Here is a 56,755-nt window from a genome sequence, read left to right on the forward strand (position 1 = left end):
ACCGAAGCAGTGTAGAACAACGCGCCCGGGAAAGAAAGGACGCACCTCACCAGCCGCCAGCCCGAGGCCCTCCCCTGCAAGGGCCATACGACCACAACGCCAGCATGGCCTTCATTCACAGGACGGGGACTTTTCCACACGTCCCTGTGGACATTCCCGGAGTTATCCACAGGCTGCGGGAACGCTGTATGATTCGCGGAGCACAGTCCCGAGGAGGTGCCGTATCTCGCAGGAAATCTGGGCGGACGTGCTGCGTTACGTCCGCAATAACATCTCCGAAGTGGAGTACCACACATGGTTCGCGCCGGTGAAACCGCTCGGCGTACAGCAGGGCTCCCTGGTCCTCGGCGTGCGCAACTCCTTCGCGCAGGAGTGGTTCCGCAAACACTACCTGGAACTGCTCGAAGACGCCCTGCGCAGTCTGGGAGCGCAGAGCCCCCAGGTGAGCTTCCAGGTGCTGCCGGCCGTGCAGGACGCCATGATGCTGCCCGTCAACGAACCTGAAGTGTCCCCGCCGCCCAGGACGCGGGCGCTGCCGGGGCCAGCGCCGCTGCCCGTGGGCAGCGGGGAGAACCGCAAGAGCCTGAACCCGAAGTACACCTTCGAGAACTTCGTGGTCGGCCCGAACAACAACCTCGCGCACGCGGCCGCGCTGGCCGTCGCGGAGAGTCCTGGTCGGGCGTACAACCCGCTGTTCATCTACGGGGACGTCGGCCTGGGCAAAACCCACCTGATGCACGCCGTCGGGCATTACATTGCGGAACGTTACCCGGACAAGCGCATCGAGTACCTGTCCACCGAAAGCTTCACGAACGAACTGATCAACGCCATCCGCGACGACAAGATGACGCAGTTCCGCAACAAGTACCGCTCCGTGGACCTGCTGCTGGTGGACGACATCCAGTTCCTGGCGGGCAAGGAACGCACGCAGGAGGAGTTCTTCCACACCTTCAATGCGCTGTACGAGAACCACAAGCAGATCATCCTCAGCTCGGACCGCCCGCCGAAGGACATCCAGACGCTGGAGGGGCGGCTGCGCAGTCGCTTTGAGTGGGGCCTGATCACGGACATCCAGTCACCGGAGTTCGAGACGCGCGTGGCGATCCTGAAAATGAACGCCGAGCACCGCCATATCGACATTCCGCAGGACGTGCTGGAGCAGGTCGCGCGGCAGGTCACCAGCAACATCCGTGAACTGGAGGGCGCCCTGATGCGCGTCGTGGCGTTCTCCAGCCTGAACAACGTGCCCTTCTCGCGCGCCGTGGCCGCTAAGGCCCTGAGTGACGTGTTCGCCTCGCAGGAGGTGAACGTCGAGATGAAGGACGTGCTGCGCGTCGTCGGTGAGCGTTTTGGCGTGAGCACCGACATCCTTAAGGGGGCCGGGCGCGCTCGGGACGTGGTGGTGCCGCGTCAGGTGGCCATGTACCTGATTCGGGAGCTGACGAGCCACTCGCTGCCGGAAATCGGGCAGTTTTTTGGGCGGGACCACTCGACGGTGCTGCACTCCATTCAGAAGGTGACCGAGGCCGTCGGGAAGGATGCCGACCTGACAGCGCACATTGACGCCTTGCGGCAGATTCTGCAGGGTGGCGACCCTCTGGGCGGTGGCCTGTGAACAAACCCATGATCGCTTGTGAAAAGACTTCACTTTCTGTGGAAAAAGCTGTGGATAACCCTGTGGAAAAGCTGTGGATAACCCTGTGGAAAAGTAGGGTGCCCTGACCCCTGTGGATAACTGGGGATGTTTTCCACAGGTTATCCACAGGCAACCCGGAGTTATCCACAGAATTATCCACAGGTAAAACGCTGTCCTGGACAACTTGAAACCCAGTTATCCACAGTTTCCACAGCCCTTACTATTACTACTACTATTCTTTTAGATAAAGAGAAAGAGGTAAAAGATATGCGCGCCCAGGTGAGCAAGAAAGCCCTGAACGAAGGGGTGGGGATGCTCGAACGCATCATCCCCGCACGCAACAGCAACCCCCTCCTCACCGCCCTCAAAGTGGACGCCACCGAACGTGGCCTCACCCTCAGCGGCACCAACCTCGAAATCGACCTGAGCTGCTTTGTCGCCGCCGAAGTGAACGAACAGGCCGCTTTCGTCGTGCCCGCGCACCTGTTCGCCCAGATCGTCCGCAACCTCGGCGGTGAACTGGTCGAACTGGAACACAGCGGCAACGAACTCGCCGTCCGCGCGGGCGGCTCCGAATTCAAACTGCAGACCGGCGACCTCAGCGCCTACCCGCCGCTCAGCTTCCCCGACCACGTGGACACCACCCTTGACGCGGCAGAACTGGCCAAGGCCCTCTCCAGCGTCCGCTACGCGGCCAGCAACGAAGCCTTCCAGGCGGTGTTCCGGGGGATCAAGCTCGAATACCGCGGCGGACAGGCGCGCGTGATCGCCTCCGACGGCTTCCGTCTGGCCCTGCGGGACTTCGCTGCGCACGGGGATGGCCAGAACCTGATCCTGCCCGCCCGCAGCGCCGACGAACTCGTGCGCGTGCTGCGGGACGGCGAGGTGCGCCTCGCGTACGGCGAAGGGGCGCTCGGCGTTACCACCGACCGCGTCCGCATGAATGTGAAGCTGATGGACGGGGACTTCCCCGACTACGAGCGCGTGATTCCCCGCGACATCAAGCTGCAGGTGCGCCTGCAGGCCGCGGCGCTCAAGGAGGCCGTGTCGCGCGTGGCAGTCCTGGCCGACAAGAATGCCAACAATCGCGTGGAGTTCCTGGTGTCTGAGGGAACGCTGCGGCTGGCGACCGAAGGGGACTACGGCCGCGCGCAGGACACCCTGACGGTCGAGCAGGCCGGGGACGAGCCGGCCATGAGCCTGGGCTTCAACGCGAAGTACGTGCTGGACGCCCTGGGCCCCATTGATGGTGCCGCTGAGCTGCTGTTCAGCGGGTCCACCAGCCCGGCGATGTTCCGTGCGGTGGAGGGCGGCGGGTACCTCGCGGTGGTCGTGCCGCTGCGCGTCTGAGGTCCGCCTGGGGAGAGCCCCCACGCTCTCCCCGGCCCTGACGCCCTGATCCCTGAACTCGGTGTAGGGTACGGGGCAGAGCCGTACGCCCCGCGAGCGGCATATAGTGTCTTGCGTACACCTCTGCGGAGGTTGGAGGAACCCATGAAGATTGAGAACATCATCGCCCGTGAAGTGCTCGACTCCCGAGGCAACCCCACCGTCGAAGCGGAAGTCACGCTGGAAAGCGGCTTTGTGGGCCGCGCCATCGTGCCCAGCGGCGCCAGCACCGGCACCCACGAGGCGCTGGAACTGCGTGACGGCGGCGAACGCTACCTCGGCAAAGGCGTCCTGAAGGCCGTCGAGAACGTCAACACCGAAATTGCCCCGGAGCTGATCGGCATGGACGCCAGCAGCCAGGTCGCCATTGACCGCGCCATGCTGGCCCTCGACGGCACCCCCAACAAGGCGCGCCTCGGCGGCAACGCCATGCTGGCGGTCAGCATGGCCACCGCCCGCGCCGCGAGCGAAGGCCTCGGCGTGCCGCTGTACCGCTACCTCGGCGGCAACAACGCCAAAACCCTCCCGCTCCCCATGATGAACCTCATCAACGGGGGCGCCCACGCCGACAACAGCGTCGACTTCCAGGAATTCATGGTCATGCCCGTGGGCGCACCCAGCTTCCGCGAAGCGCTCCGCTACGGCGCCGAAACCTTCCACCAGCTCAAGAAGGTCCTCAGCGCCCGCGGGTACAACACCAACGTCGGCGACGAGGGCGGCTTCGCGCCGGACCTCGGCAGCAACGAGGAAGCCCTCGAGGTGCTGCTCGAAGCCATCGAGAAAGCCGGGTACGAGCCCGGCAAGGACATCGCCATCGCGCTCGACCCGGCCACCAGCGAGCTGTACAAGGACGGTCAGTACCACCTCGAAGGCGAAGGCCGCGTGCTCAGCAGCGAGGAAATGGTGGACTTCTGGGCCGACTGGGCCAGCCGCTACCCCATCGTCAGCATCGAGGACGGCCTGCACGAGGACGACTGGGCCGGCTGGAAGCTGCTCACGGACACCATCGGTGAACGCGTGCAGCTCGTCGGCGACGACCTGTTCGTCACGAACCCCGAGCGTCTGGGCCGCGGCCTGCGCGAAGGCGTCGCGAACAGCATCCTCGTGAAGGTCAACCAGATCGGCACGCTCACCGAGGCGATGGACGCCATCGAACTTGCCAAGCGCCACCGCTACACCACCGTCATCAGCCACCGCAGCGGCGAAAGCGAAGACGCGTTCATCGCGGACCTCGCGGTCGCCACGAACGCCGGCCAGATCAAAACGGGCAGCGCCAGCCGCTCCGACCGCATCGCGAAGTACAACCAGCTGCTGCGCATCGAACACCAGCTCGGCGACGCCGCCGTGTTCCTGGGCCGCGCCGCGCTGCTGCGCTAAAGCACCTGAGCGGGCGGGCTGCGGCCCGCCCGCTCACCTGAGTGGAAGGCGTTCCAAGACGCCCCACGGAAACGAGCACACATGAAGCACTTTGATCGCGCCACCAAGATCGTCGCGACGATCGGCCCGGCCAGCCGCAACCCGGAAACCCTGGAGCGCATGATTGACGCGGGCCTGAACGTCGTCCGCATGAACTTCAGCCACGGCGACCAGGAAGACCACCGCCAGACGTACGACATGGTCCGCGCCCTCGCCAAGAAAAAAGGCGTGAGTATCGGCATCCTGCAGGACCTGCAGGGGCCTAAGATCCGCGTGGGCCGCTTCAAGGACGGCCCGGTCACGCTGAGCGCTGGCCAGCCGTTCATCATCACCATGGACGACGTGGAAGGCACCGCCGAGCGCGTCAGCAGCACTTACAAGGGCCTCGCGCTCGACGTGCGCCCCGGCATGGCACTGCTGCTCGACGACGGCAACATGGCCCTTGAAGTCACTAAGGTGCAGGGCCACGACGTGCACACCGTCGTGACGGTCGGCGGCGTCCTGAAGAACAACAAGGGCATCAACGTCCCCGAAGCGGACCTGACGGTCCCCGCGCTCAGCGACAAGGACGTCGAGGACCTGACCTTCGGCGCGGAGCTCGGCGTGGACTGGGTGGCGCTCAGCTTCGTGCGCAGCCGCGACGACCTGCTGCTCGCCCGCCACTACCTCGCGCGCGCTGGCAGCCGCGCGAAACTGATGGCGAAAATCGAGAAGCCGCAGGCCGTGGAACGCTTCGACGACATCCTCAAGGAGTGCGACGGCGTGATGGTCGCGCGCGGCGACCTGGGCGTCGAGATGCGCCCGGAACAGGTGCCGATCATCCAGAAACGCCTGATCCGCGCGTGCCGCGAAGCTGGCAAGCCGGTCATCACGGCCACGCAGATGCTCGAGAGCATGATCAACCTGCCGCGTCCCACCCGCGCGGAAGCGTCCGACGTGGCGAACGCCATTTTCGACGGCACTGACGCCGTGATGCTCAGCGCCGAGAGCGCCGCCGGCCTGTACCCGGTCGAAGCCGTCAGCATGATGGACCACATCGCCCGCGAAGCGGAAGCCAGCGCCGAGTACAAGATCATGCAGGCCCAGGAGATCGACACGACGCTCGCGCAAGACGCCATCGCGCAGGCTGCGTGCAACATCGGTGAGCGTATGGACCTCGCGGCCATCGTGACGTTCACGAAGACCGGCGGGGCCGCCACGCGCGTCGCGAAGAACCGCCCGAAGCTGCCGATTCTGGCGCTCACGCCCAACGAGCAGACGCGCAGTCAGCTGGCGCTCTCGTGGGGCATCGTGCCGATCCTCAGCGAGGACCCGCACGACACCGACGACATGGTGCGCATCGCGAACAACACCCTGCGCGACAGCCGCCTCGCCGCGGTCGGCGAGCGGTACGTCATCACGGCGGGCGTGCCGTTTGGCGTGGCGGGCAGCACGAACATGCTGCGCGTCGAGAAACTTCGGCAGTAAGCGTACGGCGCTGAAGCCGGGATTCCGGCCGTGAATTTTCAGCAGGGTACTTGAGGGGTTTATCCACAATGCCTGTGGATAAACCCCCTGTGCCTGTGGATAAACACCGTCAGCACGAGCAAAAGCGGGCCTTTTTATCATAAAAAGGCCCGCTTTCTTTATGAAGTCTTAAGTTGCCGGGAGCAGGCGCACGAACTTGTCTTTTCCCTTCTGCAGCACCAGCCCTTCGGCCGGAATGGTGACTGCCGTCTGAGGGTCCGTGGCCGCCTCGCCATTGACCTTCAGCCCGCGGTTCTGGATCAGTTTGCGGGCCGCGCCGTTGCTCGGTTCCAGCCCGGCGAGCGCCACCAACCGGAACAGGCCCACCACGCCGTCCGCGTTCAGCTCCTCGGTCGGCACCGTCACCGAGGGGATGTTCTCGGGAATGCCGCCCTTCGCCACGGCCTTGTAGCGCTCCTCGGCGGCGTCCAGGTCAGCCTCCGGGTGCAGCCACGCCGTCACGGCGCGCGCCAGTTCCCGGTGCGCCGTGACCGGGTGTCCGGCGAGCAGCTCCTCAATGCGCGCTTCCGACAGGTCCGTGAGCAGCGTGAAGTAGTTGAGCAGCAGTGTGTCCGGCACCTTCATCAGCTTCGCGAACATCTCGTGCGCCTCGTCCGTCAGGCCGATGTAGTTGTCGAGGCTCTTGGACATCTTCTCCACGCCGTCCAGGCCGACCAGCAGCGGCAGCGTCATCACGACCTGCGCCGCCTGCCCGTAGTCGCGCTGCAGCGCGCGCCCCACCAGGTTGTTGAACAGCTGGTCCGTGCCGCCCAACTCCACGTCCGCCTCCAGCGCCACGCTGTCGTACCCCTGCGTGAGCGGGTACAGCAGTTCGTGCATCTGCACGGGCGTGCCCGCCGCGAGGCGCTTGGTGAAGTCGTCGCGCTCCAGGATGCGCGCCACCGTGTACTTGCTGGCGAGGCGGATGATGTCGGCGTACCCCATCGGCTCCAGCCACTCGCCGTTGAAGCGGACCTCTAGCACCTCCGGGTCCGAGCGCAGCACCAGCTTGCACTGCTCCAGGTAGCTCACGGCGTTCGCGCGGGTCTCTTCCAGCGTGAGCGGCGGGCGCGTCTTGCTCTTGCCGCTCGGGTCGCCGATCATCGCCGTGAAGTCGCCGATCAGCATGATCACCTTGTGCCCGAGGTCCTGGAACTGCCGCATCTTGCGCAGGATCACGGCGTGCCCGAGGTGCAGGTCCGGGCGGGTCGGGTCCGCGCCGAGCTTCACGCGCAGGGGCGTGCCGCGCTCCAGCTTCGTTTTCAGGTCCTCCTCGGTCACGAGGTCCACCACGCCACGCTTGAGGACCGCGAGCTGTTCCAGTACGGGGACGTTGCGTCTGATGTCGGTCATTGAGTCACTCCAATCAAAAAAAGGCGCGTGCCGATGCTGGCACGCCGCTGAGGGTGGACGTTGGAGGCGCGTGAACGCTTACCCCACCCGCGAGCGGCGAGGGGAATACGCGTACAGCGTGCGCTTCATGCCCCGCATTCTAGGGGGCGCGCGCCGCGCCGCGCTACCCGGGCGTCTGCACGACCGGCGCGTGCGCTAGCCTGAGCGCATGCTGACCATGCAGGAACTGCGCGCGCACCTGCCCCGCGCGGGCGTCGTGGAGTGGCTCGGCGTGCGCAGCGCCCGCCGCGCGCCGGTCCTGAGCGTCCCGGAGGTGGAGGTGCACCCCCTCGTGGGCCTGATCGGCGACCATGGAAAGGTCGCGCCGGCGCGCCTGCGGGCCCTCACGGGTGAGCCCGGCGAGGCCCCGCAGGCCGGGGCCGCCACGCCCATTCCTGGTGGTCCGGGCAAGCGGCAGGTGACGCTCATTCAGGCGGAGCACCTGCCGGTCATCGCGGCGCTCGCCGGGCTGGAGGAGGTCACGCCGGAGCTGCTGCGCCGCAACATCGTCGTGCGCGGCCTGCCGCTGCTGGCCCTCAAGGACCGCCGCTTCCGCCTCGGGGACGTGGTGCTGGAGGGAACAGGGGAGTGCCACCCGTGCTCTCGCATGGAGGAGAACCTCGGCCCCGGAGGGTACAACGCCGTGCGCGGCCACGGTGGCCTGACGGCGCGCGTCATCGTGGGCGGCACCCTGCGGGTGGGGGACGTGGTGGAGGCCCTGCCGCTCCACCCCGTATCCTGAAGCGCGTGAGCGCCCCCGACCCCCACCCGCCCCGCCGCCCTGCCCTGCCCGGCTGGGGCCGCGCGCTCGGCTTCTCGCTGCTCATCGTCGAACTGGGCGTGCTGAGCAGCTTCGCGTTCGCGCTGGTGCTGTTCATCGCGGGGGTCGCGCAGACCGTCACGACGCTGCGCGGCGCCCTGCGTCACCTGGGGGACGCGGACGCGACCGAGCATCTGCTGGTCGCGGCGGTGCAGCAGGCGGACACGTTGTTGGTCGCCACGGCCCTGCTGATCATCAGCCTGGGCCTGCAGATGCTGTTCGTGGGGCGCATCGAGCGGGTGCCGGCGTGGCTGCACATCCGCACCTTCGATGACCTGAAAGCCAAGCTGCTCGGCATCGTGGTGGTCGCCCTGGTGGTGAAGTTCTTCAGCGTGGCGGTGGAATGGGACGGCGGCAGCGGCGTCCTCGCGTACGGCGCGGCGATCGCCGTGGTGATCCTCGCGGCCGCGGCGTACAGCGGGATGCTGGGCCGCGCCGCCCACCCCACCCCACCCGACCACGCCCGTGACGATGACGCTTGACGCACGCCTGGAGGCAGCCGCGCAGTTCATCCGCGCGGCTGTGCACGCGGACATCGGCAGTGACCACGCCGCGCTGCCGGTGGCCCTGCTGACGAGCGGCCGGGTGGAACGCGCCGTGATCGTGGAGAAGACCGAGGGGCCGCTGCGCAACGCGCGCGCAGCCGTGGCCCGCGCGGGCCTCACGGACCGCTGCGAGGTCCGTGAGGGGGACGGACTCGCGCCCCTCACGCCCGGCGAGGTGGAGAGCGCCAGCATGACCGGCATGGGGGTGCGCACCATGCTGGGCGTGCTGGCGCGTGCGGGGGACCGCCTGCCGCCCGCGCTGGTGCTGCAGCCGAATGACGACGCGGCGCCGCTGCGGGCCTGGGCGCGCGCCCAGGCGTACCACCTGCGCGGTGAGGCGCTCGCGCCGGGCTTTTGGACGTACCCGGTGCTGCACCTGCGGCGTGCGGAGGGGCCGGACCCGGCGTACGAGGGCGTGCCGGGTGCCCTCGCGGAGCGGTTCGGGCCGCACCTGCTGCGCGCCCGCGACCCGCAACTGCTGGCGGTGCTGGAGCGGCAGCGCGCCCGCCTCGCGCCACTCACCGCGCATGCCCGCGCGGACGTCCTGCGGCACCTGAGCGACGTGCAGAGCGCCCTGGCCTGGATGCACACCTGAACCCGCCGCATACCCTTGACGACGGCTGCATACCGGGGTATCCTGTTTTTATCACCGCCGATCAAGGCGGCTTTTTTATGGCTGGTTGTGGCGCGGGGCTGCGTTGGCACCAGCGGGGTCGCCGGATGGCCCCCCGTGGGTCTGTGAAAGCACAGCAGGATCGGGGCCTTCATCTGAACTTCACCTGACCGAGCGTGTTGATGATGGGTCCATGTTGAACTTTTCACACGCGGCCACCCGCCGCGCGGCCCCGTACGCCCTCCTGACCGGTGCGCTGCTGCTGTCCGCGTGCGGGCAGCAGGCCCCCGCCCCCACGACGGGCTCCACCACCACCAGCGTGCGCCTGCTCTCCATCCCCACCCAGGTGAAGCTCGTGACGCTGGACGTCACCGGCAAGGACAGCAGCACCCAGAATGACTCCCGCACCTACACCGCCACGCTGGAGGGTGGTGTGGCGTCCATCAACCTCAGCAACGTTGCCAAGGGCGCCTACACCCTCGTCGCGCGCGGCTACGACGACGCCGACCGGCAGGTCACGCTCTACAAAACCACTGTGGACGTGAACCTCAAGGACGCCACCCCCGTCGTGCTCCGCATGAACCGCGTAACGAGCGCCATCACCGTGAACGCCCTCGGGCTCAGCAGCAAGAGCGACGTCGTCATCGCCCGGGTCGGCGGCCTCGAAGCGCGCCTGAACGTGCAGGGCACCACCGCGACCGGCACCGTGCAGGGCGTGCCCAGCGGCCGCGACCTGAGCGTCCTCGTGCAGGGCCTCGACCAGAGTGGTGCGGTGCAGCAGCAGGGGAATGCCACCACCATACTGTCCGAAAGTGACGTCACCACCAGCGTGACCCTCAAGGACGTCGCCGCACCCGCCCCCACCATCACAGCCGTCACCGCGCCCGAAAGCGTCAAGAAGAACGACCCCTTCAGCGTGCGCGTGCAGGCGCAGGGCGACGGCCTGGCGGGCGCGCGCGTGGAATGGGGCGACGGCAGCAGCGACACCTACCCGCTCACCGGCAGCGTCCTGGACGCCACCTACACGCACGTGTTCAGCGCGCCCGGCGCCCGCAACGTCAGCGTCACCGTCACGAACGCCAGCGGCACGTCCGGCCGCGCCGTCCGCACCGTGAACGTCATCGACACGACCGACACGCCCGTCAGCATCGACCTCGGCGCGGACATCACGCCCGCCACCCTCGAAGTGACCGGCGTGCCCGCCGGCGCGCAGCGCGTGAACGCCACCGTGACCGCCCCGGTCGGCGCGCAGGCGCTGCGCCGCCAGGACCTCAAGCGCGGGTACACCCTCGAACTGATCCCGCGCGCGAACGGCACGTGGAGCGCCACGCTCGGCCTGCCCGCCGGGTTCACGTACGGCGTCACGTACCGCGCCATCAGCGCCGACGGCACTGGCACCGACGGGAGCACGCAGAGCGTCACGCCCACGCTGGGCCAACCGAACGTTTTCAGCGCGCCGTTCACGGCGAGCGGCAGCGTCAGTTGCCCCGCGCCCGGCGGGACCCTCACCACCATCGGCGCGGTGCAGGGCAGCGGCGCGACCAGCCCGCTCGTCGGCCAGGGCGTCACCGTGCGCGGCATCGTCACGCTTGACGCGCAGAGCGGCCTGCGCGGCTTCTACCTGCAGGACCTCATGCCCGACGCGAATCCCGACACCAGCGACGGCGTGTTCGTGTACACCGGCGCCGCCCCGCAGACCGTCAAGGCCGGTGACGTCGTGCAGTTCACGGCCACCGTCAAGGAATTCAAGGGCGCGAGCGACAAGCTGCCCGGCACCGGCACGCAGCTCGACACGCTTCAGAACGTAAGCTTCTGCGGCACCACCACCGTGCCCGCGCCCGTCACGCTCAGCTTCCCGCTCGCGAACGCCAGCGACCTCGAACGGTACGAGGGCATGCGTGTGACCATCCCCACCCCCCTGACCGTCACGGACAACTACACCCTCGGCCGCTACGGCGAGCTGGGCCTCAGCAGCGGCGGGCGCGTGTTCAACCCCACCAACGGCCAGCCCGGCACCGTGGACGCCGCGCGGCGCACCATCCGCCTCGACGACCTGAACACCGCCCAGAACCCCGCGAGCGTTCCGTACCTCACGGGCAGTGACGTCACCGCCACGCGCCGCACCGGCGACACCGTCACCGGCCTGACCGGCGTCGTGCACTACGCGAACGACGCGTACAAGATTCAGCCCACCACGGCCCCAGTGTTCGAGAGCGCCAACCCCCGTCAGGACACGCCCAAAGCGGTCGGCGGCACCCTGAAGGTCGCGGGCGCGAACGTCCTGAATTACTTCACGACGTTCGGCAGCAACGACCGCGGCGCGAACAGCGCGTACGAGTTCGCGCGTCAGAAAGCCAAGATCGTCGCCGCCCTCAAGGGCCTCGACGCGGACGTCGTCACGCTCATGGAAATCCAGAACGACAGCGACGCCGCCCTGAACGACCTCACGGGCGCCCTGAACGCCGCGTACGGCCAGAACGTGTACGCCGCGCTGTCCACCGGTAAGGTCGGCACGGACGCCATCCGCGTCGCCATGATCTACAAGCCCGCCCGCGTGACCCTGGTGGGGGCGCCGCGCATCGACCAGAACAGCGTGTATTCCCGGCCACCCGTCGCGCAGACCTTCCGCGACCTGAGCAGCGGCGGCACCTTCACGGTCATCGCCAACCACTTCAAGAGCAAGGGCAGCTGCCCGAACAGTGGCGACACCGACAACGGTCAGGGCTGCTGGAACACCCTGCGCGTCCAGCAGGCCCAGGCGGTCCTCGCGTTCGCGGAACAGCTGCGCGCCAGCACCGGCGACCCGGACGTCCTGATCATGGGGGACCTGAACGCCTACGGCGACGAGGACCCCATCCGCACGCTCGTGGCGGGCGGCTTCGAGAGCCTCAACAAACGCATCCCCGCCGAGGACCGCTACAGCTACCAGTTCAGCGGCCAGTTCGGGTACCTCGACCACGCCCTCGCCAGCACCGCCCTCGCGGGGCAGGTCACGGGCATCACCGAGTGGCACATCAACAGCGACGAGCCGGTGTTCCTCGACTACAACGTCGAATTCAAGAACAACCCTGAGTGCAAGAGCACGACCTGCACCACGCCCGACCTGTACGCCCCCACGGCGTTCCGCGCGAGCGACCACGACCCCGTCCTTGTCGGCCTGAACCTCACGGCGGACAGCGCCGAACAGCCGCTCGGCGTGACCCTCAGCGCCCCCGGCACCGCCACGACCGGCCAGGCGTACACCGTGACGGTGAGCGCGCCAGGGAACCCCAGCAGCGTCCAGGTCAATTGGGGTGACGGCGCCACCGATACCCTCACCGGCGGCGCGACGACCGCCACGCACACCTACGCCACCGCAGGCACGTACACCGTGACGGCCACCGCCGAACGCGACGGCACCACCAGGACCGCCGCCAGCACCGTGACGGTCACCGACGCGACCACGCCCACGCCGAGCGGGCACGTGGTCATCAGCCAGGTGGCGACCGCCGGTCCAGCCGGCGCGAGCGACGAGTACATCGAGCTGTACAACCCGACCAGCGCGAACGTGAACCTGAGCGGCTGCAAACTGGTGTACCGCTCGGCGGCCGGCACGTCCGACACGAACCTCAGTGCGGCGCTCAGCGCGAACCTGCCCGCCGGGAAGTACTGGCTGGCGGCAGGCAGCGCCTACCCGGGCACGGCCGACGCGAAATTCTCCGCCGGACTGTCCGCCACGGCCGGCGGCGTGGCCCTGATCTGCAACGACGCCGTTGTGGACAGCGTCGGGTACGGCACGGCCACCAACGCCTTCGTGGAGGGCGCGGCGGCGCCCGCCCCGTCGAGCACGCAGGCGATCTTCCGCGCGAACGGTGCCGACACCGACAACAACAAAGCCGACTTCCAGGCGGCCGCGCGTAACCCCCGCACCAGCAGCCACTGAATTTCAGGACAGGAGCACGGACGCCCCTCGGGGCGTCCGTGCTCCTGAGCCGGCGTCAGAAGGCGCCGTCGCGGAACACCCGGGCGATCTCGTCGCGGCCCGCGCCGAGGCTGAGCAGAATCATCAGCAGCAGGCGCGCCTTGTGCGCGTTCAGAAAGCTGGCGGGAACCGCGCCGGCGCGCACCAGGGTGGCGCCGCCGCCCGCGTACCCGTACACCGGCAGAACCGGCCCGGCGTGCGTGCGCGTGGCAATGACGACCGGCACGGGGCTCTCCTGGATGAGCGGCAGCAGTTCCGGAGGGAGGTTGCCGGTGCCAAGCGCGGCAATCACGAGGCCCTGCGCGCGCGCGGCGGCTTCCGCGAAGCCTTCGCCCTGCCAGCCGGCGTAGGCGTACAGGATTTCCACGCGGGCCGTGATGGTGTCCGGACCGAACACCGGGCGCGTTTCGGGCCGCGCGAAGTACCGGAGTTCCGCGCCGTGCGGGCCGTGGTCGATGCGGCCGATGGGGCCGGGGTAGCCGCCGAAAGCGTCGACAGCGGTGGTGTGGACTTTCGTGACGGTGCGCGCGTCGAAGACGTCACCGCCGAACACGGCCAGGGGGCCGCGGCCCTGCGTGGCGGGGTGCAAGGCGACCTGCGCGGCATCCAGGAGGTTGCCGGGACCGTCCCAGGAGAGTTCCTCGGCGTGGCGCATGCTGCCGGTCAGGACGACGGGCGTGTGCGTCCCGAGGGTGAGGTGCAGGAAGAACGCGGTTTCCTCGAGGGTGTCGGTGCCGTGGGTGACGACGACGCCGTCGAAGTGCTGGGCTTCCCGTTCGATCAGGGCGCGCAGGGCGTGCATGTGCTGAGGGGTGACGTGCGGGCTGGGCAGCGTGAACGGCTGGAAGGTGGTGACGTCCACGTCCGGCAGGCCCTGAAGTTGCGGGGGTGTCTGGGGGGTGAGGCCGGCGCCGCCGGGATCGGGGCGGCTGGCGATGGTGCCACCGGTGTTGATGAGGGCGAGGCGCGGCATCAGCGGTTCCGGGGGGTGGGGTGGGGGAGGGGTGAGACGGTCACGGGGAGAGTGTACGAAATAAAAAAGCCGCCTTTGCAGGCGGTGATAAACAAAGCATAGCTCGGTATGCATCCTGGGTCAAGGTGATGCAGTGGGGCGAGGGCGTGATGCTGGCCGGATGGTTGACTTCAGCGCACCGGCTGTTTATTATCAACGATAGATAAAAGATCGGAGATAGAAATGAGTCCCAGTCGCCGTGAACGACAGCACGCCACCAACCGCGAGAACATCTTGCTGGCCGCGCAGCGTCTTGCCGAGCGCGAAGGCTGGGGCGCGGTCACGATCCGGCGCATTGCCCAGGAGATTGATTACACCTCGCCGATCATCTACCAGCACTTCGCCAACAAGGACGCCGCTCTGCAGGCCCTGATGGAACAGGGGTTCGCGCAGCTGCACGCCCGAATGGAGCAGGCTGCCCGCTCCGCCACCCCTGAGGAGCGACCCACCGCACTCGGGCGGGCGTACCTGGCCTTCGCACGCGAACAGACTCGCCTCTACGAGCTCATGAACGGCCTGAGTGGCGTCGTCCTGGACGTCCAGGCACGGCAGCAGGCCGCTGGGGGCGTCACAGCCCTCACCACGGACGTCCTGCAGACGTGGGCGGACGAGCAGGGCGCCACCCTGGGTGACCCGGTCGAGGCCTGCGAGATGGCGTGGGGCGTGCTGCACGGCATGGCGACCCTCGGCTTCCTCCCGGCCATCGGGTTTCAGCGGGCTGAACAGTTGGCCCTGCGCGCCATGCACGCCCTGCTACAGGCCTGGAAGGAGGCAAGGTGATGTTTTTTGACCAGTTATCTATCAATGATAAGAATAAAACCAACGTTAAAAATGCGTATTCCTGTCCTACAGCCACGCACCTACCCACCTCACACCCTAAGGAGCTCACCATGACCCCCACCCGCACGGCCCTCGTGCTCGGCGCCACCGGCGGCATCGGCCACGAAACCGCCACCGCCCTCGCCCGCCACGGCTGGACCATCCGCGCCCTCACCCGCCACACCCCACCCCATGACCCCAACGGCTGGACCTGGATTCAGGGCGACGCCATGAACCCCGAAGCCATTCGCACCGCCGCGCAGGACGCCCAGGTCATCGTCCACGCCGTGAACCCCCCCGGCTATCGCCAGTGGGCCCAACTGGTCCTCCCCATGATCGACCACACCCTCCAGGCGGCCCGCGCCAGCGGCGCGCGCATCCTGCTGCCCGGCACCATCTACAACTACGGCCCCGACGCCTACCCCGTCCTGCGCGAGGACAGCCCCCAACGCGCCACCAGCCGCAAAGGCCGAATCCGCATCGCCCTCGAACAGAAACTCCAGGCGGCCGCGCGCGACGGCGTCGCGTCCCTGACCGTCCGCTTCGGCGACTTCTTCGGCCCGCGCAGTGGCAACAGCTGGTTCGCGCAGGGCCTCGTCACGCCCGGACAGCCCGTCCGCACCCTCACGCTCCCCGGCCGACGCGGCGTCGGGCACAGCTGGACGTACCTCCCCGACGCCGGCGAGACGTTCGCGCGCCTGCTCAAGCGCGAACACGAACTCGACCGGTACGCGCACTTCCACTTCCGCGGTCACTGGGACGCCGACGGCCAGCAGATGATCCGCACCATCCAGCGCGTCACCGGCCACGCGGCCCTGAAAGTGCGGCCCCTGCCGTGGTTCGCGCTCGGCCTGGCCGCGCCCTTTAACGAAACCGCCCGGGAACTGTACGCCACGCGCGCCCTGTGGCGCGCTCCGGTGGAACTGGACCACAGCCGCCTGGTGCAGTTCCTTGGCGCCGAGCCGCACACCCCCTGGGACGCGGCGGTCCGCACCACGCTCGAAGGGCTGGGCTGCCTGCCCGCCCGCCCCGCCTGACGCACACGGTCTGGCCGTGCCGATCAAGCCAGGACCGGCCGTCCTTGCACTCGGTTCATTGCGTTCGTTCATCGCGCCTCGCAAAATGCTGAACGTGCCCGACCGTCTGCTCAAGCACCTGACCGAAACCCCGCAGTCCGGGCAGACGCTCGCCGCGCACCTCGGCATGGGCCGCGTGAACATCCATAACCTCGCGCACGCCCTGATCGAACAGGGTGTGCCCGTGCAGGTCACGCGGCGCGGCTACGCCCTCACGCCCGGCACCCCTGCGCGCGTGCACGCCCGCGGCACGTTCGGGCGCGCGTACCGTTACCTCGGCACCACGACCAGCACCCAGGACGCTCTGCGCGCCTGGGCCGACGACCCCCACGATCCCGCGCCGCACGGCGCCGTCATCCTCGCTGAACGCCAGACGCTCGGCCGTGGCCGCCGCGGTCGCCCGTGGCACGCGCCCGGCGGCGCCCTCACCTTCAGTGCCCTGCTGCGCGGCCCCATCCCGCTCCGTGACCTCGCGCACCTGCCGCTCGCGGCGGGCGTCGCCGTGGCCCGCGCCGCGGGGGTGGGCGGCCTGAAGTGGCCCAACGACCTGCTCGCGCCGGACGGCCGCAAACTCGCGGGCATCCTGCTCGAAGCGGACGTCCGCGGCGAGGAGGCCCGCCACGCCGTGCTCGGTGTGGGCCTGAACGTCCACGCCGCCCCGGACGGCGCCGCGCACCTCAGCGCCTGGCGCGACGTGACCCGCTCGGCATTGCTGCGTGAGCTGCTCGCGCAGTTCGACGAGTGGCTCGCCCGCCCGCCCGCGGAGGTCCTCGTGGCCTGGCGGGCGGCGAGCGTCACGCTGGGGCGGCCCGTGCGGGTCACCACGCCTGCGGGCATCATTGAAGGCGTCGCGGAGGATCTGGACGCTGAAGGCAGCCTGCTGGTCCGCGCCGACCATGGCGTCGTGCGTGTCGGCGCGGGCGACGTGGAACTCGTCGGTACGTTCACCTCACCCACCCTCCAGGAGGACCCCTCATGATCATGCACCCCACCCTCGCTCAGACCGCCTTCCCCCGTCACACCCTCGCGCGCGACGTGGCCCTCGTGCTGGGCGGCAGCCTGCTCATCGCGCTCGGTGCGCGCCTTGAAGTGCCGCTGCCGTGGACGCCGGTGCCCATCACGCTGCAGACGCTGTTCGTGCTGCTGGTCGGCGCGGCGCTGGGCCCGCGCCTGGGCGCGCTCGCGGCGCTTGCGTACCTCGCGGAGGGCGCGGCGGGCCTGCCGTTCTTCTCGGGCGGCGCGGCGGGCGCGGCCAAACTGTTCGGCGCGACCGGCGGTTACCTGCTCAGCTTCCCCGTGATGGCCGCCCTGGTGGGCGCGCTCGTGCAGCGCGCCGCGGTGGACCGCCGCCTGCATACGGCGGCGCTGGCGATGCTGCTCGCCACGTTCGTGAACTACCTGATGGGTGTCACGTGGCTGGGCGTGGCCCTGCCCGGGCACCAGAGCGTCGCGGCGCTGCTGAACATGGGCGCGTGGCCGTTCATTGCCGGGGACGCCCTGAAGGCGGGCCTGGTGGCGCTGCTGCTGCCGGCCACCTGGGCGATGCTCAAGAAGTAACCCGAAGCTGTCCCGCAGGGGAAGGCGCCCGCGACCAGTCGCGGGCGCCCTTGTTTCATGGCCCCGTGAAACATCGTGAGAGCGCTGTCAGGGCGAAGTCAGATGAATGCTGATAAATAGCCGGTCCAGCCCGGATGCCCCTAAGTTATCCACAGAGTTATCCACAGGCTGACGGGCAAATCTGTGGATAACTCTGTGGAAACAGTGCGTACGTTCCAACGAAAAACGTTGTCCTGCACGCACTCGCATGAGCACGTTCAAATGTCCACAACCCCACCGCCAAGGTTTTCCACACCCCTGCGTTTCACTGTGGATAACTTTGAGGGTCGACCAGCCCCGCCTGCCGCGCCGCCCGGACGAACGCCCGCACCCGCTCCGGGTCCTTCACGCCGGCGCTCACTTCCAGGCGGCTCACCGCGTCCACAGCCGCTGGACGCAACACCCGGATCGCTTCCGCGACGTTCTCCGGTCCCAGCCCGCCGGCCAGCCAGGCACCCGCCGGGAACACGCTCTGCAGCGCGGCCCAGTCAAGGGGCACGCCGCCGCCCGGCGTGGGGGCGTCCAACAGGAGCGTCACGCCCACTGGGGGAGGGGACGCCTCCGCCAGATCCTGCGGGCGCACGGCACGCAGAACGGGATGGTAGCGCGCGAGCGTCTCCACGTAAAGACTTGACACCGGCCCATGAATCTGCACGGCACTCAGGCGCGCCGCCTCCGCGGTCCGCAGCACCTCATCCAACCCCTGATCCAGGAACACGCCGACGCGCGCCACGCCGACCCCTACGGCCAGGGACGCCGCACGGGCGGTGGCCGCGTCCACGCGGCGTTTGCTGACCGGCGCGAACACCAGCCCGATCGCGTCTGCGCCAGCCTCGGCGGCCAGCACCGCGTCGTGCACGCTCGTTGTCCCACACACCTTCACCTGCACTCTGGTCATGACGCCTCTCCCAGCGCGGCCCGCAGCTCCAGCGCCAGCACCTGAAACGTCAGCGCGGGACTGACGTACCGCTCCAGCGCGCCCAGCGCGTGCTCCAGCGCCGCGTCCGCGCGGGCCCGCGCGAACGGCTCCTCGGCGCGCCACGCGAAGCGCAGCACTTCCGGGTGCCACACCGGATCGAAGCGCTTCTCGAGCCCCTCGGCACCCTCCAACGCTTCCAGCATCCCGGCGTGCAGCGCGTCCGTGAACGTCCGCGCGTCCTCCATCGCGGCGCGCGCCGCGGCGCGCTGCACGATCACCCCCGGGCGGCCCGCCGCGAACCCCAGCAACTCCGCGTCCGCCGCCTCACCCATCAGCGCGAGCGCCCGCGCGAGGTCCGCGTCCGGCACCGGCGTCACGTTCACGCGCGCCGCGCGCGACGCGATGGTGGGCAGCACCGCCGCCACGTCCTCGGTCAGGAACACGAACAGTGTGCTGTGTGGCGGCTCCTCCACCAGCTTCAGCAGTGCGTTCGCGGCCGTGTCGCCTAGGAACTCCGCGCCGTCGAACACCACGACGCGCCGCGCGAACGTCGCGCGCACCTCCGCGAACTCCAGCACGTGCCCTTCGAACTCATGGTCCGTGTCCTTGTCCGCCTGGATGGCCCCGATCGGGATGAGCTTGCGGCGCGCCGCGCGGCCGGTGCTGGTCGTCGCGCGCGGCTCCACGATCAGCACGTCCGGGTGCTGGCCCGCGCCGAGCGCGCGGCACGACGGGCACACCCCGCACGGGCCCGGCGTGGGCGCCGCGCAGTTCAGCGCCGCCGCGAGCGTCAGCGCCAGCGGTCGCTTCCCGACGCGCGCCGGGCCCGCCAGCAGCAGTGCGTTCCCGCGGTACGCGAGCAGATCGGGCAGCAGGTGCGCGTGCCCGATCAGGCCGGTGGGGGAGGGGAGGGCCGTCACGCGCGCCCCCGGGCGGAACGCCCGCTCACTTCCCGAGGCTCAGGCGCGCCGCGAGCACGTCCGGCAGGCCCGCCGCCCGGATTTCCGCCTGCGTCGCCTCAATGTCGTACGGGACGCGGAACACCTGGAACAGCCCGCGCGCCGAGTCGAACGTCGCGTAACTCGCGTGCGGGTTGCCGTCGCGCGGCTGCCCGACCGAACCGGGGTTCAGGATCACGCGCGCGCTCGGCGGCACCATGTAACTCCCGCCGTCCGACAGGGACTGGTGCTTCACCCACTCGCCCACCGGCGCGTTCAGCGTCGCGTACACGCCCGGCAGGTGCGTGTGCCCCACGAACGCCACCCGCCCATGCCACGCCGCGAACGCCTCGCGCGCCGCGCCGAGCGAGTCGGTGTACTCGTGCAGGCTCGTGGGGGTGCCGTGGCGGTAGCGGGCGCCCACCTCCGCGTCCTCGATGCCGTCCCGCCACGACCCGATCAGGGCCGCGTCGCTCGGCTGGAGTTGCGTCGCCTGCCACGCCAGGGCCTGCGTCACGATCCCGTCGGCGGCGCGCGTGCCGTTCAGGATCTGCAGCATCAGTTCATCGTGGTTCCCGAGGATGCACGTGGCGTCCAGGGCTCGCAGGTGGTCGAGGACCTCGTGGGGGCGCGGGCCGTACCCGACGGCGTCCCCCAGGTGAACGACCTGATCGTACGCATGCCGCCCGGCGTCCTCCAGGACGGCCTCCAGCGCATGCAGGTTCGCGTGAATGTCGGAAAGCAGCAGCAGCCGCACCCGCCCATGATACTGCGCTGATCCCCACGCGGGGCGGGTATGATGGCGCGTGTCCCGCTCCCCCCGCATTGGCCTCACGAGCGCGCAGTTCCCCGACGCCCACCTGGGCCGCACCTTCAACGGCACGTCCCGCGCGTACACGCAGGGCGTCGCGCAGGCCGGCGGCCTGCCCGTGCTGCTGCCGGTCCTGCCGGACCTCGCCGAAACCTACGCCCGCGACGTGGACGCCGTTCTGTTCACGGGCGGCGTGGACCTGCACCCCAGCCTGTACGCTGAGCACGCCCGCCGGGGCCTCGGCGAGGTCGACCCGGAACGCGACGCGTTCGAGGTGGCGCTCTACCGCGCCGCGCGCGCGCTCGGCAAACCCACCTTCGGCATCTGCCGCGGCTTCCAACTCATCAACGCCCTGGAAGGCGGCACGCTGCATCAGCACCTCCCGGACGCCGACGGCGTCTGGGCGGACCACGCGCAGCTCAGCCGCCCGCCCGTCCTGGCGCACGCCATGACGTTCACGCCCGGCAGTCAGCTCGCGCGGACGCACACGGACGGCCAGCTCGTGAACAGCTACCACCACCAGGGCGTCCGCGACCTCGCCCCGACCCTCACGGCTACCGCGTTCGCGCCGGACGGCCTGATCGAGGGCGTCGAGGGGGAAGGCATCCTCGCGGTGCAGTGGCACCCGGAACTCACCTTCCAGACGCACCCGGACACGTTCGGCACCTTCACGGCCTTCCTGGCCAGCATGGGGGTGCGCGCGTGAACCTCGCCCGCACCTGGGAGGACGCGTACGGCAGCGTCCACGCGCAGTACGAGGGGCGCGCCGGCGGGCACTCCTGGCTGGTCGTGACGCCCCTCTCCGACGTGCGCGCCGTTGCCGCGCAGCTCGACGACCTCGGCGAGGACGTGAAGGGCACCGTGCACCTGCTCGTCGCGGATGACCTCACGCCCGTGCACGCCACGCTCGGCGAGCACCGCCCACGCGGAGCGGTGCTGATCGGCCCCGCCCTGTCCGGCGGGCCGGCCGTGCAGGTCCCGGACCGCACCGTCGACACCGGCCCTCTTCCGTACCGCGAGGGCGGCGCGTACCCCGCGTGGACGAGCGCCCGCCCCGTGGACGCCCCGCACGGCGAGCATGCGGGCGCGAGCGTCTGCGCCGCGCACGACGTGCCCGTGATGGTCACGCCCGCCGACCATCTCACGGGCACACTGCGCGCGTGGCTCGCCGCTACCCCGCACGCCCTCGCGCTGAGCTGACCCCGGCGGGCGCTGGCGGCGTCCCGTGCCCAGGGGCGCGCGGGGCGTCCGCACCTCGCGTTACCTTCGCGCTCCGAAGGGACGCGTAGACTGGCGCGCGTGACCGACGCGCCCACCGTCCCGACCCCCCCGGTGGTGCGCCACCTGTACGTGCACGTGCCGTTCTGCCCCACCATCTGCCCGTACTGCGACTTTCACGTGCTGCAGCGCCGCGCGGGCGTCGTGGAGTGCTACCTCGCCAAGCTCCGCGAGGACGCCCGCGCCCTTGCGGCGGCGTACCCCGTGGACCTGCAGACGGTGTATCTGGGCGGCGGCACGCCCAGCTTCCTGCGGGACGCGGAACTCGCGGACCTCGTGGACGCCGTGCGCACGCACCTGGGGTGGGGCGCGCTGGAGAACACCCTGGAAGTCAACCCGGGCACGGTCAGCGCGGCGCGCGCCACGCACTGGCGCGCGCTGGGGTTCGACCGCGCCTCCGTGGGTGTTCAGAGCCTGCATGACCCCACCCTGAAGTTCCTGGGCCGCCCGCACGACGCGCAGGCGGCGCGTGACGCCGTCACGACGCTGCTGAGCGGCGGCTTCCGCGTGAGCGGTGACCTGATCACGGCCGTGGAGGGGCAGCCGCTCGACGAGGATGTCCGCGGCCTCGTCGAACTCGGCGTGGAGCACGTGAGCGCGTACACGCTCACCATAGAGCCGGGCACGCCGTTCGCGCGGCGCGGCGTGCAGGTCAGCGAGGACGCCGAGCGTCTCGGCTTCGAGCGGACCGAGGCGCTGCTCACGGGCCTGGGGTTCGAGCGGTACGAGATCAGCAACTACGCGCGGCCCGGCGCGCACTCCCGCCACAACCGCGCGTACTGGACCAACCAGCATTACCTGGGGCTCGGCCCGGGCGCGGCCGGCCACTACCCGGTCACGGGTACGCCCGGCGTGCTGGGGGAGCGGCGCACGAACGCGCACCTGCATGAATGGCTGGCGGGCACGGACGCCGACGTGGACGTCGTGACCCCCGAGGAGTTCGTCACGGACGCGCTGTTCATGGGGTTGCGCCTGCGGGACGGAGTGGACCTCGCGGACCTCACCACCCGGAGTGGCGTGGACGTCGCGGCGCGCTACGCCCCGGTGATAGAGCAGCACGTGGCGCGTGGCACGCTGACGCTGGACGGGACGCGCCTGCGCGCCACGCCGCAGGGCTGGTGGGTGCTGAATCAGGTGATCGCGGACTTCCTGAACGACGAGCCCACGCAAGGGTAAACCAAAAAAACCGCCTTCTTCGGCGGTGATAAGAAAAGAATAGCGCAGTATGCAGTGCTCGTCAAGGGTATGCGACCGACCGAGCCGCCCGCACACCGAAGAGCAAGGCGCCCGCTGATCAGCGGGCGCCTTGCTCCTCTGCCGGTCAGCGGCGACCGTACGGGTTGGTGGGGTTCGGCGTGGCCGTGGACGTCGGCGTTGTGGCGCCGCCGCGCCCCAGGTTGTTGTTCGGCGCGGTCGTGCCGGGCGTCGCCTGCCCGAACGTCTGCTGCCCGTATCCGGTCGGCATGGACGACGCCGTCGCGGACGCGTCCTGCGCGAGACGCGCGTACTCCTTGGCGTCCACGGCGCGCTCCAGGCCCGCGTCGTACGTGATCAGGCGACGCTTGTACAGGTTCGCCAGGAACGCGTCCATGGTGATCATGCCTTCCTTCGCGCCGGTCTGCATGCTGCTGGTGATCTGGAAGGTCTTCCCTTCGCGAATCAGGGACCGCACGGCCGGGTTCGCGATGAGCAGCTCGTACGCGAGGATGCGCCCGCCGTCCGCGCGGGGAATCAGCTGCTGCGTCATCACGGCCACGAGGTTGTTCGCGAGCTGCACGCGGATCTGCTCCTGCTGCTCTTCCGGGAACACGTCCACGATACGGTCGATGCTTTCCGGCGCGCTGTTGGTGTGCAGCGTGCCCATCACGAGGTGGCCGGTTTCCGCGGCGGTCACGGCGGCCTTGATGGTTTCGTAGTCACGCATTTCGCCCACGAGGATCACGTCGGGCGCCTGACGCAGCACGGCGCGCAGCGCCGCCTGGAAGTCCATGGTGTCCGCGCCGATCTCGCGCTGGTTCACGATGCTGTTCTTGTGCGGGTGCATGAACTCGATCGGGTCCTCGATCGTCATGATGTGCAGCTTCTTGTTGAGGTTGATCCAGTCGATCATCGCGGCGAGCGTGGTGCTCTTGCCAGAGCCGGTGGGGCCGGTCACGAGGACCAGGCCGCGCGGGGCGTTGGCGATGTCGACGACGGTCTTGGGCAGACCGAGGTCCTCGGCGCTCTTAATCTTCGTGGGGATCAGACGGAGCACGCCGCCGACCGCGCCGCGCTGCACGAACGTGTTCACGCGGAAGCGGGCCTTGTCGCCCAGCGCGAAGCTGAAGTCCAGTTCGCGCTTCTCCTCGAAGGTGCGCTGCTGCTTCTCGTTCATCATCGAGTACATCAGCTTGCGGGTGTCGGTCGCTTCGAGCGGGCCGAAGTCGAGGCCGGTGTACTCGCCGTGCAGCTTGAACTGCGGCGGCAGGCCGGCAGTGATGATGACGTCCGAGGCTTGCTTCTCGGCGGCGACGCGCAGGATATCGGTGATGTCGGTGGCCATGGGCTTCTCCTTGGGGGCAGGGGGGCGGGGTGGTGGCGGGCGGGTCAGTTGCTGGTGCTGCCGAGGACTTCTTCGAGGGTGGTGATGCCGCGCAGGGCCTTCTCGATGCCGTCCTGACGGAGGGTGCGCATGTTGCTCTGCTCGACGGCAACGTCGCGGATCTCCGCGGCGCTCTTGCCGCCGCCGATCGCGCGGCGCAGCGGGTCGTCGACGACCATCAGCTCGTGAATGGCGGTGCGGCCCTTGTACCCGGTGCCGCCGCAACGGTTGCAGCCGGTGCCGTGGTAGAGGGTGGCGCCCTGCAACTCCTCGTCCCTGAGCCCCAGGCGGCGCAGGGTGTCCGGGTCGGCGTTCGTTTCGGTCTTGCACTCCTGGCAGATGCGGCGCACGAGGCGCTGCGCGAGCACGCCGATCAGCGCGGCGCTGATGTTGAAGTGCTCCACGCCCATCTCCTCCAGGCGGGTGACGGCGCCGGGCGCGTCGTTGGTGTGGAGGGTGGCGAGCACCAGGTGGCCGGTGAGGGCCGCTTCGGTGGCGATCTTCGCGGTTTCGGCGTCGCGGATCTCACCAACGAAGATAATGTCCGGGTCCTGACGCAGGAACGCGCGCAGCGCGCGGGCGAAGGTCAGGCCGGCGGTGGTGTTCACCTGCGTCTGGTTGATGCCGGGGATCTCGTACTCGACGGGGTCCTCGACGGTGGTGGTGTTCTTGTCGCTCGTGGCGATGCGCTTCAGGATCGAGAAGCTGCTGAACGACTTCCCCGAGCCGGTCGGGCCGGTGATCAGGAAGATGCCGTACGGTTTCTCGATGGTGTCGAGGAAGCGCTGGAAGTTGTGGTCGCTGAAGCCCAGCTGCTCGACTTCCGGGATGTTGCTGGCCTTCTGCAGCAGACGCATCACGGACTTCTCGCCGTACACCGTCGGGAGGGTGCTGAGACGCAGGTCGAGGTCGATGCTGCCGCGCCGGAAGCGCACGCGGCCGTCCTGGGGGATGCGCCGCTCGGCGATGTCGAGGTTCCCGAGAATCTTGATGCGCGCCGCGATGGCCGGGCCGGCCGCCTTGGGCAGTTCCATGTGGTCGCGCATGTCACCGTCGATGCGGTAGCGGACCTTCACGTTGTGTTCGGTCGGCTCGATGTGGATGTCGCTGACGTCCTGCAGCGCCGCCTCGCGGATGATGCTGTCGACGACGCGCACGACGGCGTTGTCGTCGAGGCTGGCGTTCAGGTCCGCGTCCTCGCGTTCGCGTTCGCGGGTGCGGCCGGTTTCGGCGAGCTTCTTGTTCAGCTCGGCCATGTCGTTCGACCCGAAGTACCGCTCGATCAGGCGGATGATGTCGCGTTCCGCCATGACCGCCGGGATGATCTCGCGGCCCGCGATGAGGCGCAGGTCGTCGAGCGCGAACACGTTGCGGGGGTCTTTCATGGCGACGACGAGCGCGTCGCCCTGCATGCGCACCGGCACGACCACGAAGCGGCGCGCGGTCGCTTCGGGAATCAGCTGCGCGACTTTCGGGTCCGGGGGGCTCTGCTGCGGGTCGAGGTACTCGTACCCGAGCTGCGCGGCCAGGGAGCGCGCGAGCATTTCCGGGCTGAGCTTGCCGCTCTGCACCAGGGTGTCTTCGAGGCGGCCCCCGCCGGTGTTCTGCTTCTCGATGGCTTCGCTGATCTCGTCGGCTTCCGCGAAGCCCAGGTCGACGATGACCTCGCCGAGGGGTTTGACCTTGCCGCTGCGGGCCTGCACCTGCAGCGCCTCACGCAGCTGGTCGCGGGAGAGTGTGCCGGCGTTCACCATGGCTTCGCCCAGGCGGCCCCGCTGCGGGTACAGGCGGTCGATGAGCATTTCGACGTCGGCGGGTTTGGCGAGCGCGAGCTGTACGGGCCGCCCGATGATCGATTCGAGGTCCGCGCGGCGGCGCTGGTCGCTGGTGATGACGAGCACGTGGTCGCCCTGGTCGCGGACGGGCACGGACGTGAGGCGCAGCGCGTCGGCGCGCAGCATCAGCCCGAGGACGCTCTCGTCGGGTTCGTAGTCGCGGGGGTTGCGGACGAACACCGTGTTGCTCTGCTCGGCGAGCGTTTCGTACAGCTGATCTTCAGTGATGAACCCGAGTTCGATCAGGGCCGCGCCGAGCGGGTCGCCCGTCTGCTTCTGCAGTTCGAGCGCCTGGTTGATCTGCGCGTCGGTGATCAGGCCGCGCTGCAGCATCTTCTGACCGAGCAGCGACACCTGCTCGCCGGCCTCGATGGGCTTCTGGGCGTTCAGGCCCAGTTCCGGGTAGTGCTCGGCGATGGCCCAGTTGAGGTGCGAGCGCAGCGCCTGGTACGGCTCGACGGCGTAGCCGCTCTCATCCTCGATGGTTTCGATGTTCATGCTGCTGAGCGGGTCGACGAACGCGACGCGCAGCGTGGCGCCGTCAAGCGCGAACGGGAACGCCTGCGACGCCTGCGCGGCCTCGGCGGGCACGGCGGCGATCGCTTTGGGGTCCGGTTCGAGCTGCGTGAGGCTCACGAGCGGAATGCCGAGGGCTTCCTCGACGGCGCGCGCGATGCGTTTCTCGCCGACCATGCTGCTGTCGATCAGGATGTCCGCGAGGCGGCCACCGACTTCGGAGTGCCGGTCCAGGGCGCGCTGCAGGTCCGTGTCGTTGACGTACCCCTGCTCCAGCAGGATGGCGCCCAGGCGTCTGTCACCAATGGAGAGTGCCACGTGTTACCTCCCTGCGCTGTGGGGCGCGCGGCCATGCCAGGCGTGCCCGTAGCGTTTCAGCACGAGACGCTCGATGCGCCGTGCGAGTTTCGTGTGCGGCAGGGCGTTGTCCGCCAGGGGCCGCACCATGATCGTGAACATGCCGTTCAGGTTGCCGCCCAGCACGTCGGTGAAGAGCTGATCGCCCACCATGGCCATCTGCTCGGGTTTCAGGCCGACCGCGTCGGCGGCTTTGCGGAACGCGCGCGGGAACGGTTTGCTGGCCAGGCCAACGCCGTCGAAGCCCAGGCGCCCCGTCCAGTAACGGACGCGTTCCGGCAGGGCGTTGCTGAGCAGGTAGAGCTTCATGCCGGCCAGGTGCAGGTCGCTGACCCAGGCGTCGAGTTCGCGGCGGTCCTCGTAGGAGCCGTACGCGATCAGGGTGTTGTCGAGGTCGAGCAGCAGGCCGCACAGGCCGTGCGTGCGCAGCAGCTCGGGCGTGATGTCGATCACGTCGTCAATCAGCAGTCGGGGTTTGAGCAGGCTCACGCGCGGCCCTCCCCGGCAGAGGTGTGGGTGTCCAAAGCACCCACCATTTTAGGGTCGGGCGCGCGGCGCACACCGTGAGGTTCTGCGCCTCCGCGGCCGATCAGGGCCCACATCCGCCCGGTGCGTCCGGCATCCCGTCGGTACGAGTAGAAGTCCGGTTCGGTGGTGCAGCGCCCCGACACCCACAGGTGCGACGCGGAGACGCCCGCGTCGACGAGCACCTGTGTGTTCGCCCGCGCGAGGTCCAGCTGCAGCCCGCTCAGCGCGTCCCCGAGGCCCGCGGCGCGGAACTGCGCGGCGACGTCCTCGCCGACGGCGTACCGCGCGCCACAGATGCCGGGGCCGACCGCGGCGCGGATGCGTTCCGGCCGGGCGCCCAGGCGGGTCATGGCCTCAATGGTGCGCGCGCCGATGCGGGCGACCGTGCCGCGCCATCCGGCGTGCGCCGCGCCGATCACGCCGGCCTCGGCGTCCTCAAGGAGCAGCGGGTAGCAGTCGGCCGTCATGATGGCGAGCAGCAGGTCCGGCTGGGCGGTGACGATGGCGTCACCGCTGTGCACGCCGGGCGCGCTCGCCACGGCGACGTCCGCGCCGTGGACCTGTGTGAGGCTCGCTACGCGTGCGGGCGTGAACCCGAGCTGCGTGGTGAGGCGGCGGCGGTTCTCGGCGACGCTGTGCGCGTCGTCCTCGCGGTCGTCGAGGTTCAGGCCCGCGTACGGGCCACTCGAGACGCCGCCCGCCCGCGTCGAGAACGCGTGCGGGAACGTGAGGTGCGGGGAGCGCAGCAGCATCAGGTCAGTATGGAGCGTCATGTCTCACCAAATTCTGACGGGTGAAGGGCCCGGCGACGCGCGAGGCCGATGAGGAAACGCTCACGCCGGGGCGCTGTTTGCACTCGCTTCAGGGCTTTCGGGGGGCGCACTTGGTACAGTGCGCGCATGATCGGGATTGACATGAACGGCAAGACGGCGCTCGTGATGGGCGTCGCGAACGCCCGCAGTCTCGCGTGGGCGATTGCGGAGCAGCTGCTCGCGGCGGGCGCGCGCGTGGGCTTCAGCTATCAGGGGGAGCGCCTGAAGGGCGAACTCGACAAGCTCCTCGTGGACAAACCGGGCACGTGGAGCATGCAGGCGGACGCCACCAGCGAAGCGGACCTCGCGGCGCTGATGGACCGCGTGAAGCAGGAGTTCGGTGAACTGGACTACGTGGTGCACGCCATCGCGTTCGCGCCGCGCGCGGCCATGGAAGGCCGCTTCGTGGAAACGACGCCGGACGACTGGAACACGGCGCTGAACGTCAGCGCGTACACTTTCGTGGCGGTCGCGCGACACGCCGAACCCCTGCTGCGCGAGGGCGGCAGCCTGATTACCCTCACGCACCACGCCAGCCAGCAGGTGTTCCCGAAGTACAACGTCATGGGCGTCGCGAAGGCCGCGCTGGAAGCCGCCACCCGCTACCTCGCCTCGGACCTGGGCGCGAAGGGCGTGCGCGTAAACGCCGTGAGCGCCGGCCCGGCCCGCACCGTGGCGGCGCGCAGCATTCCCGGCTTCGGCACCATGTTCGAGGAAGCTGGCAAGGCCAGCGCCCTGCGCCGCAACATCACCAACGATGAGGTCGGCAAGCTTGGGCTGTACCTGCTGTCCGACCTCGCCAGTGGCGTGACCGGCCAGACCGTGTACGTGGACGCCGGCGCGTACATCATGGCCATGAAGCCGCAGGGGACCGAGTAACCCCCCCCCATCCTGTTTCACGTGAAACGCTGGCCGCCCCCGCCCGGGGCGGCCTTATGCTACGGCCCATGAGCCCACACGTGGACCTCTCCTACACCGTTGATCTGCTGCTGCGCCTGCTGAACACCCCCAGCCCCACCGGCTTCACCGAAGGGGCCATCGCCCTCGCAGAGCGGGAACTCAGCGCCATGGGCCTCCAGGGCGAACGCACCAAAAAAGGTGCCCTGCGCTGGACCCTGCCGGGCACCAGCGGTGGTCGGCACCTCACCTTCAGCGCGCACGTCGACACGCTCGGCGCCATGGTCAAAAGCATCAAGCCGAACGGGCGCCTCACCCTCACGCGCCTCGGCGGTTACGACTGGCACAGCATTGAAGGGGAATACGTCCAGGTGCACACCCAGGCCGGAAACACCATCAGCGGCACCATCGTCCTCACCCGCCAGAGCATCCACGTGTACGCCGACGCCAGCACCACCAAACGCGATGCCGACAGCCTCGAGGTGCGCCTCGACGAACGCACCGCCAGCGACGACGACACCCGCGCACTCGGCGTGCAGGTCGGCGACTTCGTCAGCTTCGACCCCCGCGCCCAGCACCTCCCCAGCGGCCACATCAAGAGCCGCCACCTCGACAATAAAGCTGCCGCCGCCATCCTCCTCGCCGTGACGCGCGCCCTGCACGGCGCGGCCCTGCCGCACACCGTCACCATGTACCTCAGCACCTACGAGGAAGTCGGGCACGGCGCTGCGCACGGCATCCCCGACACCACCGACGAACTCATCGCCGTCGACATGGCCGCCCTCGGCGAGGGGCAGAACGGCAGCGAACACCACGTCACCCTCTGCGTCAAGGACAGCACCGGCCCGTACGACCACGCGCTCGGCAACCGCCTGCGCGCCGTGGCCCACGACGCCGGGATCGACCTGCGCCCCGACATCTACCCACACTACGGCTCCGACGCCTCCGCCGCGTGGGCGGCCGGCGGCGACTACCCCGCCGCGCTGATCGGCCCGGGCGTGGACGCCAGCCACGCGTACGAACGCACCCACGAGGACGCCCTGCGCGCCACCGCCGACCTGATCGTCGCGTACGTCACCAGCCCCTGAAGCCTTGAGCGACCCTGAGGCTCGTGCCCTGGCGTGCAGTCGTCCCGCACGCCAGCGAGCACCCTGAGCGCAGGAGGTTCGCATGGCCCTGAACGTCGGAGATCACGTCACGTGGCGCAGCCACAACGGCGAAGCGCACGGCCGGATCATCAAGGTCGCCCACCAGGACGGCGAGGTGAACGGCTTCCACTACCACGCCACCCACGACGACCCCCGCTACATCGTCGAAACCGACGACGGGCGCCGCGCCGCCCACACCGCCGGCGCCCTGCGCAAACGCTGAGCTGCCGGGCGCCCGGACATCGCGCGAACAAGCGCACCCTCAGAACAGCCTGAACTCAGGACCGCAGCAGCGAGAGCAGCGCGGATTGCACCGGCAGGGTGGCCCGGGACAGTCCGCGTCGCCACACACACGGAACGTCCAGCACTGCTGGACGTTCCGGTCATTGCGTCCCTGCACGGCCTTGTCGCCCGCGAGCGGATTGCCTACACTCCCGTCATGCTCAGCCCAGCGGACCGCCACGCGCGCGGGAACCGGAACGCCATCGCCCTCGCGGTGCGCGCGTGGTGGCGCTGGGCGCTCGGCTGGACCCTCCCGCGCCTGTGACCGCCCACGTCGCCCTGACCAGCGGCCCACACTCACCGCTCACGCTCCCGGAGGTTCCATGACCGACCACGCCGACGCCCCCCAACGCGCCCACACGGACTTCACCGAAGGCTTCTCGTACGGCTCGTACCTGCACCTCGACACGCTGCTCAGCGCCCAACACCCCCTCACCGACGCGCACGACGAACGCCTGTTCCTGCTGATCCATCAGGTGTCCGAGTTGTGGCTGAACCTCATCGTGCACGAGCTGCGCGCCGCCATGACCCTCCTTGACCAGGGCATCACGGACGCGCCCCTCAAAATGCTCACGCGCGTCGTGCGCGCGCAGGAACAGCTCACGCAGGCGTGGGAGGTCCTGAAGACCATGACGCCCGCCGACTACCTGCAGTTCCGCAGCGCGTTCGGGCAGGCGTCCGGGTTTCAGTCGTACCAGTACCGCACCGTCGAGTTCCTGCTCGGCAACAAGAACCCCGTGATGCTCCGCCCGCACGCCCACCGACCGGACGTGCACGGCCCGCTCGCCGAGGTGCTCGCCGCGCCCAGCCTGTACGACCTTACTCTCCGCCTGCTCGCCGCCCGCGGCCTGCAGGTGCCCGAAGCGGTCCTGCACCGCGACTTCACGCAGCCCTACACCCCCAATGACGAGGTGCTGGACGCCTGGCTCACCGTGTACCGCGACACCGACCGGTACTGGGACCTGTACGAACTCGCGGAGAAACTCCTCGACGTGGAAGACAACTTCCGCCGGTGGCGCTTCAACCACCTCACGACCGTGGAGCGCACCATCGGCTTCAAACGCGGCAGCGGCGGCACCAGCGGCGTCGGGTACCTGCGCCAGGCCGTGCAGATCGTGCTGTTCCCGGAACTCTGGGCGGTCCGCACCAGCCTGTAACCCCAGCAGGGCCGCCTGGTCCCCGGCGGCCCCGCACTGACGGCGTCACTCCTCGTCGATGCGGACGAGGCCCTCGACGCGACTGGCGAGGTCCGCGCGCCCCAGACCCCGCAGGGCTTTCGCGGCGCGCGCGATGCCAGTCTCGTCCACGCCTCCTGCATTCCAGCCGGCGATCAGCATGGCGCAGCCCTGCAGCGCCTCGCTGAGCTGCTCCTTGTGGAACATGGCGGCCAAGGCGCCCGCCTGTTGCGGTTGGCTTTGTTGCGCTTCGGCCTGCACAGACATCACGACCTGCATGAACACCTGATCGAACTTCGCGCGGTTCTCGGGCGTGAGCGTCTTCATGCCCCGCAGTGTACCGGCCCACAAGAAGGCGGCGCCCACGCGGGCGCCGCCTTCTTGTGGCGCGAAGTCAGCGGTTCAGGAACAGGGCGCTCAGGACGATGGTCAGCAGGATCGTGCTGACCATCCAGTACGCCACGCCGCTCAGCAGCAGCGTGATGCCCGCCTGCACCTGATCGCGGATGTTCATGCTGGACTGCACAGCCAGCCACCCGAAGAACACGTTCAGGATGGCGATAAGGAACAGAGCCAACCACCCCAGAATGGGAATGACGCCGATGACGCTGCCGATGATGCTGAGCGGCACGTAGAACAGCGCGTAGGTGTACGCGACTTCCGGGTACGTGCCGGTGCCGCGGAAGAAGTTCCGGCCGATCAGGTGCACGGCGCCGGTGAAGACGCCGAAGCCGATCAGGACGCTGATGAGGCGGCTGAAGAACTGCACGAGCGGGTTGACGTCCTGGTGGAAGATCCCGAAGAAGCCGGAGATGACGGCGCCGACGAGCGCGGCGATCAGGACGTAGGTGTAGGCTTCGCGGAGGCCGCCGCTGCGCTCGAAGCGTTCGAAGGTGGCCACGCTGGGGCGGCTGAGGACCGCAAGGCTCTGGTTGAGCATGGTGCCGATGTTCGGTGAGGAGCTGTTCATGCCCCAGTGTACGCAGGCGGGAAGGCGCGAGTTCCGGTTGTCCAAAATCTGGGGTCTTCAGGTCCTCTTGAACTTCTGGGGTGGATCTGGGGGTTCCCTTACACCCAGAGTACGTTTTTGGCGTAAAATACGGGGATGCTGAGGGTCCAGTCTGAATTTACACCGAGCGGAGACCAGCCGACAGCCATTCGCAGCCTCGTGGACGGCCTGGAGTCCGGTCTGCGGTACCAGACCCTCCTGGGCGCCACCGGCACCGGCAAAACCTACAGCATGGCGAAAGTCATCGAGGAAACCGGCCGCCCCGCGCTCATCATGGCGCCCAACAAGATCCTCACCGCGCAGCTCGCCAGTGAGTTCCGCGAGTTCTTCCCCGGCGCCGCCGTCGAGTTCTTCGTGTCGTACTACGACTACTACCAGCCCGAAGCGTACGTGCCCGGCAAGGACCTGTTCATCGACAAGGACGCCAACATCAACCAGGAGCTCGAGCGGCTGCGGCACTCCACCACCCGCAGCCTCCTCACGCGCCGCGACACCATCGTCGTCGCCAGCGTCTCCTGCATCTACGGCCTCGGCGACCCCGAGGAGTACCGCGCCCTGAACCTCGTCCTGAAAGTCGGTCAGCCCATCGGCCGCGACGCCATCCTCGACCGTCTCGTGGAGTTGCAGTACGACCGTAACGACATCGAGCTCGCCCCGGGCCGCTTCCGTGCGAAAGGCGACGTGATCGAGATCTGGCCCAGCTACGACGAGCAACCGCTGCGGCTCGAACTGTGGGGCGACGACCTCGACCGCATCGTCCTGTACCACCCGGTCAGCGGCGACGTGCAGGCTGAACTCGACGCCACCGTCGTGTACCCGGCCAAGCACTACGTCAGCTCGGCAGGGAACATCGAGCGCGCCATCGTCACCATCCAGCAGGAACTCGACGAACGCGTCGAGTACTTCAAGGCGTCCGGCAAGCTGCTCGAAGCGCAGCGCATCAAAGAACGCACCCTGTACGACCTGGAGATGCTCAAGGTCCTCGGGTACTGCTCCGGCATCGAGAACTACTCCCGCCACATCGACGGCCGCAAACCCGGCGAAACGCCCTACACCATGCTCGACTACTTCGCGTCGGACTTCGTGACGTTCGTGGACGAGTCGCACGTGACGATCCCGCAGGTGGGCGGCATGAGCAACGGCGACCGCGCCCGCAAGCAGACCCTGGTCGACTACGGCTTCCGCCTGCCGAGCGCCATGGATAACAGACCGCTGAACTTCGGGGAGTTCCTCGGCAAGATCGGGCAGACGGTGTTCGTGAGTGCCACGCCCGGCCCGTTTGAGCGGGAGCACAGCGACAGTATCGCCGACCAGATCATCCGCCCCACCGGCCTCGTCGACCCGGTCGTGCAGCTCCGCCCTATCAAGGGCCAGGTGGAGGACATCCTCGGCCGCGTCCGTGAGCGCGCCGCGAAAGGCGAGCGTACACTCGTCACCACCCTCACCAAACGCATGGCCGAGGACCTCGCGGAGTACCTGCTCGACAAGGGCGTCCGCGCGCGCTACATGCACAGCGACATCGACACCGTGGAACGCCAGGTGATCATCCGCGACCTGCGCCTCGGGCACTACGACGTCCTGATCGGCATCAACCTGCTGCGCGAAGGCCTTGACCTGCCCGAGGTGAGCCTCGTGGCGATCCTCGACGCCGACAAGCCCGGCTTCCTGCGCTCGGAACGCAGCCTGATCCAGACCATCGGCCGCGCCGCCCGCAACGTGAACGGCGAGGTGATCCTGTACGGTGACAGCATCACGCCCGCCATGCAGGCCGCGATGGAGGAAACCGCGCGCCGCCGCGAGAAGCAGCTCGCGTACAACGCCGAGCACGGCATCACCCCCACCACCATCCGCAAAGGCGTCCGCGACGTCATCCGCGGCGAGGAAGAAGCCGAACTGCCGCAATCGCCGGACCTCGGCAACGACCGCGACGCGCTCATGACGCAACTCACGGACCTCGAACTCGACATGTGGCGCGCCAGCGAGGACCTCGACTTCGAGAAGGCCGCCAGCCTGCGCGACCAGATCCGCGCTATCGAAGCGAAACTGCAGGGCAAAACCTTCGAGCAGCCCACCGTCCCCGGCCAGAAAGTCCGCAAACGCGGCCGCCGTTGAAGCAAAGCCGGCTGCCGACCCACGGGCCGGTAGGTGCACGCCTCACTGCACGCTCCGCCAGCGCATGACCGGATGGGGGGACACCCGCGCCCCATCCGTCTTTGTTGCGCACCCTGAGCAGGCGGCCAGCCGCACACGTGCGCGGCGCACCCCGCGCGCCGCAGGCGCGTGTTAGCGTGCCGGACGTGTCCGGCGCCCCTCCCCCCTCGACCGCCCCTGCAGGCACCACGCGCGAACTGCTGCGCCTCGCGTGGCCCCTGATGTTCTCGAACCTCGCGTACACCGTCGTCGGTTTCACCGACACGCTCATCATGGGCCGCCTCGGCGTCACCGAGGTCGGCGCGGTCGGCTTCGCCAGCCTATGCCTGCTCACCCTGATGCTGCTGTTCCGCGGCAGCCTGAACACCGCCGCCACCTTCACCGCCCGCGCCGTCGGCGCGAACCACCCCGCCGGCGTGTCCCGCTGGGCCAGCGTGTTCCTGACCCTCGCCCTGATCGGCCTGCCCGTAGCCCTGATCGGCCCGGCCCTCGTGGACGGCCTGTTCGTGCTGCTCCAGCCCGCGCCGGACATCACGGCCGTCGCGCGCACGTACGCGCACATCCGCGTGTTCGAAGCGCCGCTGGTGTTCCTCGGCACGGTCGCCCTGTCCATCATGGTCGGCCTCGGCAACACCCGCACGCCCATGCAGCTCGCGTGGATGGTCGTCATCGTGAACGCCGCACTCGCCCTGCTGTTCGTGTTCGGGTTCGGGTGGGGCGTCGCCGGCGCCGCCTGGGCCGCCCTGATCGCCGTCGGCATCCAGAACGCCCTCGCGGTGCTGCTGCTGCACCGCCTGCACGCCCGCGCGTACGGCCCGTTCCGCCTCACCCGCCCCACCCGCGACGAACTGCGCAGCTTCGCGCGGGTGGGCCTGCCCGCCGGCACCACCGAACTCGGCGAGGTGGGCGCCTTCACGGTGTTCCAGGGCGTTATTTCCCGCCTCGGCCCCGCCGAACTCGCGGCGTCGCAGATCGCGAACCAGTTCGCCAGCCTGGGTTTCCTGCCGGCCTTCGCGCTCGCGTCCGCGACCGGAAGCCTCCTGTCCCGCGCGCTCGGCGCGGGCCGCCCGGACATCGCGCGCCGCGTCGGGTGGCGCGGCGCGCTCCTCGCCGCCGCCCTCATGGGCGCCCTCGGCCTGCTGTTCCTGCTCGTCCCCCGGCAGCTCATCGGCCTGTTCAACCACGACACGCAGGTCCTCGCGCTCGGCACGTCCGTGCTGGCCGTCATGGCCGCCTACCAACTCCTCGACGGCCTCGCCATCGTCCTCGGCGGCGCGCTCGGCGGCGCCGGCGACACCCGCTTCCGCCTCGTAGTGACCCTCACTGGCGCGTGGCTCGTCATGGTCCTCAGCGCCACGTACCTCGCCCCCCGCTACGGCGTCACCGGCGCGTGGACCGGCGCCCTCGCGTACATCGCCCTCGCCGCCATCGCGTACGCCCTGCGCTTCGCGTCCGGGCGCTGGCAGCACCTCCGCCTGTAACGCCACCCAGGATACAGAAGGGCGTGCCGCATATTCGCGTGCACGCCCCTCCGCTCACCCGTACCTTGAGCGCATGCACCGTGCCCTCCTCACCCTAACCTTCCTCCTTGGCAGCGCCGCGGGCGCCGCCGGCCTCCTCGGCACCACCGGCAGCGTCGCCAACTCCGACTTCTGCCGCGAGTACAGCTGCGAAGGGCCCACCCTCAACGGCCCCGACCGCCTCTACGACCTCAACACCGGCGACCGCCTCGCCGTGCGGTACGGCAACGCCAGCCGCATCTCCCGCCTCAGCCTCCTGTTCGACGGCGACAACCTCGACGCCAGCACGGACCGCCTTACCATCCGCGACCTGCAGGCGCTCGCCTTCGGCCGCGTCGCGAAAGACGTCCGCCCGGAAAGCTGCTACGGCAGCCGCAACGTCCTCACGCTCGCTGCCCGCCCCGACCCCACCGCCGACGCCCTCACCTGCCTGAACGACGGCGACGTCACCCGTGTGGACATCACCGCCAGCAGCACCTACCTCAACCGCCCTCTCACTGCTACCCCCACGACCAGCGCCGCCCCCGCGAACGAACTGAAACTCCGCGAGTGGTACTTCAAGAACTGCCGCGCCAGCACCAGCGTCACCGGCTACTTGCCTGTCGGCACCAGCAGCCGCTGCGACCTCATCATCGAAATCACCCGCCCCACCCCCGTCGTCCGCGCCGAATTCACGTACGAACTCGAATACACCCAGAACGGCCAGCCCTACAAAACGCTCCTGCCCGGCAAAGACACCTGGCAGCAGGGCCGCGCCCCCGGCACCACCGACCCGCGCCTCACACAGAACGGCGCCACCATCACCGCCAACCTCAGCTTCAACGTCCGCAACGTCCCCGGACGCCGCGTCACCTCCATCAACGCCATCGGCACCCTCACCTTCCAGGACGGCACCGTCAAACGCGTCTACGAACCCCTCCAGATCCGCTGAGCGCCCGCCACGCAGCCTGGCGCCCCGTGCGCTAGGCTGTGAACGCATGGAATACGTGGTGTTCGACCTCGAAACGACCGGCCTCTCCCCGGAACGCGACGCCATCGTGGAAATCGGCGCGATCCGCATCCGGAACGGCGAGGTCCTCGAAGACGACACCTTCCACACCCTCGTAAACCCGGAGCGCGACATTCCCTGGTACGTCTCCCGCGTGCACGGCATCCGCAACGCCCACGTCGCCAGCGCCCCCCGCATCACCGAAGCGCTCCCGGCGTTCCTGCAGTACGCCGGCACCACCCCCGTCGTCGCACACAACGCCGCGTTCGACACCGGCTTCATCCGCGCCGCTGCCGCCCGCCAGGGCCTTGAGTGGCGCCCCCAGCGGGAGATCTGCACGCTGCAACTCTCCCGCCGCGCCTTCCCCCGCGAAAAGAGCCACAAACTCGACGCGCTCGCTCAGCGCCTCGGCCTCCTCCAGGAAGCGCGCGGTTTGCACAGCGCGCACGCCGACGCGCGCCTCACCGCGCACGCCTTCGCGCACCTCCTGCGGCACCTCGGCGAGCACGCCTGACTGCACTCCACCAGGGAACCCCCAACGCCTCCCGCGGTCAATCCGTCAGCAGGGCTTGCAACTCAGACCTTAGCACCTGCAACGCCGTTTCTGGCACCACAGGCGGCCCCGCCTGAACGTCCTTGACCTCCAGGGGCACCCACGACACGCACCCGAGCATTTCCGGCGTTTCCTCCAACGCCAACGGCTTGATCAGCGGACGCACACGCACCAGCAACACGTGCAGCCACGGCCGATTGCGGTAATGGAACCGCCGCTCAATGGCCGAGGCGTTCAGCGCCTGAAACGGCTCTACACGGAGGGCCCGCTCCGCGTCCTCCACCTTCCAGACCTCAACGACTTCCGCGAGCGCTGGAAGGACAATCCGACCAGGCTGCGGGTCCATGCGGAGAAGGGACTGAAACGGTGAGCGGACCTCCTGAGGGTTCTGGTGCAGGAACGTTGGGTACAACAGGAACTCTCGGTGTTCTACCTCAAACCCCTCGTGCGTTTCCATGATGCCGCCCTTGCGCACAAGCACAGAAACGCTGCCTTGCCCAAGCGCCTGCACCTGCGCGTCCCACTCCTTCAAAGCAAACAGAGCCATGCGGCGAGGATAACCCCGCCGCATGGCTCTGTTTGCTTTGATCATGAATCAAGGCAGGTTGGTGCCAACCGCACCTGTCGACGAAAAAGAGGTAGCTCCCACAGTGTTAGCAGAAAAGGCCTCGGGAGTGATTGTAAATACTTTACTACCGTGTTTACCCCATACATCAATTATATATCTCGAATCTACAGTTGAGTAATCGCTTCGATCATTGAAAAATACACTACTTATCAAACAATTTGCGTTTATACTATCACTGTTGCGATTTATATCGTTTGATGCAGGGCCTATAAACAGAAACTTTCTATTATCTAATTGGGAGATTGCTTGGACAGTTTGAATGCTTTTTGCGCAAGTTTGCGCACCAGCATCGTATGATCTGCGTTGTGCGCCTAGAAGGCCTGGAATCAGCAATGCACCAAGAATTCCGATGATGGCTATGGTTATAAGTAGCTCAATGAGCGTAAATGCACCTTGGTTCAAATTGTCTCCTATCTATGAAAAAGAGCGGCCATATGGCCGCTCTTTTGAAGACTTAGGCTTAGTTCGCGGGGACCGCGGCACCGGTAGGTGCACCAGTGCTGGCGAAGTTCGTGCCGGTCAGCGCGCTAGGCGTCATCGTGAAGAACCTGCTGCCGCGCTTGTCCCAGACGTCAATGCAGTAAGCGGTGGTTAGGGTTGTAGCAGTGCTGTTGTCCTTGTACAGGATGTTGGCGTTGCTGACGCAGCTGGCCGCGACGCCCTCCGTAGCGTCATTGAGCTTGCCGGTGCCCGTCCCGACCGCCAGGTACACCTGGTTATCGATCTGCGCCTGAACCTCCGCAGTCTAGATGCTCTTCGCGCAGCTCTGGGTGCCCGTGTCGTAGGCGCGCTTCTAGAGGCTGCGTTACAGGGATTTGAAGTGAGCGGTGGCAGATCCGGTGGATGCAGAATGGCGGGATGCGCCGCCCAGGGTATCCCAGTGATGTGGATGACGAGACGTACGTGTTCCTGCTGCCGTATCTGGTATTGAGCCCCGAGGACGCACCGCAACGCAAGTCTCCGCTGCGGGCCGTGCTGAACGCACTGTTCTGGATGTCACGCACCGGTGCACAGTGGGAATTTCTGCCGAATGATCTGCCGCCACCGGACGTGGCGCGCACGCAAGCGGCACGTTGGTTCGCCGCTGGGTGTTTCGAGAACGCCGTGCATGATCTGCGGCTGCTCACCCGTGTTCAGCAGCAACGTGGTGCCGAGCTCACGGCCATCATCATCGACAGCCGTACGCTGCAAAGCACCCCCGAGAGCGGTGCGCGGGCTGGTTTCGATAGCGCCAAGAAGCGCAAGGGCACCAAGGTGTATCTGGTCGTGGATACCCTCGGGCAGCTCTTGACCCTGATGACCTCGCCAGCCAACGAACAGGATCGCGCGCAGGTACGCGAGCTCTGCGCAGCGGCGCAGGAAGTGACGGGGGGCATGATTGAGGTGGCCTTTGCAGACCAGGAGTATACCGGTGAGATCGCTCACGGGGACGCTGCCGCGTCGAATGTCGAACTCATCGTCGTGAAGCGCCCGGAGGCCACGCGCGGGTTCATTCTGCTGCCGAAGCGTTGCGTGGTCGAGCGTTCGTTCGCATGGCTCTCGCGTTTCCAGCACTTGGGCCGTGACCTTGAGCGCCTCTCGTCCACCCTGATCGGTTTTCATTTCGTTGCTGCCACCGTTCTGATGACCGCGAAATACCTTCGCCAGCTTGCATAGCCTCTTCGCTAGCGTCTAGGTGTCGAGGAGGTTGGGGATCAGGACAACCGTAAGGATGCCGATAATCGTGATAACGATGAGCAGTTCGATCAGGGTGAAGCCTTTGGTGCGTTTGCTGTTGTTTATGGGTCTCCTGAGTGCCTTGCCGGATAAAGGATGTATGGGAACCGGTTCAGCGGGATTAGTGCTTGCAGAGGGCGCGTTGGAGTGCTTGGTGGGCTGCGTGAGGTAAGAGTATAGGGCTACAATTCTCTTACAACCATAAGCGTCTTTTTGTGCAGTTGGGTGCGGGAAAATCCACAGAGCGTGTATGAAGTTCCTCTCAAACATGATGTTTTCATAAGGGTTGTTGAAGTTGTTCCTCATACGGACGGGTGCTATATTTCGCTTCGCATTGCTGGCGTAACGCAGCGGCGACGCTCGAACCTGGTCAGGGCCGGAAGGCAGCAGCCATAAGGGATGATCGCTGGGTGCCGTTGCTCACCGGCAATGCTTTTCTTTTCTTCATGGCGGAACCGGGCACGTTTGCGTGCGCGCACCGTGCGATAATGCGGCGCATGAGCGTGATTCCCTACGTGATCGAGCAGACCGGACGCGGCGAGCGAATGTACGACATTTACTCCCGTCTCCTGAAAGATCGGATTATTTTCCTGGGCACGCCCATCGACTCGCAGGTCGCGAACACGATCGTCGCGCAGCTGCTGCTGCTGGACAGCCAGAACCCCGAGCGGGAAATCCAGCTGTACATCAACAGCCCCGGCGGTGAAGTGTACGCGGGCCTCGCCATCTACGACACCATGCGGTACATCAAGGCGCCGGTGAGTACCATCTGCGTCGGCATTGCCATGAGCATGGGCAGCGTCATCCTGATGGCCGGTGACAAGGGCAAGCGCTCCGCGCTGCCGAACAGCCGCATCATGATTCACCAGGGCTCCAGCGGATTCCGCGGGAACACCCCGGACGTTGAGGTGCAGGCCAAGGAGACGCTGTACTTGCGTGACCGCCTGGTGGACATCTACCACCGGCACACGAGCCTGCCGCACGAGAAGCTGCTGCGGGACATGGAGCGGGATTACTTCATGTCGCCTGGCGAAGCGCAGCAGTACGGCTTGATTGACGCCGTGATCGAGCACACGCGCGAGGCGCAGAGCGAGAACGAGTGACGAGGGCGCACTTGAAGGGGGAGGTGGAGTAACGTGGCGGACCGGTGTTCGTTTTGTGGGCGCAGTTACCCGCAGATCGCGCAGTTGATTGAGGCGCCCAACCGGGCGGCGTTCATCTGCAATGAGTGCGCGGACCGTGCGCACGAGATCGTGCGGCAGAACCGGAAGGGCGGGGCGGGGTTCAACCTGTCGGAGTTGCCCAGCCCGCGTGAAATCAAGGCGTACCTGGATGAGTTCGTGATCGGCCAGGACGAAGCGAAGAAAGCCCTGGCGGTCGCGGTCGTGAGCCATTACCAGCGGCTCGCGCATCCGGACGCGAACCTCGGCAAGAGCAACATCTTGCTGATTGGTCCGACCGGCACCGGGAAGACGCTGCTGGCGTCGTCTTTGGCGGAGATGCTGGAGGTGCCGTTCGCCATTGCGGACGCCACAACGCTGACCGAGGCCGGGTACGTGGGCGACGACGTGGAGAACGTCATCGTGCGCCTGCTGCAGGCGGCGGAGTATGACGTGGAGGCGGCGGAGCGCGGCATCATCTACATCGACGAGATCGATAAGATCGCCCGCAAGAGCGAGGGTACCAGCATCACGCGTGATGTGTCCGGCGAGGGTGTGCAGCAGGCGCTGCTGAAGATCATCGAGGGGACGGTCGCGCAGGTGCCGCCGCAGGGTGGCCGTAAGCACCCGCAGCAGGAGCTCGTGCAGGTGAACACGAAGAACATTTTGTTCATTGTGGGCGGCGCGTTCGACGGGATTGCGGATATTGGCCGCAGCCGCACGAACATCCGCAGTGTGGGCTTCGGCGCGGAACACAAGGGCGACGAGAAAGAAGAGTTGCGCTTTATGCCGGAGGACCTCGTGAAGTTCGGGTTGATTCCGGAGTTCGTGGGCCGCCTGCCACTGGTGGTGCAGTTGCAGGATCTCGGTGAGGACGCCCTGGTGCGGATTTTGACGGAGCCGCAGGGTGCGATCGTGCGGCAGTATCAGGCGCTGTTCGGGTTCCAGGATGTGGACCTGAACTTCACGGAGGAGGCGCTCCAGGAAGTGGCTCGCCGTGCGAAGGCGCGGGGTACCGGGGCACGTGGGCTGCGGGCAGTGCTTGAGAAGTCCATGACGGACCTGTTGTTCGAGTTGCCGGCGGAGGGGTTGCGTGAATTGCGTTTCGACGCGGAGCACATTGATGACCCTGCCAAGCTCCTTGAGTCGAAGGGACTCAAGAAGTCTGCATAAAGTCACTTCAATTACAGCATTCGCCCAGCCTCACGCCTACACTTAGGCACAGGCTGGGTGTGCTGTTTCAGCACCCCACGTTTTCCTACAGACCCCTCACCCACAACGCGGTACAGTGGTGCACCTCACCCCCCCAACAACTGGCCCGCGCCAAGGAGAAACAATGAACTGGGAACTCCCCGTTGTCGCCCTCAGAAATATCGTGGTGCTCCCCGGCACCACCATGAACATCGACGTGGGCCGCGCCAAGAGCAAACGCGCCGTTGAAGAAGCCCAGGCCGCCGACCGCCGCGTCCTGCTGCTCACCCAGCGCGAAGCCCGCACCGACGACCCTACCCTCGCCGAACTGCACGACGTCGGCGTTCTCGCCGTTATCAAGCAGGTCGTCCGCATGCCTGACAGCACCCTCCAGGTGCTCGTCGAAGCGCAGGAACGCGCCCGCGTCGGCGAACTCGTCGCCAGCAGCTACCTGCGCGTCCGCGCCGAAACGCAGGCCACCACCACCGCCGACGCCCACGAAGCCGACGTGCTCGCCACCGAAGTGAAAAGCGCGTTCGACGAGTATCAGCGCCAGAACAAAAACCTCCGCCTCGACAATTACCAGGTTGAAGCGATCCGCGCCCTCACCGACCTGGGGGCCCTCGCGGACCAGATCACGCACCACGCCACCTGGACGCCCGACGAGAAGCAGGAAGTCCTCGCGGCATTCAGCGTGAACGAGCGCCTCACCAAGGTCCTTAAGTTCCTCAACCGCGACCTTGAGCGCTTCAACATGGACAAGAAGATCGCCGGGCGCGTCAAGGAACAGATGGACGCCAACCAGCGCGAATACTACCTGCGCGAGCAGATGAAGGCCATCAGCAAAGAACTCGGCGGCGGCGAGGAAGGCCCCGCCGAGATCGAAGCGCTGCGCGAGAAGATCGAAGCGGCCGGCATGCCCGCCGAAGTCAAAGACAAAGCCCTCAAGGAACTGCAACGCCTTGAGCGCACGCCCGGCGGCAGCCCCGAAGGCACCGTCGTGCGCAACTACATCGAGTGGCTGATCGATACCCCCTGGAGCAAGCGCGACGAGGAAATCCTCGACATCGCCCGCACCCGCAGCATCCTCGACGAGGACCACTTCGGCCTTGAGGACGTCAAGGAACGCATCCTCGAATTCCTCGCGGTGCGTCAGCTCACGCAGGGTCAGCAGAAGAAGGAAAGCAAGAGCGCCGAGGACCGCCCCGAGGACCTCGAACTGCGCGCGCCCATCCTCTGCCTCGTTGGCCCTCCCGGCGTCGGGAAAACCAGCCTCGGTAAGAGCGTCGCACGCAGCCTGAACCGCAAGTTCGTCCGCATGGCCCTCGGCGGCGTCCGCGACGAAGCGGAAATCCGCGGCCACCGCCGCACGTACATTGGCAGCATGCCCGGACGCATCATCCAGGGCATGAAAACCGCCGCCGTCACCAACCCGATCATGCTGCTCGATGAAATCGACAAGATGAGCAGCGACTGGCGCGGCGACCCCAGCAGCGCCATGCTCGAAGTCCTCGACCCCGAGCAGAACCACACCTTCCAGGACCACTACCTCGAAGTGCCGTACGACCTGTCGCAGGTGATGTTCATCACCACCGCGAACAGCCTGCAGACCATCCCGCGCCCGCTGCTCGATCGCATGGAAGTCATCCAGATTCCCGGCTACACCATGCAGGAGAAAGTCGAGATCGCCCGCCGCTACCGCGTGCCCCGGCAGATCAAGAGCCACGGCCTCGACGGCAAACTCGAAATCACCGACGCCGCCCTCACCCGCATCGTCGAGGAGTACACCGCCGAAAGCGGCGTGCGCAACCTCGACCGGCAGATCAGCAAACTCACCCGCAAAGCCGCGCGTGAACTGCTCGAAAACGCCTGGGAAGGAGTGCGCACCATCGACGCCCCGCAGATCCCCGACTACCTCGGCGTGCCCCTCCACCGCCCCGAACGCATGGAGAAAGACCCCCAGGTCGGCGTCGCGCAGGGCCTCGCGTGGACCAGCGTCGGCGGCACCATGCTCGTCGTCGAAGCGCTCGCTACGCCCGGCAGCGGCAAGATCGTCATGACCGGCAGCCTCGGCGACGTCATGAAGGAAAGCGTCAGCGCCGCCGTCGCGTACCTCCGCGCGCACGCCGCGAAGTACGGCGCGGACCCTGAGTTCTACAAGAAGCTCGACCTGCACGTGCACTTCCCGGACGGCGCCACGCCGAAGGACGGCCCCAGCGCCGGCATCACCATCACCACCGCCGTGGCGAGCGCCGTGACCGGCCGCCCCGTGCGCCTCGACGTCGCCATGACCGGCGAAGTCAGCCTGCGCGGCCGCGTGCTGCCCATCGGCGGCGTGAAGGAGAAGCTCCTCGCCGCGCACCAGGGCGGCATCCGAGAAATCATCATTCCGAAAGACAACGAACCGCAACTCAAGGAAGTGCCCGAGAGCATCCGCGGTGAGCTGAAGGTCCACGTCGTGGAGCACGTCGGTGAGGTCCTCGACCGCCTGCTGCTCGACGCCCCGGAACAGCCGGTCGTGCCGCCCACCCCGGCGAAGAACGTCCAGCAACCCGGCGCGTAACGTCCCTGCACGACCAACCCCCGGCCCATCACGGACCGGGGGTTGGTCGTGCAGGGTGGGACGCTGCCGCAGCCTCCTGCCCTGGCGGGGTTTGCACCTGTGCCCGCTCAGGGGACCAACAGGGGCGCCCCCCAATGGTGTCTTCGTGCCGGCCTTCTCAGGTGGTGGGTGCGGCGCGGACGAGTTTCAGGAACTCGTTGTACACGATGGCGGTGGTGCGCGCGTCTTCGAGGGCGTCGTGTGCCTGGTACTCGATGCCGAAGTGCTTGGCGAGCTGGTCGAGCGCCGTCCCGACCTTTTTGGGCAGGATGCCCGCGTGGATCAGGAACTGCGCGGTCGTTTTGGTGTCGACGTGCCCGCACCGGAAGACGCGGCTGCGGTCCGGCAGGAGCGTGCGCAGGAACCCGAGGTCGAACGCGAAGTTGTGCCCGCCGAGCATGACGCGGCCCACCTCGGCGGCGTACGCGCGGATGGCCGCGGCGACTTCGGCGGGGGGGTGCGCCTCGTCGTGATGCGTGAGGAGGTCGATGCCGTTGACGCGCATCGCTTCGGGGTCGACGGTGTACGTGTCGTGGCGCACACGCAGGTGCAGGGGGCGGGTGATCTCGCCGTCCTGCAGGGTCACGAGGCCGACGGTCAGCAGCGGGTGGACGGCGGGGTCCATGCCGCCTGTTTCGGTGTCGAGGAAGATGATCGGCTGCGCGCTCATGCTCCCTTGTACTGCCGGGTGGGCGGGCAGGGGTGAGGGAAAGGCCAAGCTGCACAGGCGGTCCGGGCGTGGCGGGCCCGGCGGCTATACTCGCGGTTATGTACCAGCCGGTGATCGGGCTTGAGGTCCACCTGCAACTGAACACGCGCACGAAGATTTTTTCCGCGTGCAACGCGGACTATTTCGGCCAGGCGCCGAATACCGTCACGGACCCGTTGACGTTGGGACTGCCGGGTACCCTGCCGGTCGTGAATGCGCGCGCCGTGGAGCTCGCGGTGATGTTTGGGTTGGCGCTGAACTGCGACGTGGAGGGGTTCACGCAGTTTCACCGCAAGAATTACTTCTACCCGGACGCGCCGAAGAACTACCAGATCAGTCAGTACGACCGGCCGATCGCGCGGGACGGCTGGGTGGACGTCGGGGCGCGCCGCATCCGCATCAAGCGCGCGCACCTGGAGGACGACGCGGGCAAGCTGGTGCACCCGGCGTACGCGCCGTACAGCCTGCTGGACCTGAACCGTGCCGGGAGTGCCCTGATCGAGATGGTGACGGAGCCGGACATTGCCGGGCCGGAGGAGGCGCGCGTGTTCCTGGGGTACGTCCGTGCGCTCGCGCAGGCGCTCGGGGTGAGTGACGCGAACCCGGAGGAGGGCAAGATGCGCTGCGATGTGAACGTCAGCCTGCACCGCCCGGGGGAGCCGTTCGGAACGAAGGTGGAGGTCAAGAACCTGAACAGCTTCCGGAGTGTGGCGCGCGCGCTGGAGTACGAGATTGCGCGGCAGACGCGGGTGCTGGAGGGCGGCGGTGTGGTGCGGCAGGACACCATGGGCTGGGATGAGGGTGGCAACAAGACCTTCGTGATGCGCACGAAGGAGGGCGAGGCGGACTACCGCTACTTCCCGGACCCGGACTTGCCGCCGCTGGTGATTACGCGCGAGTTCATCGAGGACGTGCGCGCGCGGATGCCGGAGCTGCCGGTGCAGAAGCGCGAGCGGTACGTAGCGGCGGGCATCAAGGCGGACGCGGCGGAGACGCTGGCGGACAGCGTGACGCTGAGCGCGTTCCTGGACGCGGCGATGGGGGAGGGTGCGGACGCGCAGAAGCTCGTGAACTGGCTGCTGGGGGACGTGGCCGGGTGGCTGGCGGCGCGGGAGTTGGACATCGGCGCGAGTCGCCTGACGCCGGCGCACCTGGCGACGCTCGTGAAGCTGATTGACGCGGGCGAGCTGAGTGGGAAGATGGGCAAGGAGCTGCTGCCGGAGGTGATGGAGGGTGCGGACCCGGCGGCGCTGGTGCGGGAGCGCGGGCTGGCGGTTGTAACGGATACGGCGGCGATCGAGGCGGCGATTTCCGCGGCGATGGCGGCGAACCCGAAGGCGGTGGAGCAGTTCCGCGGGGGGAACGCGAAGGCGGCGAACGCGCTGTTCGGTCCGGTAATGCGCGCGATGGGTGGGCAGGCGAAGCCGGAAGTGGTGCGGGACGTGCTGATGCGGAAGCTGCAGGGCTGAGCACCGCCCGGAACAGGACTTTACATTTGTGAACAGGACCGGCGGTCACCTTCGCCGGTCCTGTTCGGTGGTGGGTGCCGGAGGGCGCGCTGGACGAAGTTGAGCGCGTAAAACTCAACGGGCCTGCGTCCATGAGGAACAGCTGATGTGATGGTGTCCGTTTGACACAATTCTGTAATAGTTCACCAGCTAAGCTTCTGGTCGATGAAGCTGCACCTGACCTCCCTGCTCCGCGCTGGCCTGCTCGCCCTCACCCTCGGCGGTGCGGCTCACGCTGTCGACGCCCTCCCCCTCCCCAAACTCCTCGGCGCGAATGCCAAAGTCACCGCGCCCGTCACCCTCGTCGAGGCCGTGACCAACGCCGAAGACGCCGCCATCACCGAAAAGGTCATGGCCGCCCTCGTCGACAAGGCTGACGAACTCGGCGCCCTTCCCACCGACGGCCCCCTGCCGTACAACGCCGCGTACGGCGTCACCCAGGCCGAATTCGAGCACTTCCTGCACCCTCGCGTGACCCTCAACCCCACCGGGCAGAGCACTGTCACCCTGGCACGCGGTGACGCGGACGGCATCGTCAACATCGACGGCGGTGACGGCCTCGACGGCCTCGACGGCCTGATCCTCGACCTCAACCGTGACGAGTTCCGCACGCCCTACGGCGTCGCCCGCGGCACCACCGTCGACGTGAAGGACCTCGACGAGCTCGGGCCCCGCGCCGGCCGCGCCTGGATCATCGAGGAAGGCGACGTGGACGCCAGCACCCCTGACACCCTCACCCGCGTCCGCCTGGAAATCCTGCAGCTCCCCGGCGAACCCCGCCTGCTCCTGCGGTACCGCGCCACGGTCATCCGCAACGGCGAAATCCAGAAGCGCGCCGACGTCATGGCGCTCATGGCCGTCAAGTAACCCCACCGCATGAAGAGGCGCGGCCCCGCAGGGCCGCGCCTCTTCATGCGGGTTACTGCAGCGCGTCGCGGATGGTCGCGCCGAGCGCCGCGATGCCCCGCTCGATCTGCTCGGTGCGCGCGTTCGAGTAGCTCAGGCGCAGGGTGTTTTCGCCGCCGCCGTTCGCGTAGAACGGCGTGCCCGGCACGTACGCCACCTTGCGCTCCACCGCCAGCGGCAGCAGGTCCGTGGTGTTCACGCCGTCCGGCAGCGTCACCCACAGGAACATCCCGCCGTCCGGCGTGGTGTACTCCGCGCCTGCCGGGAAGTGCTCGCGCATGCGCGCCATCATGTCCTGCGCGCGCGCGCCGTACGCGGCCTTCACGATCTCGATCTGGCGCGGCAGCACGTCCGCGAGCAGCTCCGTGACGATCATCTGGTTGAAGATCGGCGTGTGCAGGTCCGCGCCCTGCTTCGCCTGCACCAGCTTGTTGATGATGGGGCGCGCGCCCTGCACCCACGCATCACGCAAGCCCGGCACGAGCGTCTTGCTGAAGCTGCTGCTGTACACCACGTGGTTCGCGTCCGCGTCGCCGCCGTGGTACTGCAGGCCCAGTTCGTACAGGCTGGGCAGCAGCTCCCCGCTGAAGCGCAGCTTCCCGTACGGGTCGTCCTCAAGGACGATCACGCCGTGCTGCGCGGTGAGCTCCACGAGCGCCTGCCGGCGCGCCAGGCTCATGGTCCGCCCCGTGGGGTTCTGGAAGTTCGGGATGGTGTAGAGCACCTTCACGCGTTCCGTCTGCAGGATGTCGCGCAGGGCGTCCACGATGATGCCCTCCTCGTCCATGGGGAGGCCCACGTACCGAGGCTCGTACGGCTGGAACGCCTGCAGGGCGCCCATGTACGTGGGTTCCTCGACGGCCATCACGTCGCCGGGCGTGATCAGGACCTTGCCGAGCAGATCGAGGCCCTGCTGACTGCCGGTCGTGATCTGCACGTGCGCGGGCGTGATGCCGGGCGTCTGCGCCGCGATCCACTCGCGCAGTGGCAGGTGCCCTTCGGTCGTGCCGTACTGCACGCTCGCTGCGCCGTACTTCTCGATGACGGTCGCGCTCGCCTGCTTCACGGCGTCGAGGGGGAACAGTTCGGGGGCGGGCAGGCCGCCCGCGAAGCTGATGATGTCCGGCTGCTGCGTGAGCTTGAGCAGTTCACGGATGGTGCTGGCCTTCATCAGCTGCGCGCGACCGCTGAACGCCGCGTGCCAGTCCAGGGGGGAGGTGGTCGTCATACGCGTCATCCTAACGCGCGTTCGGTGCGCGGCGGGTGTGCGCCGACCCCCGTTCACCTAGACCGCTGCCCGCATGGAAGTGGCGCCCGGCTGAGTGCGGGCGCCGCGCGGGGTAGAGTGAGCCCCGGACCGCGGGCCTCGGCCCGCCCACGCGAAGGAGGACTGCATGCTCGTTACTGGTAAGGACATTCTGGTTCCGGCGCGCGCCGGGAAGTACGGTGTCGGCGCGTTCAACACCAACAACATGGAGATCACGCAGGCGATCATCCATACCGCCGAGCGGCTGCGCAGCCCCGTCATGGTGCAGATGAGCGAAGGGGCCATCAAGTACGGCGGCCAGGACCTCGCGAACATCGTCATCGACCTCGCGCAGCGCGCCACCGTGCCGGTCGCGCTGCACCTCGACCACGGCAGCTCGTACGAGAGTGCCCTGAAGGCCATCAAGATGGGCTTCACGAGCGTGATGATCGACGCGTCGCACCACCCGTTCGAGGAGAACATCCACGAAACGCGCCGCGTCGTGGAAGCCGCGCACGCCATGGGCATCAGCGTCGAAGCGGAACTCGGCCGTCTGGGCGGCATCGAGGAGCACGTCGTCGTGGACGAGAAGGACGCCTTCCTCACCGACCCGCAGGAAGCCGTGCAGTTCGTGGAGCAGACCGGCACGGACTACCTCGCCATTGCCATCGGCACCAGCCACGGCGCGTACAAGGGCAAGGGCCGCCCCTTCATCGACCACGAGCGCATCGAGAAGATCGAGCAGCTGCTGAGCATTCCGCTGGTCGCGCACGGCAGCAGCGGCGTGCCCGCCGAGATCGTGCAGCGCTTCCGCGACAGCGGCGGCGAAATCGGCGACGCGTTCGGCATTGCCGACGAGGACCTGCAGCGCGCCACGCAGCACGGCATCGCCAAGGTGAACGTCGACACTGACCTGCGCCTCGCCATGACCGTCGGCGTGCGCGAAGTCCTGAAAGCCACGCCCAAGGAGTTCGATCCGCGCAAGGTCTTCGGCCCGGCCCGCGAGGTCATGAGCCAGATCATCGAGCACAAAATGCGCGTGCTCGGCAGCGTCGGCAAAGCTTGACAGCGGGCCGGGCGGGGGCGACGCGCTGCGCGTCGCCCCCGCCCTTATTGGCGAGCAGAAACGTGACGCGTCTCACGCGCGCGCCTACGGGTTTTCTCACGGCCCCGCGATATGCTCAGGTCCGCTGCGTATGCCCCCGAGAACCCACCGTGTGTTTCGCGCTGCCGCCGTGCTGGTCCTGACGACGGTCGCGCTGGCCCAGACTGATTACCGCGCCCGCCTGACCGCCCTGCTCCCCGCGAGCGGCCAGGCCGCGCGCGTCATGGAATGGCGCACCACCGCGGCGGGCGTCGCCCTCATTCAGGATCGCCTCGCGACGACCGCGCCGAACCTGCTGGACAATTTCGCGGCGTCCGTGCGCGTCGGCAAGGTCCCCCCGTACGACCCGCGCTACGGCGTGACGCCCGAGGAGTACGCGCGTCTGGTGGTGTTCCGCAATACGCTTGCCACCACGGGTCGCAGCGTGAAGCTGAACGTCACGCGCACAGACCGCAAGTTGACGTTCGGGCAGGCGGCGGGCGCCGAGGCGCTGCGCGGCATCAGCCTCGATCTCGTGAGCGGCGAGATGCGCCTGCCTGAAGGCTACGTCGCCAGGCCGCACGCGGTGCAGGTGAGCGCCGACGTGGACGGCACCGGGCTGGGCGCGCGCAGCGGCTGGGGCTGGAAGTTCCAGGGCAGCGACCCGAAGACTTTCAACGCCATTGACGCGAGCGTGTCCCTGATGCGCCTGTCGAGCGGGAGCGTCGTGCTGACGTACAACCGCATCAGCATCGTGAAGGGGCGGCTGCAGCCGGAAGTGCAGCTGTACCTCACGTACCCGCACCCCTGACGGGCCCTGCGCCCACAAGGAAGGACGCCCCGCATGGGGGCGTCCTTCCTTGTGGGTCAGCTCGCGCGTTGCTGCAGGACGGGCGCGGTGGGTTGCGTGTGGTCCCACGCGAGGCGTTCGCGCTGCGCGTTGCGGCGGTGGAGGTCGAGGATGGCGTCGTTGCCATGGGCTCGCCCGGCGTCGAGGTCGCGGGCGGTGAGCGTCTCGAGGTACGTGAGGCGCATCAGTTCGCCGGTGGTGAGGCCGTCGCGGGTGTGCTTCACGCCGCGTTCGCGGCGGATGGTGGCGCTGTCGGTGCCGAGGACGCTGCGGTTGCTGACGCTGCCGATCTGGCCGAACACGGCGCCGCTGCCGCCGCTGCGGGCGATGGCGTTCATGAGGCTCTTGCGGGCTTCGGCGTTTTCCAGGCGGGCGCTCAGCCAGTGGCGTTCCTGCGGGCTGGGGTTGCGTTCGGCAATGTCGGCGGCGAGGTGGACGTCGCCGCTGAGGGCGCGGGCGAGCGTGTCGAGCGCGCGGGCCTGCCAGGCGCGGCCCTGGCGGGTGGGGGTGGTGACAGCGACGCGCAGGAAGTCCTGGAGGCTGAGGGTGGCTTCGGGGCCGGCGCCGAAGTCGCGGGGTTCGTCCGGGAGGTGGTGCGTGCGGGCGAGGTCGGCCCAGGCGGCGTCTTCGAGGCCGAGGATGCGCAGGGCGGTGGCAGCGTGGAGGCGCGCATCCGTGCTGGTGGGCACGCGGTGTGCGCCGAGTTGGACGAATGGCATTACGCTTTTCATACGTGTATTGTAGCATAATTTCGCTAAAAACGTAATACGGCTGGGCCTGGCTGCCCACCTCGCGCTATACTCCGCCTGCGCGCCCGTAGCTCAGTCGGATAGAGCGGAGGACTCCTAAGCCTTAGGCCACTGGTTCGATTCCAGTCGGGCGCACCACCCCCAGGACGCGCTGCAGCGCGTCCTGATCTTCTTCAGGGGCGCGCGCCAAGGCCACACGGCCCCGGTCAGACCCGCGCGTGCCGCCTCACGGCCGGGCCACCACCAAAACACACCTGCGCAAACTTGCACGCCCACCCGGCCCTCAGGCGCTACGGTGGGCGCATGAACAAAGTGCTCATGACCAGCGCCGCCCTTCTGCTCAGCTCCGCCCTTGCCGGCGGCGCGAGCGCCCCCCAGACCAGCCAGGTCCTCACCGGCCGTCCTGCCGTGCTCGCCGCCGCCCTCAAGGACGCCGGCTACACCGCTGAACTCATGGACGAGGACGGCGACCCGCTGCTGCACATGATGATCGGCGACCTCCACGTCGACCTGTACTTCTTCGGCTGTAAAGCGGGCGTCTGCCAGCGCGTGAACGCCACTTCCAGCTTCGACCCGGCCGAGGACGAGGAAGAGCAGGACCGTCAGCTGAACATCGTCGCCAGCTGGGGCACCGACTACTTCACGCAGGCGTACACCGACGAGGACGGCGCCCTGTACCTCGACGACGCGTACACCCTCGCGGGCGGCTTCACGAAGGCAAACTTCACCACCTGGTTCAAGGACTACGTCGCGGACCTCAAGGCGTTCCGCAACGAACTCGCCGGCGAGTAAAGCGCGAAGTTCCAGCTGGGCCGCCCACACTCGGGCGGCCCAGCTGTTCAGTGGGTGAGCTGTGAGCGGCGTGGCGGATGCATGCGGACGGTTTTGCTACCGTGCCGGTATGCCGGACGACGAACGCGTGATCGTGGACGCCCTGGAGGGTGAGTGGGTACGGTTGGAGCGTGGTGAGCACGCGTTCGACGTGCCCCGCGCGTGGTTGCCCGCGCAGGTGCGCGAAGGTGACGCCCTGATCGCCCGCGTGGACGGCGGTGCGGTGCACTTTGAGGCCCCGGCCGGGCTGGCCGCACTCGGGGTGCGGCAGGCCGCGCAGGCGCGCCTGGACGCCCTGAACGCCGAGGGGCTTGAAGGCGACATAGACCTCTGAAGCCAGAAAATCAAGCCCTTGCGGGGCGCGCGGGGACCTGCTGTAATACCCGTATTCCGTTCAACACGTAACATTTGGCACCCTGACGTACCCTCGGCAGGGTGCCAGATCTTGTATGTGTTCTGCATGTAGGTACAACATCTTGCTTGCCGGGGGCAGGGGGGCGTGTTAAAGTCAGGCATCGACGGCGCGACGGCCGCGCCGACCCAACGCAGGACCACCGTACCCGCACCCCAACGGGCACGGCTTTTCTTTTGTCGCCAAGGAGACCCTCACCGTGACCACCCCCACCGCCACGCCCGCCCTCAAGAACTTCGACGAGAACGCCCACCACATCGCCAAGCGCCAGTACATGCAGCCGACCGACGGCGACCTCGCGGGCCTGTTCCGCCGCGTCGCCACCTGGGTCGCAGGCGCCGAAGCGCCCGAAGCGCGTGAACACTGGGCGCAGGCGTACTTCGACCTGATGGCCGAGAAGAAGTTCTGCCCGGGCGGGCGCGTCATGGCGGGTGCCGGCACGCAGCACGGCAACGTCCTCAACTGCTTCGTGCAGGGCGCGACCGAGCACGACCCCAGCAGCTTCGCCGGCATCATGGAAGTCGCCAAGAAGCTCGCGCTCGTCACGAAAGTCGGCGGCGGCAACGGCGTGAACCTCGACGTGTACACGCCCCGCGCCCCCAGCAGCCGCCCCGACGCGGGCGTGCGCGGCTGGGCGTACATGAGCGCTGCGCACCCCGACGTCACGGACTTCATCGAGGGCATGATGCGTCCCCCCACCCAGCCGGACGGCGACAAGGAAGCCACCGCCATCCGCAACTGGACGCGCGTCGTGTACGGGCACGCCATCCCGCAGGACCTCGTGGTCCTCGCGCGCCAGAACGGCGTCACCATCGTCCGCGCGCTGCCCGAAGGCATCCTCACCGTGCAGGACGACATGGGCGGCATTATCGACGCGGCCCGTCAGGTCAGCGAAACCGCGAAGCTCGGCCTGGAGCCCCGCATCGACCTGAGCGGCATGCGCCCCGAAGGTGCGCCCATCAAGGGGTCGGGCGGCACCAGCAGCGGCCCCGTGAGCTTCCTCGTCGAGATCTTCGACAACTTCCTCGAATGGGCGAACCGCGGCGCGGAAACCAGCGGTCCCATCAACACGCTGCGTTACGTGTACGCCCCGGTGCTGCGCGTCGTGCGTCAGGGGGGCACGCGCCGCGGCGCGGGCATGGCCACCATCAGCATCGGCCACGCGGACGTCCTCGACTTCCTCACCGCCAAGGACCTCGACCGCGAAGCGAGCGAGGGTGACATCAGCACCTTCAACATCAGCATCCTGGTGGACGAGGCGTTCTGGGCGACGCTGCAGGCGAACGGCCTGTGGGCCATCCCGGCGCAGGACGTGCCCGGGAAGTACTACCTCGAGCCGCAGAAGGGCAAGTTCAGCGGCAGCTTCCCTGAGTTGCCCGAGCGTGCGGAGGACGGCGCGCGCGGCGTGCCCACCTACGGCGGCAAGATCCCGGCCGCGTGGCTGTGGCGCGAGATCGCGCAGCACGCGTGGAGCACCGGCGAGCCCGGCCTGATCTTCGTGGACCGCATCAACGAGTACAGCGCCCTCAAGAACCTCGGCGAGCGTTACCAGATCAAGAGCACCAACCCCTGCGGCGAGATTCCCCTCACCGTCGGTGAACCCTGCGACCTGGGCGCCATCAACCTCGCCGCGTACGTCAAGGGCAGCGACTTCGACTACGCCGCGTTCCGCGCGGACGTCCGCACCACCGTGCGCTTCCTCGACGACGTGCTCGACGTGAACGTGTTCGCGCTCGAGGACAACCGCGAGGCCAGCCAGAGCCTGCGCCGACTCGGCCTGGGCGTCATGGGCCTGGCCGACGCCCTCATCAAGATGGGCCTGCGCTACGACAACGAAGCGGGCCGCACCGCCATCTTCGAGATCATGAGCGCCCTGCGCGAGGAAGCCATCGCGGAAAGTGAACGCCTCGGCGCCGAGCGCGGCGTGTACCGCGTGTACACCGAGAACGCCGACAAGATCCCGCACGCGCCGCGCCGCAACGTCGCCGTGCTCACCGTGGCGCCCACCGGCACCACCAGCATGCTCATGGGCGTTTCCTCCGGCATCGAGCCGGTGTTCAGCCCGTTCATCTGGCGCAAGATCGGCAGCGAGTACCGCGCCCTCCTGCACCCGCTGTTCGTGGAGCTCCTCGAAACGTACCCGCCCGCCGCGAACATGGACGTGGACGGCAAGTGGGACTGGGACAAGGTCACCGAAGCCGTCAGCGAGAACCACGGGAGCGTCGTCGGCCTGAGCTTCATCCCGGACGCCCTCCAGCAGGTGTTCGTGTGCGCGCACGACATCAAACCCCTCGATCACGTCCGCATGCAGGGCGCCGTGCAGCGCGCCTTCGACGCCGAAGGGTACGCCGCGAACAGCCTCAGCAAGACCATCAACCTCCCGAACGACGCCACGGTTCAGGACGTGCAGGACGCGTACACCGAGGCGTACCGTACCGGCTGCAAGGGCATCACCGTGTACCGTGACGGTTCGCGTCAGTTCCAGGTGCTCAGTACCAGCAAGAAGAAGGCCAAGAAGGACGAGGAGAGCGCCGAGGTGGCCGCCCCCGCCGCCGAAGCCCCCGCGGTACAGGCGCCGGCCGCGCCCGCATTCAAGCCCGGCAAGCCCGTGTACGAACGCCCCGCGCGCCTCAGCGGCATCACCGACATGGTGAAGCTCACTGACCCGACCAGCGGTCACCGCCGCAGCTTCCTCGTGACCGTCAACCACCTGAGCGGCAAGCCCATCGAGGTCATGGTCACCAGCGGCCGCGCCGGCGACGAAGCGAACGCCGACAGTGAAGCGCTCGGCCGCGTGGTCAGCATTGCCCTGCAGTACGGCGTGCCCGCCGAAGCGCTCGTGAAGACGCTGCGTGGCATCAACGGCGGACTGTACGGCAGCTACAACGGCCGCCTCGTGGGCAGCAAGGCGGACCTGATCGCCGTCGCCCTCGAAACCTTCGCCCGCGACGCCGAAGCGCTCGCGCTGCCGCCCCTCGTCGGCGGCAGCGGCGAAGCGGAACGCCCGCTCAGCGGCGTCAGCACCGAAGGCATGAGCGGCGAGAAGTGCCCTGTGTGCGAGGCGAACGCCGTGATCCGCGAGGA

The 56,755-nt window shown here is 68.0% G+C and carries 50 protein-coding genes, 1 tRNA gene, 1 other RNA gene and 1 pseudogene (1 of these 53 cut by a window edge); 36 read left to right on the forward strand and 17 right to left on the reverse strand.

What is annotated here, in order from left to right:
• The first annotated feature begins 223 nt into the window (after positions 1-223).
• From dnaA to pyk, 4 genes are all read left to right on the forward strand, one after another.
• Positions 224-1,615: a chromosomal replication initiator protein DnaA gene (gene dnaA / locus DEIMA_RS00010; protein ID WP_043816302.1), complete on the forward strand. Its 1,392-nt coding sequence runs from the start codon at positions 224-226 to the stop codon at positions 1,613-1,615.
• Positions 1,616-1,903: 288 nt separating this feature from the next.
• The gene (gene dnaN / locus DEIMA_RS00015; RefSeq protein ID WP_013555171.1) at positions 1,904-2,986 is read left to right on the forward strand and encodes a DNA polymerase III subunit beta; all 1,083 of its coding nucleotides are present in this window, start codon (positions 1,904-1,906) and stop codon (positions 2,984-2,986) included.
• Positions 2,987-3,130: 144 nt separating this feature from the next.
• A complete protein-coding gene (gene eno, locus DEIMA_RS00020; RefSeq protein ID WP_013555172.1) occupies positions 3,131-4,402 on the forward strand; it encodes a phosphopyruvate hydratase in 1,272 nt (423 codons plus the stop codon).
• 81 nt (positions 4,403-4,483) lie between these two features.
• Positions 4,484-5,908 (forward strand): pyruvate kinase, encoded by a 1,425-nt coding sequence (gene pyk, locus DEIMA_RS00025; RefSeq protein ID WP_013555173.1) that lies wholly within the window; start codon positions 4,484-4,486, stop codon positions 5,906-5,908.
• Between the two features lie 168 nt (positions 5,909-6,076).
• Here the strand turns inward: pyk and tyrS are convergent, their stop codons facing one another.
• Positions 6,077-7,300 carry a tyrosine--tRNA ligase gene (gene tyrS / locus DEIMA_RS00030; RefSeq protein ID WP_013555174.1) on the reverse strand — a complete coding sequence of 408 codons (1,224 nt, stop codon included), beginning with the start codon at positions 7,298-7,300 and terminating at the stop codon, positions 6,077-6,079.
• A gap of 208 nt (positions 7,301-7,508) precedes the next feature.
• On the opposite strand from tyrS, the gene DEIMA_RS00035 reads away from it, so the two are divergent.
• The 4 genes from DEIMA_RS00035 (at position 7,509) to DEIMA_RS00050 (ending at position 13,239) form a co-directional block, all read left to right on the forward strand.
• Positions 7,509-8,081, forward strand: a complete 573-nt coding sequence (locus DEIMA_RS00035) for an MOSC domain-containing protein (protein ID WP_013555175.1) — start codon at positions 7,509-7,511, stop codon at positions 8,079-8,081.
• A gap of 5 nt (positions 8,082-8,086) precedes the next feature.
• Positions 8,087-8,641 carry a YqhA family protein gene (locus DEIMA_RS00040; protein WP_013555176.1) on the forward strand — a complete coding sequence of 185 codons (555 nt, stop codon included), beginning with the start codon at positions 8,087-8,089 and terminating at the stop codon, positions 8,639-8,641.
• Positions 8,631-9,299 (forward strand): tRNA (adenine(22)-N(1))-methyltransferase, encoded by a 669-nt coding sequence (locus DEIMA_RS00045; protein ID WP_013555177.1) that lies wholly within the window; start codon positions 8,631-8,633, stop codon positions 9,297-9,299. The genes DEIMA_RS00040 and DEIMA_RS00045 overlap by 11 nt, the downstream gene beginning before the upstream one ends.
• Positions 9,300-9,510: 211 nt before the next feature.
• Complete coding sequence (locus tag DEIMA_RS00050; RefSeq protein WP_013555178.1) at positions 9,511-13,239, forward strand: ExeM/NucH family extracellular endonuclease; 3,729 nt, start codon at positions 9,511-9,513, stop codon at positions 13,237-13,239.
• A gap of 55 nt (positions 13,240-13,294) precedes the next feature.
• On the opposite strand, the gene DEIMA_RS00055 is transcribed toward DEIMA_RS00050, so the two are convergent.
• Positions 13,295-14,251 (reverse strand): asparaginase, encoded by a 957-nt coding sequence (locus tag DEIMA_RS00055; RefSeq protein WP_013555179.1) that lies wholly within the window; start codon positions 14,249-14,251, stop codon positions 13,295-13,297.
• Positions 14,252-14,473: 222 nt separating this feature from the next.
• On the opposite strand from DEIMA_RS00055, the gene DEIMA_RS00060 reads away from it, so the two are divergent.
• From DEIMA_RS00060 to DEIMA_RS00075, 4 genes are all read left to right on the forward strand, one after another.
• Positions 14,474-15,070, forward strand: coding sequence for a TetR/AcrR family transcriptional regulator (locus tag DEIMA_RS00060; protein WP_013555180.1), 597 nt, complete (start codon positions 14,474-14,476; stop codon positions 15,068-15,070).
• A 110-nt stretch (positions 15,071-15,180) separates the two neighbouring features.
• A complete protein-coding gene (locus DEIMA_RS00065; RefSeq protein ID WP_013555181.1) occupies positions 15,181-16,146 on the forward strand; it encodes an NAD-dependent epimerase/dehydratase family protein in 966 nt (321 codons plus the stop codon).
• 85 nt (positions 16,147-16,231) lie between these two features.
• Complete coding sequence (locus DEIMA_RS00070; RefSeq protein ID WP_013555182.1) at positions 16,232-17,164, forward strand: biotin--[acetyl-CoA-carboxylase] ligase; 933 nt, start codon at positions 16,232-16,234, stop codon at positions 17,162-17,164.
• Positions 17,161-17,742 carry a biotin transporter BioY gene (locus DEIMA_RS00075; protein WP_013555183.1) on the forward strand — a complete coding sequence of 194 codons (582 nt, stop codon included), beginning with the start codon at positions 17,161-17,163 and terminating at the stop codon, positions 17,740-17,742. Before DEIMA_RS00070 ends, DEIMA_RS00075 begins: the two co-directional genes overlap by 4 nt.
• 304 nt (positions 17,743-18,046) lie before the next feature.
• Here the strand turns inward: DEIMA_RS00075 and DEIMA_RS00080 are convergent, their stop codons facing one another.
• From DEIMA_RS00080 to DEIMA_RS00090, 3 genes are read right to left on the reverse strand one after another with little or no spacing between them, the layout of a single operon-like run.
• Complete coding sequence (locus DEIMA_RS00080) at positions 18,047-18,679, reverse strand: phosphoribosylanthranilate isomerase (protein WP_013555184.1); 633 nt, start codon at positions 18,677-18,679, stop codon at positions 18,047-18,049.
• Positions 18,676-19,620, reverse strand: a complete 945-nt coding sequence (locus DEIMA_RS00085) for a DNA polymerase III (protein ID WP_013555185.1) — start codon at positions 19,618-19,620, stop codon at positions 18,676-18,678. The genes DEIMA_RS00080 and DEIMA_RS00085 overlap by 4 nt, the downstream gene beginning before the upstream one ends.
• 25 nt (positions 19,621-19,645) lie before the next feature.
• The gene (locus DEIMA_RS00090) at positions 19,646-20,395 is read right to left on the reverse strand and encodes a metallophosphoesterase family protein (RefSeq protein ID WP_013555186.1); all 750 of its coding nucleotides are present in this window, start codon (positions 20,393-20,395) and stop codon (positions 19,646-19,648) included.
• A gap of 49 nt (positions 20,396-20,444) precedes the next feature.
• Here DEIMA_RS00090 and DEIMA_RS00095 point away from each other — a divergent pair, with 49 nt between their 5' ends.
• The 3 genes from DEIMA_RS00095 to hemW all read left to right on the forward strand — a co-directional run bounded on the left by DEIMA_RS00095 (position 20,445) and on the right by hemW (position 22,903).
• Positions 20,445-21,155: a gamma-glutamyl-gamma-aminobutyrate hydrolase family protein gene (locus DEIMA_RS00095; RefSeq protein WP_013555187.1), complete on the forward strand. Its 711-nt coding sequence runs from the start codon at positions 20,445-20,447 to the stop codon at positions 21,153-21,155.
• Positions 21,152-21,649 carry a hypothetical protein gene (locus DEIMA_RS00100; RefSeq protein WP_013555188.1) on the forward strand — a complete coding sequence of 166 codons (498 nt, stop codon included), beginning with the start codon at positions 21,152-21,154 and terminating at the stop codon, positions 21,647-21,649. Before DEIMA_RS00095 ends, DEIMA_RS00100 begins: the two co-directional genes overlap by 4 nt.
• A 99-nt stretch (positions 21,650-21,748) precedes the next feature.
• On the forward strand, positions 21,749-22,903 hold the full coding sequence (gene hemW, locus DEIMA_RS00105; RefSeq protein ID WP_013555189.1) for a radical SAM family heme chaperone HemW: 1,155 nt from the start codon (positions 21,749-21,751) through the stop codon (positions 22,901-22,903).
• A gap of 145 nt (positions 22,904-23,048) precedes the next feature.
• Here the strand turns inward: hemW and DEIMA_RS00110 are convergent, their stop codons facing one another.
• Genes DEIMA_RS00110 through pgeF form a run of 4 tightly spaced genes read right to left on the reverse strand, consistent with a single transcriptional unit; the run spans position 23,049 to position 28,317 of the window.
• Entirely contained in the window at positions 23,049-24,269 is a 1,221-nt protein-coding gene (locus DEIMA_RS00110) for a type IV pilus twitching motility protein PilT (protein ID WP_013555190.1), read from the reverse strand.
• A 44-nt stretch (positions 24,270-24,313) separates the two neighbouring features.
• On the reverse strand, positions 24,314-26,977 hold the full coding sequence (locus DEIMA_RS00115; protein ID WP_013555191.1) for a type II/IV secretion system protein: 2,664 nt from the start codon (positions 26,975-26,977) through the stop codon (positions 24,314-24,316).
• A 3-nt stretch (positions 26,978-26,980) separates the two neighbouring features.
• A complete protein-coding gene (locus DEIMA_RS00120; RefSeq protein WP_013555192.1) occupies positions 26,981-27,505 on the reverse strand; it encodes a YqeG family HAD IIIA-type phosphatase in 525 nt (174 codons plus the stop codon).
• On the reverse strand, positions 27,502-28,317 hold the full coding sequence (gene pgeF / locus DEIMA_RS00125; RefSeq protein ID WP_013555193.1) for a peptidoglycan editing factor PgeF: 816 nt from the start codon (positions 28,315-28,317) through the stop codon (positions 27,502-27,504). Before pgeF ends, DEIMA_RS00120 begins: the two co-directional genes overlap by 4 nt.
• A 126-nt stretch (positions 28,318-28,443) precedes the next feature.
• Between pgeF and DEIMA_RS00130 the strand changes: the two genes are divergently transcribed.
• The 4 genes from DEIMA_RS00130 (at position 28,444) to kynA (ending at position 31,840) form a co-directional block, all read left to right on the forward strand.
• Positions 28,444-29,235, forward strand: a complete 792-nt coding sequence (locus DEIMA_RS00130) for an enoyl-ACP reductase FabI (protein ID WP_043816307.1) — start codon at positions 28,444-28,446, stop codon at positions 29,233-29,235.
• A 68-nt stretch (positions 29,236-29,303) separates the two neighbouring features.
• Positions 29,304-30,341, forward strand: coding sequence for a M42 family metallopeptidase (locus DEIMA_RS00135; RefSeq protein ID WP_148234842.1), 1,038 nt, complete (start codon positions 29,304-29,306; stop codon positions 30,339-30,341).
• A gap of 82 nt (positions 30,342-30,423) precedes the next feature.
• Complete coding sequence (locus DEIMA_RS00140) at positions 30,424-30,624, forward strand: hypervirulence associated TUDOR domain-containing protein (RefSeq protein WP_013555196.1); 201 nt, start codon at positions 30,424-30,426, stop codon at positions 30,622-30,624.
• 382 nt (positions 30,625-31,006) lie between these two features.
• Positions 31,007-31,840, forward strand: coding sequence for a tryptophan 2,3-dioxygenase (kynA, locus tag DEIMA_RS00145; RefSeq protein WP_013555198.1), 834 nt, complete (start codon positions 31,007-31,009; stop codon positions 31,838-31,840).
• A gap of 45 nt (positions 31,841-31,885) precedes the next feature.
• On the opposite strand, the gene DEIMA_RS00150 is transcribed toward kynA, so the two are convergent.
• Complete coding sequence (locus DEIMA_RS00150) at positions 31,886-32,185, reverse strand: hypothetical protein (RefSeq protein WP_043816308.1); 300 nt, start codon at positions 32,183-32,185, stop codon at positions 31,886-31,888.
• 67 nt (positions 32,186-32,252) lie between these two features.
• Entirely contained in the window at positions 32,253-32,828 is a 576-nt protein-coding gene (locus DEIMA_RS00155) for a YIP1 family protein (protein WP_013555200.1), read from the reverse strand.
• Positions 32,829-32,963: 135 nt separating this feature from the next.
• Between DEIMA_RS00155 and uvrB the strand changes: the two genes are divergently transcribed.
• The 4 genes from uvrB (at position 32,964) to DEIMA_RS00175 (ending at position 38,040) form a co-directional block, all read left to right on the forward strand.
• Positions 32,964-34,979, forward strand: a complete 2,016-nt coding sequence (gene uvrB, locus DEIMA_RS00160; RefSeq protein WP_013555201.1) for an excinuclease ABC subunit UvrB — start codon at positions 32,964-32,966, stop codon at positions 34,977-34,979.
• 185 nt (positions 34,980-35,164) lie between these two features.
• Positions 35,165-36,499: an MATE family efflux transporter gene (locus tag DEIMA_RS00165; protein ID WP_245528335.1), complete on the forward strand. Its 1,335-nt coding sequence runs from the start codon at positions 35,165-35,167 to the stop codon at positions 36,497-36,499.
• A gap of 73 nt (positions 36,500-36,572) precedes the next feature.
• Positions 36,573-37,469, forward strand: coding sequence for a hypothetical protein (locus DEIMA_RS00170; protein WP_013555203.1), 897 nt, complete (start codon positions 36,573-36,575; stop codon positions 37,467-37,469).
• A 46-nt stretch (positions 37,470-37,515) separates the two neighbouring features.
• A complete protein-coding gene (locus DEIMA_RS00175; protein WP_013555204.1) occupies positions 37,516-38,040 on the forward strand; it encodes a 3'-5' exonuclease in 525 nt (174 codons plus the stop codon).
• Positions 38,041-38,077: 37 nt separating this feature from the next.
• Here the strand turns inward: DEIMA_RS00175 and DEIMA_RS00180 are convergent, their stop codons facing one another.
• Together DEIMA_RS00180 and DEIMA_RS17145 are read right to left on the reverse strand one after the other, a co-directional pair.
• The gene (locus tag DEIMA_RS00180) at positions 38,078-38,626 is read right to left on the reverse strand and encodes a DUF1802 family protein (RefSeq protein WP_013555205.1); all 549 of its coding nucleotides are present in this window, start codon (positions 38,624-38,626) and stop codon (positions 38,078-38,080) included.
• 48 nt (positions 38,627-38,674) lie between these two features.
• Positions 38,675-39,109 (reverse strand): type II secretion system protein, encoded by a 435-nt coding sequence (locus DEIMA_RS17145; protein WP_083810796.1) that lies wholly within the window; start codon positions 39,107-39,109, stop codon positions 38,675-38,677.
• 456 nt (positions 39,110-39,565) lie between these two features.
• Between DEIMA_RS17145 and DEIMA_RS00190 the strand changes: the two genes are divergently transcribed.
• Entirely contained in the window at positions 39,566-40,363 is a 798-nt protein-coding gene (locus DEIMA_RS00190; RefSeq protein WP_083810797.1) for an IS5 family transposase, read from the forward strand.
• Between the two features lie 24 nt (positions 40,364-40,387).
• Here DEIMA_RS00190 and DEIMA_RS17635 read toward each other — a convergent pair.
• A pseudogene (locus tag DEIMA_RS17635) lies at positions 40,388-40,489 on the reverse strand (type IV pilin protein); the annotation flags it as partial.
• Positions 40,490-40,757: 268 nt separating this feature from the next.
• Here DEIMA_RS17635 and ffs point away from each other — a divergent pair.
• The 4 genes from ffs (at position 40,758) to lon (ending at position 45,337) form a co-directional block, all read left to right on the forward strand.
• Positions 40,758-40,856, forward strand: an RNA gene (gene ffs, locus DEIMA_RS17135) — signal recognition particle sRNA small type.
• Positions 40,857-40,911: 55 nt separating this feature from the next.
• Positions 40,912-41,526, forward strand: coding sequence for an ATP-dependent Clp protease proteolytic subunit (gene clpP / locus DEIMA_RS00200; protein WP_148234843.1), 615 nt, complete (start codon positions 40,912-40,914; stop codon positions 41,524-41,526).
• A 33-nt stretch (positions 41,527-41,559) separates the two neighbouring features.
• Positions 41,560-42,756, forward strand: a complete 1,197-nt coding sequence (clpX, locus tag DEIMA_RS00205) for an ATP-dependent Clp protease ATP-binding subunit ClpX (protein WP_013555210.1) — start codon at positions 41,560-41,562, stop codon at positions 42,754-42,756.
• 163 nt (positions 42,757-42,919) lie between these two features.
• Positions 42,920-45,337 (forward strand): endopeptidase La, encoded by a 2,418-nt coding sequence (gene lon / locus DEIMA_RS00210; protein WP_013555211.1) that lies wholly within the window; start codon positions 42,920-42,922, stop codon positions 45,335-45,337.
• A gap of 157 nt (positions 45,338-45,494) precedes the next feature.
• On the opposite strand, the gene DEIMA_RS00215 is transcribed toward lon, so the two are convergent.
• Positions 45,495-46,046 (reverse strand): 3'-5' exonuclease, encoded by a 552-nt coding sequence (locus DEIMA_RS00215; protein ID WP_013555212.1) that lies wholly within the window; start codon positions 46,044-46,046, stop codon positions 45,495-45,497.
• 98 nt (positions 46,047-46,144) lie between these two features.
• Between DEIMA_RS00215 and gatB the strand changes: the two genes are divergently transcribed.
• Positions 46,145-47,554: an Asp-tRNA(Asn)/Glu-tRNA(Gln) amidotransferase subunit GatB gene (gene gatB, locus DEIMA_RS00220; protein ID WP_013555213.1), complete on the forward strand. Its 1,410-nt coding sequence runs from the start codon at positions 46,145-46,147 to the stop codon at positions 47,552-47,554.
• A 204-nt stretch (positions 47,555-47,758) separates the two neighbouring features.
• Positions 47,759-48,460 (forward strand): hypothetical protein, encoded by a 702-nt coding sequence (locus DEIMA_RS00225; protein WP_013555214.1) that lies wholly within the window; start codon positions 47,759-47,761, stop codon positions 48,458-48,460.
• A 52-nt stretch (positions 48,461-48,512) separates the two neighbouring features.
• Here DEIMA_RS00225 and DEIMA_RS00230 read toward each other — a convergent pair whose 3' ends face one another.
• On the reverse strand, positions 48,513-49,727 hold the full coding sequence (locus tag DEIMA_RS00230; protein ID WP_013555215.1) for an aminotransferase-like domain-containing protein: 1,215 nt from the start codon (positions 49,725-49,727) through the stop codon (positions 48,513-48,515).
• Between the two features lie 166 nt (positions 49,728-49,893).
• Here DEIMA_RS00230 and fba point away from each other — a divergent pair, with 166 nt between their 5' ends.
• Positions 49,894-50,811 carry a class II fructose-1,6-bisphosphate aldolase gene (fba, locus tag DEIMA_RS00235; protein WP_013555216.1) on the forward strand — a complete coding sequence of 306 codons (918 nt, stop codon included), beginning with the start codon at positions 49,894-49,896 and terminating at the stop codon, positions 50,809-50,811.
• A 151-nt stretch (positions 50,812-50,962) separates the two neighbouring features.
• Positions 50,963-51,640 carry a hypothetical protein gene (locus tag DEIMA_RS00240; RefSeq protein WP_148234844.1) on the forward strand — a complete coding sequence of 226 codons (678 nt, stop codon included), beginning with the start codon at positions 50,963-50,965 and terminating at the stop codon, positions 51,638-51,640.
• Positions 51,641-51,696: 56 nt separating this feature from the next.
• On the opposite strand, the gene ddrC is transcribed toward DEIMA_RS00240, so the two are convergent.
• Positions 51,697-52,410 carry a DNA damage response protein DdrC gene (ddrC, locus tag DEIMA_RS00245; protein ID WP_013555218.1) on the reverse strand — a complete coding sequence of 238 codons (714 nt, stop codon included), beginning with the start codon at positions 52,408-52,410 and terminating at the stop codon, positions 51,697-51,699.
• Positions 52,411-52,489: 79 nt separating this feature from the next.
• On the opposite strand from ddrC, the gene DEIMA_RS00250 reads away from it, so the two are divergent.
• The 4 genes from DEIMA_RS00250 to DEIMA_RS00265 all read left to right on the forward strand — a co-directional run.
• Positions 52,490-52,566: transfer RNA gene (locus DEIMA_RS00250), tRNA-Arg, on the forward strand.
• Between the two features lie 165 nt (positions 52,567-52,731).
• On the forward strand, positions 52,732-53,220 hold the full coding sequence (locus DEIMA_RS00255) for a YbjN domain-containing protein (RefSeq protein ID WP_013555219.1): 489 nt from the start codon (positions 52,732-52,734) through the stop codon (positions 53,218-53,220).
• 109 nt (positions 53,221-53,329) lie between these two features.
• On the forward strand, positions 53,330-53,593 hold the full coding sequence (locus DEIMA_RS00260) for a DUF3006 family protein (RefSeq protein ID WP_013555220.1): 264 nt from the start codon (positions 53,330-53,332) through the stop codon (positions 53,591-53,593).
• Positions 53,594-53,870: 277 nt separating this feature from the next.
• On the forward strand, positions 53,871-56,755 hold the 5' portion of the coding sequence (locus tag DEIMA_RS00265; protein ID WP_013555221.1) for an adenosylcobalamin-dependent ribonucleoside-diphosphate reductase. The gene runs 46 nt beyond the window's last position; 2,885 of the gene's 2,931 nt are visible here — the first part of the coding sequence; it begins with the start codon at positions 53,871-53,873; its stop codon lies off the right edge, out of view.

The sequence above is a fragment of the Deinococcus maricopensis DSM 21211 genome (assembly GCF_000186385.1).
In the GTDB taxonomy this organism is placed as follows: Bacteria; Deinococcota; Deinococci; order Deinococcales; family Deinococcaceae; genus Deinococcus_B; species Deinococcus_B maricopensis.

Excerpts from the sequence above, each read along its gene's own strand:
- DEIMA_RS00055 (WP_013555179.1), bottom strand. The coding sequence starts at position 14,251 with ATGCCGCGCCTCGCCCTCATCAACACCGGTGGCACCATCGCCAGCCGC.
- DEIMA_RS00135 (WP_148234842.1), top strand. The coding sequence starts at position 29,304 with ATGAGCCCACACGTGGACCTCTCCTACACCGTTGATCTGCTGCTGCGC.
- DEIMA_RS00140 (WP_013555196.1), top strand. The coding sequence starts at position 30,424 with ATGGCCCTGAACGTCGGAGATCACGTCACGTGGCGCAGCCACAACGGC.
- DEIMA_RS00045 (WP_013555177.1), top strand. The coding sequence starts at position 8,631 with ATGACGCTTGACGCACGCCTGGAGGCAGCCGCGCAGTTCATCCGCGCG.
- DEIMA_RS00060 (WP_013555180.1), top strand. The coding sequence starts at position 14,474 with ATGAGTCCCAGTCGCCGTGAACGACAGCACGCCACCAACCGCGAGAAC.
- lon (WP_013555211.1), top strand. The coding sequence starts at position 42,920 with ATGAACTGGGAACTCCCCGTTGTCGCCCTCAGAAATATCGTGGTGCTC.
- pgeF (WP_013555193.1), bottom strand. The coding sequence starts at position 28,317 with ATGACGCTCCATACTGACCTGATGCTGCTGCGCTCCCCGCACCTCACG.
- pyk (WP_013555173.1), top strand. The coding sequence starts at position 4,484 with ATGAAGCACTTTGATCGCGCCACCAAGATCGTCGCGACGATCGGCCCG.
- DEIMA_RS00260 (WP_013555220.1), top strand. The coding sequence starts at position 53,330 with ATGCCGGACGACGAACGCGTGATCGTGGACGCCCTGGAGGGTGAGTGG.
- ddrC (WP_013555218.1), bottom strand. The coding sequence starts at position 52,410 with ATGAAAAGCGTAATGCCATTCGTCCAACTCGGCGCACACCGCGTGCCC.
- kynA (WP_013555198.1), top strand. The coding sequence starts at position 31,007 with ATGACCGACCACGCCGACGCCCCCCAACGCGCCCACACGGACTTCACC.
- dnaN (WP_013555171.1), top strand. The coding sequence starts at position 1,904 with ATGCGCGCCCAGGTGAGCAAGAAAGCCCTGAACGAAGGGGTGGGGATG.
- DEIMA_RS00080 (WP_013555184.1), bottom strand. The coding sequence starts at position 18,679 with ATGACCAGAGTGCAGGTGAAGGTGTGTGGGACAACGAGCGTGCACGAC.
- DEIMA_RS00170 (WP_013555203.1), top strand. The coding sequence starts at position 36,573 with ATGCACCGTGCCCTCCTCACCCTAACCTTCCTCCTTGGCAGCGCCGCG.
- DEIMA_RS00070 (WP_013555182.1), top strand. The coding sequence starts at position 16,232 with ATGCTGAACGTGCCCGACCGTCTGCTCAAGCACCTGACCGAAACCCCG.
- DEIMA_RS00225 (WP_013555214.1), top strand. The coding sequence starts at position 47,759 with ATGAAGCTGCACCTGACCTCCCTGCTCCGCGCTGGCCTGCTCGCCCTC.
- DEIMA_RS00155 (WP_013555200.1), bottom strand. The coding sequence starts at position 32,828 with ATGAACAGCTCCTCACCGAACATCGGCACCATGCTCAACCAGAGCCTT.
- DEIMA_RS00050 (WP_013555178.1), top strand. The coding sequence starts at position 9,511 with ATGTTGAACTTTTCACACGCGGCCACCCGCCGCGCGGCCCCGTACGCC.
- DEIMA_RS00230 (WP_013555215.1), bottom strand. The coding sequence starts at position 49,727 with ATGACGACCACCTCCCCCCTGGACTGGCACGCGGCGTTCAGCGGTCGC.
- tyrS (WP_013555174.1), bottom strand. The coding sequence starts at position 7,300 with ATGACCGACATCAGACGCAACGTCCCCGTACTGGAACAGCTCGCGGTC.
- DEIMA_RS00130 (WP_043816307.1), top strand. The coding sequence starts at position 28,444 with ATGATCGGGATTGACATGAACGGCAAGACGGCGCTCGTGATGGGCGTC.
- DEIMA_RS00075 (WP_013555183.1), top strand. The coding sequence starts at position 17,161 with ATGATCATGCACCCCACCCTCGCTCAGACCGCCTTCCCCCGTCACACC.
- eno (WP_013555172.1), top strand. The coding sequence starts at position 3,131 with ATGAAGATTGAGAACATCATCGCCCGTGAAGTGCTCGACTCCCGAGGC.
- DEIMA_RS00150 (WP_043816308.1), bottom strand. The coding sequence starts at position 32,185 with ATGAAGACGCTCACGCCCGAGAACCGCGCGAAGTTCGATCAGGTGTTC.
- DEIMA_RS00255 (WP_013555219.1), top strand. The coding sequence starts at position 52,732 with ATGAACAAAGTGCTCATGACCAGCGCCGCCCTTCTGCTCAGCTCCGCC.
- DEIMA_RS00175 (WP_013555204.1), top strand. The coding sequence starts at position 37,516 with ATGGAATACGTGGTGTTCGACCTCGAAACGACCGGCCTCTCCCCGGAA.
- DEIMA_RS00110 (WP_013555190.1), bottom strand. The coding sequence starts at position 24,269 with ATGGCCACCGACATCACCGATATCCTGCGCGTCGCCGCCGAGAAGCAA.
- clpP (WP_148234843.1), top strand. The coding sequence starts at position 40,912 with ATGCGGCGCATGAGCGTGATTCCCTACGTGATCGAGCAGACCGGACGC.
- DEIMA_RS00065 (WP_013555181.1), top strand. The coding sequence starts at position 15,181 with ATGACCCCCACCCGCACGGCCCTCGTGCTCGGCGCCACCGGCGGCATC.
- gatB (WP_013555213.1), top strand. The coding sequence starts at position 46,145 with ATGTACCAGCCGGTGATCGGGCTTGAGGTCCACCTGCAACTGAACACG.
- DEIMA_RS00035 (WP_013555175.1), top strand. The coding sequence starts at position 7,509 with ATGCTGACCATGCAGGAACTGCGCGCGCACCTGCCCCGCGCGGGCGTC.
- uvrB (WP_013555201.1), top strand. The coding sequence starts at position 32,964 with ATGCTGAGGGTCCAGTCTGAATTTACACCGAGCGGAGACCAGCCGACA.
- DEIMA_RS00180 (WP_013555205.1), bottom strand. The coding sequence starts at position 38,626 with ATGGCTCTGTTTGCTTTGAAGGAGTGGGACGCGCAGGTGCAGGCGCTT.
- fba (WP_013555216.1), top strand. The coding sequence starts at position 49,894 with ATGCTCGTTACTGGTAAGGACATTCTGGTTCCGGCGCGCGCCGGGAAG.
- DEIMA_RS00190 (WP_083810797.1), top strand. The coding sequence starts at position 39,566 with ATGCGCCGCCCAGGGTATCCCAGTGATGTGGATGACGAGACGTACGTG.
- DEIMA_RS00215 (WP_013555212.1), bottom strand. The coding sequence starts at position 46,046 with ATGAGCGCGCAGCCGATCATCTTCCTCGACACCGAAACAGGCGGCATG.